This is a genomic window from Streptosporangium sp. NPDC000239, from assembly GCF_040300765.1.
In the GTDB taxonomy this organism is placed as follows: domain Bacteria; phylum Actinomycetota; class Actinomycetes; order Streptosporangiales; family Streptosporangiaceae; genus Streptosporangium.
Genome location: NZ_JBEPEI010000032.1, coordinates 1 through 57,671 on the forward strand (window position 1 = coordinate 1; position 57,671 = coordinate 57,671).

Here is a 57,671-nt window from a genome sequence, read left to right on the forward strand (position 1 = left end):
CAGCACCTCCGTGCCCTGGCGGACGAGCTCAAGGGCGAGCGAGGTGCCGAACCTGCCCAGCCCGATCACCACCACCGGGTCGTCTCTCCTGTCAGCCAACGATGACCTGCTCCTCGGGGAGCTCGTAGCGGCGGGTGCGTTCCTTCAGGGCGAGCGCGGAACCGAGGGTGAGAGGCCCGAGCCGGCCCGTGAACATTAGCAGCACGAGCAACAGCTGACCGGCGGGTGTGACGTCGGCCGTGATTCCGGTGGACAGACCGGCGGTGCCGAAGGCCGAGATGACCTCGAACAGCACCCGGTCCAGGCTGTGCGGGGTCAGCACGAGCAGCGTGTAGGTCGAGACGGCGATCAGGCAGAGACCGAGCACGACGAGCGAGACCGCCTGCCGTTGCGCTGACTCGGGCAGACGGCGATGACCGATGTTCACCCGGCTCTCACCTCGCATCTCGGCCCAGACGACGAACGCCAGCAGGCCGAAGGTCGTGACCTTGATACCGCCCGCGGTCCCGGCGCTGCCGCCGCCGATGAGCATCAGCGAGTCGGTGACCAGCCAGCTGGAGGGATACATCTGCGCGATGTCCAGGCTGTTGAAGCCCGCTGTGCGCGGCATCACCGCGGCGAAGAACCCGGCCAGCACCTTGGCGGGACCGCTGAGCGGCCCCAGTGTCGCCGGGTTGGACCACTCGGTGACGGTGAGGGCCACGGTGCCCGCCGCCAGCAGAACCGCGGTGACCGTCAGGGTGATGCGGGTCAGCAGCGACCAGCGGTCGGGACGGCGCCATGAGCGCAGCAGTTCGAACACCACCGGAAACCCGAGCCCGCCCACGATCACCGCCGCCGCGATCGTCAGGCACACCCACGGGTCGGCCACGAACCGGGTGAGGTTGTCCGGCCACAGGGCGAACCCGGCGTTGTTGAACGCCGAGACCGCGTGGAAGATCCCGAGGTAGAGCGCGCGGCCGAACGACTCGCCGTATCCGGTCGCGAACCGCGCCGTGAGGACGATCGCGGCGAGCGACTCACAGGCGAGGCTGAACAGCACGACGTCGCGCACCACCCGCCGTACGTCCGCCATGTTGAGCGCCTTGGTCTCGGCCTGGGCGAACAGGCGGGCCCGCAGCCCGATCCGCCCGGTGACGAGAACGGTGAACAGGGTGGCCAGGGTCATGATGCCCAGGCCGCCCACCTGGATCAGCACGGCGATGACGACCTCGCCGAACACCGACCAGTGCGAGACCGTGTCGACGACCGTCAGGCCGGTGACGCACACGGCGGAGGTCGCGGTGAACAGCGCGGTGAGCCAGCCGGCGGACTCCCCGGAGGAGGTGGCGAACGGAAGCGCGAGCAGGGCGGTACCCACCAGCACCGCGCTCCCGAAACCGGTCACGACCACCTGAGCCGGATGCCGGAGACGATCCAGCACCGCCGGCACCCGCCCGCGCCCTCTCACGAGGCGGACTCCCCCCGTACCCGGTCGCGCAGTCGCCGGGCGGCGCCGTACCAGGCGGGAACGTCGCGTTCCTCGTCGAACCAGCGCGCGACCACCACGTCGGTGGACGAATGCAGCAGGATCGACAGCACGATCGTCACCGCGACCAGCTGGAAGACCTCCTGTGCCGCGACGATCCCGGAGCCGAGCACGATCAGGCCGTAGACCACCGAGGCGAACCCCTTGGGTCCGAACCACGCCGCCGCGGCCTGTTCCCGCAGCGTCAGCCGTGCCCCCAGGAAGGAGATCCAGATGGCCACCGGCCTGGCCAGTACCAGCGCCAGGATCGCGAACAGCCAGCCGCGCCAGCCGACTGAGCCCAGTAGCGGCCAGCTGATCAGCGCGCCGAACACCAGCAGCGCCGCCAGCTTGAACACCTCCGCGATCAACTCACCGAAGTGCTCGAACGACTCACGCTGCCGCTCGCCGAAGGTGGCCACGGTGATGCCCGCGCAGAACGCGGCCAGGAACAGGTTGCCGTGCGTCGCCTTGCCCAGCGCCAGCACCAGCAGGCCGATGGCCAGGGCGTTGAGGGGCTCGTACGCGGTGGAGGCGGAGAACCACCGGGTCTGTTCCAGCCTGATGGCCAGCCACGGGACGACGACCCCGATCAGCACCCCGACGCCGAGTTCCAGCCCCAGCTCTCCCAGGTGCAGGTCCTTCGACCCGGCGGCGACCGCCAGGAACAACATCACGAACGGCAACGCCAGCCCGTCGTTGACGCCGGACTCGACGTTGAGCAGTTGCCGCAGCCGGGGCGGCACCTTGTCGTTGCCGACCAGCGCGGCGGCGAAGACCGGGTCGGTGGGGGCCAGGATCGCGCCGATCAGCAGTGACTCGGTCCAGCCCAGGCCGATCAGGTAGTGCGCGCCCACTGCGGTGACCACCAGCGTCAGCGGCAGTCCCCAGCCCAGCGCCCGGCCCGGCAGCTTCCAGGCGCCGCTCAGGTCCTTCCAGCCGACCCGCATGCCGTCGGTGAACAGCACCGTGAACAGCGCCAGCTCGGCCAGCGTGCCGACGAGCTCGTCGCCGGGTCTCAGGGAGATCACCCCGAGCACGCCGTCGCCCAGCACGAACCCGCCGACCAGGAACAACGCCGCCGTCGACAGGATCGTCCGGCGGGCCAGGCTGGACAGCAGCACCGCCAGCAGCAGCAGACCCGCGAACGAGATCAGGAGTGTGTCCATCAGCGTTCCGCCGATCGGAGTCCGGCAAAACACCTGGTGTTCATCGGCTGCCGCATGGCCCGTGCCTCCGCCTGTGCCCAAAGGGATACGTCCTCGCCGACCAGACTTCCCGGCACACCGTGCCCAACCGTAACAGCAGCCATGAACCTCCAAGCCACGGGTACGGCGTCGCGACGGGTGGGCTCCCGGAGGCCGATCAGGTGAAGCGGCCTCACCAGGCCCAGGACGGGTCGCCGGTGGCGTCTCCGGACACCTCCCACAGCCGCTCGCGGGCGTCGGCGTCGTAGGCGAAGGCGGGGGCGTCGACCGGCCGCAGGTTCTCGTCCAGGTAGACGCCGCGCAGCGCCGCTCTGCCCCGCGCCGCGGGGTCGGCGTGCTCCTGCCAGGTGGTGGTGCGGGTGGCCAGGGTCGCGTAGGTCTCACCCAGCCGTTCCGCCGGGACCGCGAACCGGTTCTTGGGCGCGTACAGCGCGCGCAGGGCCCAGGGCAGGGCCGCGATGCGGTCGGCGTCGAGCCGTACGGCGGGCACGCGGACGCAGGCGACGTCCAGGACGCCGCGGGTGCGCAGGGCCAGCGTGTAACCGGTCATGATCTGGGCGAGCTTGGCGTGGTAGTACGCCTTGGTCGGGGTGTACCAGGCGGGATCGTCGAGGTGGTCGAAGCGGATGGCGATACGCGGCATGGTGACCAGTCCCTTGCTCGCGACGTTGATCACCCGGGGGCGGGGGGCGGCGGCCAGCGGCGGGCTCAGGAGCGCGGTGAGCAGGAAGGGCCCCAGATGATTGGTCGCCCAGAACAGCTCGTGGCCGGATGCGGTGAAGGCCGGTCGGCGCATCGTCTGGTCGAACACCGCGGCGTTGTTGATCAGGACGTCGAGACGGTCGTTCTCGCGGGAGATCCGGTCGGCCGCCGCGCCGATGGAGACCGGATCGGAGAGGTCGGCCACGACGAGGGTGGCGGGGTGGGCCGCGGAGGCGTTGATCGTCTCCAGGGCGGTCCGGCCGCGGTGCGGGTCGCGGCACAGGGCCAGGACACGGTGTCCCTGCGTGGCCAGTCGGCGTGCGGCTCGCAGGCCGATTCCGGCGTTGGCTCCCGTGACGGCGATCGTGAGTGGTTCAGGGTGAGGCATACAAAGTCCTCTTTGTTCGGAACGTTCCGAACAGCATAGAATGATCGCATGGGGACCGTCGAGGAGTTCGTGGAGAGTGCCGGGCTGTACTTCGAACGGCTGGGACTCAGCCGCACGTCCGGCCGCGTGATCGGGTGCCTGCTGGCCGACACCGGTGAGGGCCTCGACGCCCCGGGGCTGTGCGGGCGACTCGGCGTCGCCAAGAGCAGCATGAGCGTGGCCCTGCGTCAGCTGGAGCACGGCGGGCTCATCGAGCGCTACCGCCCTCCGCGAGCACGGCGGGACCACCACCGGCTGACCGAGGACGTCTTCGGGCGCGCGTTCCGGGCGAAGATGACCGAGTTCACCGCCTTCGCCGAACTGGCCGAGCAAGGGCTCGGCGCGGTGGGCGGCCATCCCGCGGCCCGTGCCCGGCTGGAACTCATGCGCGACATGTACGCGTTCATGGCACGGGAGTTCCCCAGGCTTCTCGACCGCTGGGAGGCGGAGAGAGCCGGTGTCGCCCGCCCGCCCGACGGTTCCGCCGCGGCCGACCCGCTGCGGTGATCCGCCGTCCCCAGCCGGGTGATCGGAGGCGCCCGAACGGTGGAAACCCCTGCTCTCGGGCAGGGGCTCGCTTGAGGGCGGGCGGCCAAGGGCCGAAAGCACAGGTGGCCGGGGCGCGCCCGTCAGGGATCAGGGGATGTACTTGAGGAAGTAATAGCCCGCCTGGCGGTATCGGTCGCCGGAGTCCCACCGGCAGCCTCCGAGCCCGGTGAAGTCGCCGTTCTCGGCGGCGTCCCTTACCCGGCCCAGCAAGCTTCCGAGGTCTCGTAGCGGCTGGACCAGTACCAGTTCGGCGGCAGCGGAGCGAAGGCGGAGAAGGCGCGGCTCTCGGCTGAGGCTCCGGCCTGGTAGCCGACGGACGCGGACCCGGCGCCGACCAGAACGGCTGTGCCCAGTGCCGTCGCGAGTAGCGCGGCAGGTAATCGGCGGATCTTCATGGCGGCTCCTCGGCCGGGTGGAAAGACACCTTCAGAGGACCACCGATCGATGAGGGCGGGGAGTTCACGGCTTTCCATATTCCGGACGCATGGTCCGGACAGCGGGACCGGTTTGTGCTGCGCCGAGGATCACGGGAGGTACACGTCGAAGTACCAGCCCGCCGGCCAGCCCTGGCCACCGTCGTAGTGGTAGCAGCCGCTCGCCGAGGTGTGGTCGCCACGGTCGGCGCCCTCCCGCCGGGTCGTCCAGCAGGCGTCCTGGGAGGGGAAGGGGCCCTGGCGGTACCAGTCCGGTGGCAGGGACGCAGAGGAACGGGCCTCGGCGGTGGACGTTGCGGCGGTGTCGGCGGCAGTCGCCGACGCGGCACCGGGCAGAGCGCCGACTCCGAAGGCGAGCGCAAGCGCTGCCACGGCATGCAGCGTGTGGATTTTCACCAAAGGGCTCCTCTGCGAGGCGGGGTGATCATCTCAAGATGACCATCAAATGCCGGAGCCGAGGAGCTAACGCTTTCTCATATTTCGGTCACCTGGTGCCGCTCTGCGACCCCCGCCGTCTCAAGCGGGGTCGTGAGCTCTTCATCACACGTTCGATACAGAACACAGGACTCAGAACAGGGCCTGGTTCCTCACCGATCCGATGCCCGACTGCTCTGCCGGGGAGAGGATTTCGGCCCTACAGCCCCACTGCCTGCGGTAAGACAATCGCCAGGTGACATTGACCATAGGGGCCGAGGGCCTGAGCAGTGAGCAGGCCGAACGGCTCTTGGCCGCCAACGGCCCCAACCGGGTGGCGGCCGGACAGGGGCACCGAGGGCTGCGCCTGCTGGCGGCCCAGTTCACCAGCCCGATCGTGCTGATCCTGATCGCGGCGACGGTGCTGTCGATGGTGCTGGGCGACCTCGCCGACGGGCTCATCATCATGGTGATCGTCGCGGCCAGCGGCGCGCTGGGCTTTTGGCAGGAACGCTCGGCCGGCAACGCGGTCCAGGCGCTGCTGCATCAGATCCGTCTCCACACCGAGGTGATCAGGGACGGCAGGGAGCAGTCCGTCCCCACCGAGGAGATCGTGGCCGGGGACCTGGTAGTGCTGCGTGCCGGGGACATCGTGCCGGCCGACTGCACCGTACGTGATTCACACAGCCTGCTGGTGAACGAGGCGGCGCTGACCGGCGAGTCCTTCCCTGCGGACAAGACGGACGGGGCGACGCTGTACGCCGGAACCCATGTGGCCAGCGGCAGCGGCCTGGCACACGTCGAGCGCACCGGCCGGGACACCGAACTGGCCGCGGTCAGCGCGCGGCTGACGGACCGTCAGGTGGCCACCGGGTTCGAGCGCGGCATGACCGCGTTCGGCATGTTGCTGGTGCGGGCGATGACCGTGCTGGTCACCGCCATCTTCATCGTCAACCTGGTGCTTCACCGGCCGTTCGTGGAGTCGCTGCTGTTCTCGCTGGCCCTGGCGGTGGGGCTCACCCCGCAGTTGCTGCCCGCGATCGTCGCCGTCAGCCTCTCGGCGGGCGCCCGGCGCATGGCCGCCGAGAAGGTCATCGTCAAACGGCTGGACGCGATCGAGGACTTCGGCGCCATGAGTGTCTTGTGCACCGACAAGACCGGAACCCTCACCGTGGGTGTGGTCGGCCTGGACGCCGCTCTCGACCTCCAGGGGGCGCCCAGCGCGCGGGTATTGGCACTGGCCCGGCTCAACGCCGGACTGCAGCACGGATTCGTCAACCCGCTGGACCAGGCGATCATGGCAGGCGCGCCGCCGCTGGATGCGGGCGGGCGCCTGGACGAGGTGCCGTACGACTTCCAGCGCAAGCGCCTGTCGGTGCTGGCCGAGCACACCGGAGTGCCGACCCTGGTGACCAAGGGCGCGCTGGAATCGGTGCTCCAGGTGTGCGCCACCGCCCGCGTCGGTGATCGTGTCGTCGCGCTGGAGACGGTGCGCGGGCAGGTGGAACAGCGTTTCGCCGAACTCAGCGCCGCAGGCTTCCGGGTTCTGGGGGTGTGCACCGCCGAGTTGCCCGGGCGATCGGCGGTCACCGCCGACGACGAGCGCGACATGACTCTGGCCGGGCTGCTGGCCTTCCACGACCCGGTCAAGCCCGGCGCCGCCGAGGCCGTCGGTGACCTGGCCGCGCTCGGCGTCTCCGTCCGGTTGATCACCGGCGACAACCGCCTGGCCGCCGGACAGATCGCCCGCCAGGTGGGGCTGGACGGCCCCGTGCTCACCGCAGCCGACATCGACCCTCTCACCGACCGGCAACTGGCCGAACGCGTGACGAACGTCCAGGTCTTCGCCGAGGTGGACCCCCGGCGCAAACAGCGCCTGGTGACCGCGCTGCGCGCCTCGGGCGCCACCGTCGCCTTCCTGGGTGACGGCATCAACGACGCCCCGGCGCTGCACACCGCCGACATCGGGATCTCGGTGGACACGGCGGTCGACGTGGCCAAGCAGTCAGCCGCCATCGTGCTGCTGGACAAGGACCTCAAGGTCATCGCCGACGGAATACGGCTGGGCAGACGCACCCTGGTCAACACCCTCAAATACATCCGGGTGACCATCAGCGCCAACTTCGGCAACATGCTCAGCATGGCCGCGGCGGCTGTCTTCCTGCCCTTCCTCCCGCTGCTGCCCCGTCAGATCCTGCTGCTGAACTTCCTGTCCGACATCCCGGGCACCACCATCGCCACCGACACGGTCGATCCGGAACAGCTCCGGCGGCCTCACTCCTGGGACGTCGCCCGGATCCGCACCTTCATGATCATATTCGGCCTGCTGAGCTCCGTTTTCGACATCGCCACGTTCCTGATCCTGCGAGCGGGTCTGAACGCCGGCACCGACCTGTTCCGCACCGGCTGGTTCGTGGAGTCCACCGCCACCGAACTGGCCGTCATGCTCGTGCTGCGCACCGCCCGCCCGTTCTTCCGCAGCCGCCCCTCCCCCGCGCTGTTGTCGACCAGTCTCCTGGTGGCGGCCTTCACCGTGGCCCTGCCCTACACTCCGGCCGCCGCGGTGCTGGGCCTGGTGCCGCTCCCCTGGAGCGTGCTGGCCGTACTGGCCGCGCTCACCGCCGTGTACGTCACCGCCAACGAGATGACCAAGCGCCTGTTCCACCGCGTCATGACGGTGTGACCGGACGCCCGCAGCACGAGCGGCCGTCGGGTTGGGATCTCCCCGCCCCGGCAGTTCCTGCTGCTGGTGTATCCGGCCTGCCGGGTCAGGCACGCTGGCGGCCTTTCCGGTGCCGAGCGGCTGCGGCTCCGCCAACGGGCATCGGAACGGACCACCGCTCGTCGAGGCCGCCGTCGAGGATGTGCTCGCGCGCATCTCAGGAACACCGGTCGCGGTCTCGGTCAGACCGGACAGCCGGTGCCCACGACGTTCCCGACGACCAGCGCGGTGGTCTGCGGGACCCCCGTCCAGGCTCCTTGTTCGCGGGCACGGGCCCGATGTCCACTGCGGCCAGGACCTTCGCCTCTGCCTCCGAACCGCCTCGGGCGACAGTCTGGAGGCAGTCATCCAGGAGGACCGAAACCATGAAAATGCGCGCCGCCGTCGTCACCGCCTTCGGTAAGTCTCTGGAGATCCAGGAGATCTCCGTCCCCGAACCCGGCCCCCACCAGGTTCTGGTCCGCATCGAGGCCAGCGGCCTGTGCCACACCGACATCCACGCCGCCCACGGTGACTGGCCGGTCAAGCCGGCGCTGCCCTTCACTCCCGGGCACGAGGGCGTCGGCGTCATCGAGGAGATCGGCTCCGCGGTGACCGGCCGCGCCGTCGGCGAGCGCGTCGCCATCCCGTGGCTGGGTTACGCCTGCGGCACCTGCGAGTACTGCGTCAGCGGCCGTGAGACCCTGTGCGAGTCCCAGAAGAACACCGGCTACGCCTTCGACGGCGGCCACGCCGAGTACGCCGTCGCCCACGCCGACTACGTCGTCCCGGTCCCCGACGGCCTCTCCCCCGCCGAGGCCGCCCCGCTGACCTGCGCGGGCGTCACGACCTACAAGGCCGTCAAGGTATCCGGCCTACGCCCGGCCGAGCGCGCCGCGATCTTCGGCATCGGAGGCCTGGGCCATCTCGCCCAGCAGTACGCGCAGATCTTCGGCGCCGAGACCATCGCCGTCGACATCACCGCCGACAAGCTTCGGCTCGCCGAGGAACTGGGAGCCGCCCACACCGTCAACGCCGCCACCGGTGACCCGGTCGCCGAGATCAAGGCCCTCGGCGGGGCCGACGTGGCGATCGTGCTCGCCGCCAGCCCACGCGTACTGGAGCAGGCCCATGCCTGCCTGCGACGTGGCGGCCGCCTGGTGCTGGTCTCCCTGCCCAAGGACAACGCGATGAAGCTGCCGATCTTCGAGACCGTCCTGGGGGGCATCAGTGTGATCGGCTCCATCGTCGGTACCCGCGGTGACCTGGCCGAGGTCTTCCGGCTGCACGCCGCCGGGCGAACCAGGGTGATCTACGAGACCCGCAAGCTGGAGGAGATCAACTCCTCCTTCACCGAGGTCCTCGACAGCACCGTCCCGGCCCGGCTGGTCTTCGAGCTGTGACCTCCCCTCTCCTGCGGCGCGGCCGGCGCCCGCAACATCGTCTGCCTGCTCTGGATCATCCGGTTGGGCGAGCGTCGCGGACCGTTGACAGCCGGTCTCCATGGTGGTCCCTTCCGGCGACGGACTCTGATCTCGTCGTCCGGATCAGCGACCGGGCGCCGCAGAGACCAAGGACCCGCCGGGGTGACGCGACATCCCGGCGACGCAGGACTTCCGGCCCTGCCCGCATGACCGGAAGCGCAGTGAGATGGACAAGGAACCCCCACTCCCCAAGGAGGACACGATGCGCGTGAAGGTCAGCGAGATCATGACCCGCGAGGTGACGTCCGTCGACGGCGCCACCCCGTTCAAGGACGTCGCCGAGGTGCTCATCGCCCACGGTGTCAGCGCGGTCCCGGTCGTCGACGCCGGAAACCACGTCATCGGTGTCGTCTCCGAGGCGGACCTACTGCATAAGGAGGAGTTCAAGGAGCAGTACTACCGCGAGGGCTACCAGCCACCGCTGCGCGCCCGGCTGCGCCACCGGCTCGCCCAGGAGCAGGACCGGGGCAGGGCCAAGGCGCACGGTGACACCGCCGCCGAACTGATGACCTCCCCCGCCGTCACCGTCCGCCCCCAGTCCGCGATCGTGTACGCGATACGCCTGATGGACGAGCACGGCGTCAAACGTCTGCCGGTCGTCGACGAGAACGGGGTCCTGCAGGGCATCGTCAGCCGCCAGGACCTGCTCAAGGTCTTCCTCCGCTCGGACGCGGCGATCACCGAGGAGATCCGGAGAGACATTCTGGACCGCTCTGTGTGGACCGACACCTCCCAGGTGAAGGTCTTGGTGCACCGGGGCGTGGTGACTCTGACCGGCCGGATGGAACAGCGCAGCGAGGCACAGCTCACCGCGCACATGGCGCTGCGGGTCAACGGTGTGGTCGATGTCGTCGACGAGATCCGATGGGACGAGGACGGCTCCCCCGCGTGAACGGACCGGTAGCGGTCCCGGTCGGCGGGACCATCGGCGGCGGCCGCGGGACCTTGGTCTCCGTCGCCAAGGCGCCGTAGCGGACATGCTGGTGCCAGGCAGGCAACCCCGGAAGACAAGGAGATCATGAGATGACCGTCACGAAGGAAGAAGTACGGGTCCGCGGAGCGGAGCTCGCCGAGAAGATCAAGGAGTTCATCCACGAGGGCAACGTCTGCCGGATCATCGTGAAGAACGCTCACGGGCACACCGTGCTGGAGATACCGGTCACCGTCGGGGTGGTGGCGTTCATCGCCGCTCCCGCGGTGACCGCGGTGGGCGCGCTGGCCGCACTGGCCGCGGAGTGGTCCATCGACGTCGAACGCGACGAGCCAGGCGACGAAATCGCCTAGCGCGCCGCTGCTCGGCCACGCGCACCCCCTGCTGAGGGAGCGCATCAGCTCGGCGCCGCGCCGTACGGTGGTGGTGCTCGGCTCGGGTTCGGCGTCGTCGATGACCTGCGGGGCCACGCGCTTCGGATGGCGTATCCGCCGTTAGCCCAGCGGCACACTCCACAGCAGCCGGGTTCCGCCCTCGGGGAGAGATTCGGCGGTGAAGGAGCCTCCGAGTTGCGCGGCCCGCTCCTCAAGGTTGCGCAGGCCGCTGCGGCGGCCGCCGGAGGGCAGCCCGGCCCCGTTGTCGGTCACCGCCAGGGTGATGTGACCGTCGGCGACCTGCGCCGACACCTCGGCCCTGGTCGCTTCGGCGTGCCTGACCAGGTTGGAAAGCGCCTCCCGCAGGACCGCCAGCAGATGCTCGGCCACCGGTTCGGGCACCTCACTGTCCAGGTGGCCCTCCATCCGCAGGGCGGGCATGAAGCCGAGGCGATCACGCGCCCCTTCCACCAGGGTGACGACGCGCGCACGCAAACTGGGAACGTCGGCCTGGCGTGGCGTCTGCAACGCGAAGATAGTGGAGCGGATCTGCCGGATGGTCTCGTCCAGCTCGTCGATCGCGCCCTGCAGGCGGCCGGACGCCTCGGGCCGCTCCACCAGCCGCACCGTACTCATCAAGGTCATCGCGACCGCGAACAACCGCTGAATGATCACATCGTGCAGATCCTTGGCGATTCGGTCCCGATCCTCCAGCAGGCCCAGGCGTTCGGCGTCCTGCCGAGCCTCGGCCAACTCCAGGGCGATCGCCGCCTGCCCCGCGAAGGCGTGCAGCAGGCGCAGCTCCGCCTGGCCGAACGGCATCCGGCCCACACGCCTGACCAATGACAGCACGCCTCGTACCGCCGCGCCCGCACCGAGTGGCACGGCACCGGCAGATCCGATCGGCACAACCCCCTCGAAGATCGTCGCGACGTCCGTACCCGCCGGATCGCTGATGGCGAAGGGGTCGCCGTTCACGAAGGCTCGACCTGCCAGCGAACCGGCGACGGGAACCCGGGAACGGGCGAGTCGTCCGGCGTCCCCTCCGTCCACGACCACCAGATCGAGGTTCTCCTTCGCCTCGTCGGGCAGGAGAATCGCCACGATGTCGGCGTCGATCATCTGTCTGGCCCGTTGCGCCACCAGGGTGAGGACCTCCTGTGGGTCGGCGCCGGACAGCAGGCTCGTGGTGACCTCGGAGGAAGCCGCCAGCCAGGTCTCCCTGCGGCGGGTCTGCTCGTACAGGCGTGCGTTCTCGATCGCCACGCCTGCGGCCGTGGCGAGCGCGATGACGATCGCCTCGTCCTCCTCGTCGAACTCGGCACCGCCGCGTTTCTCGGTGAGGTAGAGGTTGCCGAACACCTCATCGCGGACCCGGATCGGAACCCCGAGGAAGGACCCCATCGGAGGATGGCCGGGCGGGAACCCGTAGGACTCCGGATGGTCGGAGATGCGGGCCATCCGCAACGACTGCGGTTCCTTGATGAGCAGGCCGAGCAGGCCCAGGCCGTGCGGCCAATGCTCGATCTGGGCGATCTCCTCCTCGCTCAGCCCGACCGGGACGAACTGCACCAGGGTGTTCTCCATTCCGACTACACCCAGGGCTCCGTAGCTGGCGTCCACCAGGGTGGTCGCGGTCTCCACGATCCGACGCAGCACGGTCTCCAGGTCCAAGTCGCTGCCGACCGAGACGACGGCGTCCAGCAGCGCGTGCACGCGGTCACGCGTGGCCAGCACCGCCTCCAGCCGCGTCTGAAGCTCCGACAACAGTTCGTCCAGCCGCATGTGCGGGAACACCGAACGAGACTCACCGATCGACATGTTCCGAAGTCTGGCATCAAAACATGACAGCGCCCACCCTCAAGAGGGCGGGCGCCGGGATGCGGGTTGGGGTTGCGAGCAGGCATCTACCTGAGCACCGGGTAGGCGCGGACCAGCGGGGTGCGGCTCCACCAGGCGCCGACGCCCCAGGTGTCGCCCGCGCCCGCCAAAGCCAGCCCGATCAGGATGATCGAGTAGATCAGGTGGTCGTCCATGAACGGGTTGGTGGTCAGGGGCAGTTCGGCGGCCCACATCATCAGCAGCATCAGGGTGCCGGCGGCGGCGGCGATGCGGATGCCGGCACCCAGGAGCAGGGCGGTGCCGACGCCGAGCAGGCCGAGCATGAACAGCCAGTCGACCCAGGCCTGTCCGGCCAGGGCGGAGAACAGGCCGCCAAGGGCGTTCTCGCCGGTGCCCTTGAGGAAGCCGGTGGTGGGGCTGCCACCGGCGACCCAGGCCTTGGCGGCCGGGGTGGCGAAGCCCCAGCCGAAGGTCTTGTCCAGGAACGCCCACAGGAAGACCCACCCCAGCGCGATACGGGCGGCGGCCCAGGCGTAGCGGGCCCGGTGCGTGCCGTCCGAGGACGAGGCGGCGCTGTGCGGAGCGAGAGGGGAAACGCGGCGTCCTGCGGTGATGGCCATGACCGTTCCTTTCAGGGGGGTTTGTCGCTTCCCATCACATCGGCTGCGACGTCCGGTGTGCAGTGCCGTACGGCTTGAGCCGCAGGGACCTTCGACCTCACCTAACCCCACCGGCGAACCGGCCGGTGGCCGTGTCCGGGCCGTTCCGGGCCGCGTCCGGAACCGGTGGTGGCCTCTGCCGAAAGTCCTTCCGGCGAGGACTTCGGCCCCTACTTCCCCGCGCCGCCCGGGGATGGGATTCAGGTGAAGGCACCCACGGAAGGTGAAGAAGATGAACACGCTGGTGCGCGGGGGTTCCACGGGACTCTTCCCTGAGATCTTCGGCCGGCCGGGCTCACCGTTGGCGGAGCCGTGGCCCACGGCAGGACAGCCGATCCGGCTTGAGGACTACGTCGAGGACGACCGCTACGTACTGCGCGCCGAGCTGCCGGGCATCGATCCGGGCAAGGACCTGAAGATCACTCTCACCGGCGGTGTGCTCACCGTCCGCGCCGAACGCCGCCGCAAGGGCCGGGACGGCCACCGCACCGAGTTCCGCTACGGCACGTTCTCCCGTTCCATCGCGCTGCCCCCCGCAGCCGACGCCAAGGACGTCAAGGCGACGTACGCCAAGGGGATCCTCACCGTCAGCGTGAGGCTCACCCGTGTCGAGCGACCCGGTATGCGAACCCCCGTCGAGAACCCCACCCCCAGGAGGAAGCGATGCGCGTGAACGTCGGCGACGTGATGACCCGCACGGTGGTGTCGGTCAGCGGTGACACCTCGTGCAAGGACGTCGCCGAGGCGCTCGTCGCCCACGGCGTCAGCGCGGTTCCCGTACTGGACGCCGACGGCCACGTCATCGGCGTCGTCTCCGAGGCCGACCTGCTGCTGAAGCAGGAGCTCAAGGACCGCTACCACCACGAGGAACGCAGGCCGGCGTCGCGAACCCGGCCATCTCATCCGATCGGCCTCGGGGAGAACGGTGAAAGGACACACGAGAACACCGCCGCCGATGTGATGACCTCTCCCGCCGTCACGGTCGAACCACAGCAGGCCACCGCCTACGCCATGAGGCTGATGGACGCCAACGGGATCAAACGTCTGCCGGTCGTCGATCGGCGGGGCAGGCTCGTCGGCATCGTCAGCCGTCGTGACCTGCTAAAGATCCTCATCCGGCCGGACGCCGACATCGCCCGGGAGATCCAGGAAGACGTCCTGGGCCGCTACCCACGCCAGGACGCCTCCACGATCTCGCTGTCGGTGGATCGAGGGATCGTGAGGCTGACCGGACGGGTGAAACGACGCAGCGACGCGCGGATCACGGCACACATGGCGACCATGACGAACGGTGTACTCGACGTGATCGACGAGCTGAAGTGGGACGAGGACGACGCCCCGGCTCCGCAGGATCGATGACCCCACCTCCCGTGGCGGCAAGGACGCTGGTCGAGGTCGGCCTTGCCGCCTACGGTCACACACTGGACCCACGCGTACGGGAGACCTTCACCAGATGCTGGAGCCTGCCCTGCGATTGCCCGCCGTCTGGCCGAGCTCGGTCGCCCCACCGGGTGCGCTTCGTCCTCGTACCCGGCCTCACCGAGGATCCGGCCGCCGTCGAGGAACCGGTGCGCTTCGTCGCCAAGCTGGGCAACGTCGAGCGCCTTTCGGTGAGGGACGTGGTGCCGGATTCACCCGTCAAAGGTCGCCGCGTCTCTTCCCGTCGAGCGTCCGGGCGAGATCACAGAGCAGCGGGGTGAGCAGCGCCGCCGTCAGGGCCATCGCCCATCCGGCGGAGGGCGGCGGCACCAGCGCCAGTGCCGCACCGAGCGGCGGGACGAGGGTGACCAGCGTCTGGAGCAGGCCGGTGGAGACAACCGCGATCAGCAGCGCGCGCCCGTGCCACCAGCCGCGTTCGAAGGTCCACCGGTGGGCCCGTACGACGTAGGCGAGGGTGAGCCGGGCGAAGACCAGGGTCAGGACCGCCTGGGTGCGGACCTGTTCGTCGCTCCAGCCCATCCGGCGCGCGGCCTCGACCCCGGCGATCACGAGCAGGCCCACGACCAGCGATCGCACCGCGACGCGGCCGAGCACGGCCCTCGACAGCAGACCACCACGAGGAGGCCGCAAGGCCAGTGGATCGCCCGACGGCTTGTCGACGCCGAGAGCGATGGCGGGGATGCCGTCGAGCACCAGGTTGATCCAGAGCAGGTGCACGGGAAGCAGCGGGATGATCAGATCCGGCCAGAGAACCAGACCGGTGAGGACCAAGAGGATCTCAGCCAGGTTACCGGTCAGCAGGTAGCCGATCATGGAGGAGACGTTGTGGCGCAGACGCCGTCCCTCGCGCACTCCGGTGACGACGGTGCCGAGTTCACCGTTGGTGACGACCACGGCGGCGGCCTCCCGGGCGACGTCGGTGCCCTCGTCGCCGGCCATCGCCACCCCCACGTCCGCGTGGCGCAGGGCGGGGGCGTCGTTGACTCCGTCACCCGTCATGGTGACGACCTCACCGCCCTCACGCAGCACACGGACCAGTTCCAGCTTGGTGGCCGGATCCACCCGGGCCAGCACGCCCGCCCGGCGCAGCCGTGCGGCCCTGCCGGTGCCGTCGCCGTCGAGGCAGGCGCCGGTGACCACAGGATCGGGGACGATGCCGACCTCCTCGGCCACGGTGCGGGCGGTGTCGCCATGGTCTCCGGTCACCATCACCACCCGGATTCCGGCCGCCCGGCAGTCGGCCACCGCCTGACGGGCCGAGGGCCTGACCTCATCACGCAGCCCCACCAGGCCCAGCGGACGTAACCCATCCACGTCAAGATCCATGGTGTCCGCCTCGGCGAAGGCCAGCACACGCAGTCCCCGGCGGGCGAGGGTCTCCACCTCACCGGCCAGGTGCCTGACCCGTTCATCGTCGGTGCAGCGAGCCAGCACGACCTCCGGTGCGCCCTTCACGGTCAGCAACGGGCCGGTGGTCACCACGGCCATGGACCGGGTATCCGCGTCGAACGGCCGGGTGGCCAGACGGACGTCCCCGTTGGCGAGCCGTGCCCCGTTTTCCCTGGCGGCCGCCTGAAGCGCGATGTCGACGGCGTCGCCGAGCCCGTCGCGGGCGTCGTTGCAACGCAACGCGGCCCGCCACAGGTCCGCGCCGGGGACCGTCACCTGGTCGACGACCGCGAGCCTGCCCGTGGTGAGCGTTCCGGTCTTGTCGGAGGCGATGACGGTGGTGGCTCCCAGGGCTTCGATCGCCGAGAGCCTGCGGACGATCACCCCCAGTTTCGCCATCCGCTGGGAGCCGAGGGCCAGGGCGGTGGTGACCGCGGCGGCCAGGCTCTCGGGAACCGCGGCGATGGCCAGCGCGACCCCGGCCAGCACGATGTCCGGCAGCGCCGCCTCTCCCCTGCCGACCCTGGTCAGGCCCATCACCACCATGGCCGCGCCCGCGGCCAGGGCCAGCAGGCCCATCCTCCGGGAGGCCTGCGCCAGATCGATCTCCAGCGGCCCCTTGGGGCTCCGTCCCCGCAACGCGTCGGCGATGCGGCCGGTCTCGGTCGCGGCGCCGGTCCGTTCCACCACCGCCGTCCCCGAACCGCGTACGACGAGGGTGCCGGAGAACAACTCACCGTCGCGGTCACCGAGCGGGACACCGGAACCGGTCGCGCCGCCGGCCCGTTTGGCCGCCGACTGCGACTCCCCCGTCAGTACGGCCTCGTCGACGGCCAGGGAGGTGGCCTCGATCAGGCAGGCGTCGGCGGCCACCCGGTCACCGGCCGCGACCTCGATCACATCGCCGGGCACGATCTCGGTGGCGGGGACGCGCCGGGTGACGCCGCCGCGCCGTACCTTGGCCAGCGGCGTGGTAAGCGAGCGCAGGGCGCGGACCGCCCGGTCGGCCTTGGTCTCCTGGCTGACCCCGATGACCACGTTGACCAGCAGGATCGCCAGGATCGCCACCCCTTCGGGGATCTCGGCCAGGACGAGCAGCGTCACCAACCCGGCGATCAGCAGCAGGATCGACGGCGGGTCGGCCAGCTGTCGTCCCGCGCGGGCGAGGAGCGTGGGGGGATCGGGTTGGGGCAGTTCGTTGGGTCCGTGCTTGTTCAGCGACTGGGCGACCTCGGCCTCGTCGAGTCCAGGCGTGACGCCTGCGTCGGTGTGCATGCGTCCAGCAGATCATCATGGCTTCGTCCGGAGCGTGAGGCGAAGGACACCGACGATCGGGACCTTCGGCCCCTGAGCACCGTGCGTTGCCGGACGGGCCCGGTTTCCCTGCTGGTGCTCTCCCAGGCGTCGCCGGAACCCTGTGCGGACCGCCCCACGAACGCGGTCCACGCTCCCGGTTCAGGACCGGTCCTTCTCGGCCCGCTCAGGCGGCCCGTCAACCCGGTCGGCTGTTCCACGACGCTCCGGCGTGATCGGAGCGAGATCGGTGATCCGGTACCGGAAGAACTCCCCTTCGGCCCAGCGGCCGGTGCCGAAGAACCATCCCACTCTTCCCGCACTGGGGACGGTGACACCGCCGAAGGTGGCCCAGGCCGTGATCTCGCCTCCGAAGGGGTGCCATCCCCAGGATCCGGTGTTGTCCGGGTCTCCCCACCGGTCGAAGACGAACGACCGGATCCGGCCGTCGGCGGTGAGTTCGTAGCAGGTCCGGACCGTCTCACCGTCGACGGAGTGGCTGACGCCGATGTGCGTGTCGTCGTCGGCCCACCATGTCGCCCCGAAACGGGGCAGCAGCGCCGTCGGCGCCCAGCACGCCTCCGCTCCCGCCCGCTGCGCGGCCGAACGGGACACATCGCCTCCCTCGGCGTGGACCAGGGGAACCAGACCGGCCACCTTCCAGTCCATGCCGCCGTGTCCTGCGGCGTAGTGGTCCGAGCCGGTGATGAGGGCGGCGACGCGCGCCGTCCACACGAAACCCCGGTGCGGGGCGAGTACCTGACGGGCCCGGAACGGCAGCCACCTTCCGATCTTGATGCTGCCCCGCATGCGCAGGCGGACGGCCATCGCCAGAGGCGTGCCCGGCGCGATGGCACCCACGAGGTGCCTGCGTACCGGCGCGGGTAGTTCCGCGACCTCGGCCGCGGTGAAAGCCGCAGGGGCGGGCAGCCGTGTCAGGAGTGCCGCTTCGAGGTGTGACCGCTGCGTTCTGTTCATGCCGTCTCCCCGTCACGCCTCACAAGCAGGAAGGCCAACAGTGCTCCCGTAAGGACGACCACGTCCACGACGACGCCCGCGCCGGTCTGGGAGAGATCGGCCAGCAGGATCGGCAGCGACAGGGCCGTGGCCGCGAGCACGGTAGGCGCCCAGGCAGGACGCCCCACCGCCAGCAGTACGGCGGCGCAGCAGAACAGCGCGGCCGCGCCGAGCCACACCACCCCCACCAGCCGGCCTCCGGCCGTTCCGGGATCCGGCACCATCCGCCCGTAGGTAAGCTCGCCCACCTCGGTGATCCTCCACAGCAGCAGGAACCCGGCGATGTGGATGACACCGTGGACGAACAGGACGGCTCCTCCTCCGATACGCAGCCACGTGCGCACGCCGCGCCGCGTCGTCGGCAGCCCACGCGACCGCGGCCCGCGAGGAGATGAGTCGTCCGCACCTGCCACTAAATGTGCTGGCATGTCCTCCTCCTTGGTTCTCGCTTCCATCTGATCGTGCGGTGGCGTTTCGCGCAGCGGCCGAAGGGCCTGACCGTCTGGGACTTCCGGCTCCCGCCGTTCCCCCTTCCGCCGGTGGGATAGAGGAGACGGCAAGCGGACCGCAGGAGCGGAAACCACTCCCCTCTCACCGGGAGGATCTCGATGGTCGAACACGTGACGACCCCGGGCGACCTGGGTCGCCGGATGAGCAGAAGGCGTGAGGACCTGGGCCTGACCCGTGAGCGGTTGGCCGGCCAGGCGGAATCGACCCGCTCTACCTGGCATACCTGTCACCTGGGCGGTCAAGCTCCGGCCAGTCGAGGCGTGGCCGAGGGCGGGGCAAGCAGCCTAAACTCCCGTTGTCGGCGCGGTGCTCCGCCCGCCATCGCTCCATTGACGGTGAGGTGTCCGAGGCAGAGCTCGCCAAGGAGTACCGGTGAGCCGCTCGACGCTCCATCGCATTGTTCGCGCTGCGCCTGAGCGGGGAAGCAGGCGCGTTGCCTGCCCAGGACGCTGCGTCGCTTTGTTCCCGTCCTCTGTTCGCTGATCTGGAGAAGTACTTGTGACCATGGAAAACCCCGGAGGGGTCACCGCGAAGCTGGCGGTCCTGATCGATGCGGACAACGCCACGCCCACGGTGATCGAGGAGCTGCTGGCTGAGGTCGCCAGGTATGGGACCGCCCACGTCAAGCGTGCCTACGGCGATTGGACGGATCCGCGTCTCAAGGGCTGGAAGGATCGGCTGCTCGCCCAGTCGATTCAGCCCATGCAGCAGTTCGCCTACACCACCGGCAAGAACGCCACCGACGCCGCGATGGTCATCGATGCGATGGACCTGCTGTACACGGGCCGCTTCGACGGGTTCTGCATCGTTTCCTCCGACAGTGACTTCACCCGTCTGGCCGCCCGTATCCGCGAGTCCGGGCTGACCGTGTACGGGTTCGGGGAACGCAAGACGTCCAAGCCGTTCGTCGCGGCCTGCGACAAGTTCATCTACATCGAGAACCTGCGCCCCGGTGCCCGGGCCAGGCCCGTCTCGTCGGCCCCGCCGAGGGGCCTGTCCGATGACGCCGACCTGATCAACCTGCTGCGCCGTGCCGTGGAGGCCGCCTCCGACGACGAGGGCTGGGCGAACCTTGCGAGTGTCGGCCACATCGTCACCAAGCAACGCCCTGACTTCGACCCCCGCAACTACGGCTATCCCAAGTTCAGCGACCTGTTCGCCGCCACGGACGCGTTCCAGGTGGAGCGTCGCATGCCCGGCGGTGGAAAGACCGCGGTTGTCTACGCTCGCGACAAGGCCCGGACCGATGCCCTGTAGACGGCGCAACGGACGCCGCTGAATGGTCGCGGTCACACCATCACACCCACTCGGAAACGCCTCTACTCGGCGTCAGGCCTCACCGCTTACGCCCTCAGCAGCGGCGCCTTCCCACAAGAGATCAACTCAGCGGGTCGATTATCTGCAATCGATGGGCGTCCTGCCTTTCGTGCGTCGCGGTCTACGCGGTTTCCAATGGCTTGCCATGGTGAAGCGTCTCGGCGTACGAGAACACGTAGCCGTTGCCCACCTCGACCGGCGCCAGGGCGGCGAGGTCGGAGGAGGCGACGTCGGGGAAGCTCAGTGTGGCCCGGCCCGTCCACAGCTCGGAGAACTCCACACCGCTCACCTCCGACACGACGAGCTGTGACAGCGGCTCCTCCGACGGGAGCCACGCGGGGAAGAACCTGGTGTGCACCAGTGGGACGGTGTGCAGGAGCGGCGGCTCCGCGGCCGTCGACTCCACCGTCACGCTCGCCTCGGCGACCCGCCTGCCGCCGGAGGACAGCGTGGCGTCGAACCGCCCGCCGGGCGCGAGCCTTGGTCCTGCGCGCCCCACTCGTACCGGCCGGATCTGGTGGACCTCGCCGAACTGCTTCGGCATGCCCTGGATCCACCCGCGTACGAGCGGCACCGCCTTGTCGACCCACGCGTACGGGCAGCGTGCCAGCCTGCGGCCCCGGTAGGCGCAGGCTATGAGGATCAGGAACTCGGTGAAGCCGCATCGGCCAGGGTCGGCCAGTTCCGCGCCGTCGTCCGAGCACCACTGCCACTCGGCGAACACCGCGGCCGCCGCGCCTGGATCCGGGCCCAGCGTCAATTCCGGCGGGAGGAAGCCCGCCGCCGCGTCCGGGTCCACACGGTAGTCGACCATGATCACGTCTCCGGAGAAGTGCCATGGGGGCTTTGTGATCATGGAGGAACGGCCGGAGGGCGACAGCGGGAGCGTGTATCCGTGCGGCTCTCCTGTCCGCAGGGCGGGCGGGGCGGGGGGTGAGGTGGTCACCGTCCTGGTCCTCTCTTGCCGGGGATGACGTTCCAGACACCGGCCAGGCGCTCGACGGCGCGGGCCAGCCGGCCGGGGTCGTTGAAGCTGTAGGCGAGTCGTACGGCGGACACGGGGTTGCCGCCGTCGTGGCCGAGATCGCCGGGGCTCCGGTCGCCGTTGTGGCCGTCCGGGCGCCGTGCTGGGCGTCGCCCGGGGCCGAAGCGGGAGCCTGCGGCCACGTACACGTCCGCCTGTTCCGCGGCGGTCATCAAGGCGTGTTCGGGGTGGTGCGAGCGCAGCCACACGAAGAAGCCTCCTACCGGGCGGTCCAGCAGGAAGGCGTCGTTCAGATGGGCGGTGAGCGCGTCCACCAGGGTGTCGCGGCGCTCGCGGAGCCGGTCACGCAGCCAGGTGAGATGGCGGTCGTAGTGCCCTTCTTCCATGAGGGTCGCGACGGCGAGCGAGGCGGTGTGGTTCGGGCAGCCGCCGCTCCTGAACACGCCGTGCCCGGCGAGCCGGTCCACGAGCTCGGGAGCGGCGACCAGCCAGCCGAGGCGGAGGCCGGGGGCGAGGCTCTTGGAGAAGGTGAGCAGCCGGATCACCCCCCGGTGCCGGGCGAGGCTCGCCATCGGGGGCGGCGTGTCCTGGACATCGGAATCGGGCCCCGGCTCCATGTCCAGGGCCTGGTTCAGGAGGAGGTCGGCGTAGGCGTCGTCCTCGACGATCAGGGTTTGGTGGTTCCGGGCCACATCCAGGAGCGCGTGGCGGCGTTCCAGGGGGACGACCAGGCCGGTCGGGTTGTGGAAGGTGGGGTTGAGGTAGACGAAGGCGACGCGCCCGCGGGTCTCCGCGAGGGCGGCGGCCAGGGCGTACGGGCTCATCCCGTACTCGTCCCCGGCGACCTCGTATGCGCGCAGCCCGCAGTCGGCGAGGATGAGCCGCCCCAGGTCGTAGCAGGACTCGTCCACCAGGACGACGTCGCCGGGGGCGGCCAGGGTGGTGGCGATCAGGTGGAGCGCGTGCGAGGTTCCGGCCGTGACCAGGACGTTCGCGGGATCGCACGGCACGCCGTCCCGCTCACGTACGCGGGCGGCGAGCCGGGTGCGCAGCGGGAGAGCTCCGCGGTCGTCGCCGTAGGCCAGCGCCGCGGAGCCGTAGGCCGCCAGGGAGCCGGCGTACGACGCGGCGAGCAGGTCGGCCGGAAGCAGGCCGGGGTCGAGATAACCGGGGCCGAGGTCGATCACATGGGGCGGGGCGACCGACTGGACGACCCCTTCCCACCACTGCCGTGTGTGGGAGAGCGGGCCGGCGACCTGTACGTACGGCGTCATGTGGCGGCGAGTACGTGGCGCAGCGCGCGTGTGGCCTCGCTGAGCGGGCCTGCGGAGCGGGCGAGGGCGATCCTCAGCATGCTGTCGCCCTCGGCGGGGTTGGCCCAGTGGAACTTCTGGCAGGGCAGGACGTACACGTTCTGGTCGCTCAGCGCGGACCACACGTCCAGAGCGGAGCGGTCGCCGACGTGCACGCGTTCGACGCTGGCCCGGCTGTCGAGGTCAGGGAAGCCGACGCCGGGCAGGTGGGAGAGCTCCTGCCGTACGTGGGCACGGTTGCCCGCGATGAAGCGGTGCAGGTCGGCGAGGCCGCCGTCGGCGGCGTCCTCGGCGAAGCGCTGCACCAGGGCCAGGACCAGCGGCGACGCGCCGAGCAGGATGTCGGAGTAGATCTTCGGGATGGGCAGGCCCAGCTCGGCGGAGAACACCAGCCAGCCGATCTTCAGTTCGAGCGTGGGCCACAGTTTGCCGGTGTCCTCGATGACGACCCAGCGGCACCCGCTGTCCTCCAGCACCCGGTAGTGGTCGTAGTGGCCGCGCGGGTCGAAGCCGCGGAAGGACGTGTCGAGCGCCAGCACCACGTTATGCCGGGCACACTGCGCGGCGAGCGCGCGTAGCCGTTCCTCTGTCAGCACGCGTCCTGTCGGGTTGTTGGGGGTGGTGACGAAGACGCAACGTACGGAGTTCAGCAGGTCGTGATCCAGGTCGCCCTCGTGCAGGCGGTCCTCCTCCAGCGGGACGAGCCGCAGTCCCACGCCGCGAAGGATGTCGGGGATGTTGTCGAAGGTCGGGTGGATCAGCGCGACGGGGCCGCCCTCCCTGACCATTGCCCTGGCGAAGATCTCCATGGCCACGGAGGAGGAATAACAGGCCAGCACGCGGCCGTCGCCGCCCGGGTGACTGTGCTGGCCGAGCAGGCCCAGGTATGCGCGGCAGGCGTCCAGCTCCACCTCCTCCGGAGGACTGGCCGCGGTCTTGGCGAAGAGGTTCGGCAGGTCGTCGATGATACGGGCCTGGCCGGGGGTGAGCGCCTGCCTCGCATGGCCGTCGGCCATGTTCAGCCGACTGTTCAACGCCATGAATTCGAATTCGGTGAGATTTCTGGTGGCGGTGTCGGGGAGGGACGCCGTCGCCTGGATTTCCTGCATGACTTTCACCTCACAGTGGGTGTGCCGACAACTTTCACGAGACGCGGAATATGCGGACGACTTTGTTTGCTCCGATGCCGCGCCCGACGGTCTGCGTTTTTCGTTCAGGAGTCAATTACGTTGCCGTTTCTCTTGGGCGGTGAGAGTCTGCCGCCAGCGGATACTCCTTCGGACGGCACGGAAGGACGATGGCGATGGACACCGCGACAGCCGCTGTGGCGGCGAAAAAAGAGGCCGCTTCGCCGAGATCGGCGAAGGTCTGGACCGGGATCGTTTCCGGCGCCGTCGCCGTGCTTTTGCTGGCGTACGCCGGAGGGCCCGGCTATTACGTCGACGAACTCTATTTCCGGGTGGCGGGAGAGCATCTCGCCTGGGGTTACGCCGACCAGCCGCTGCTCGTCCCGCTGCTCTCCTGGGCGCAGATCGCGCTGTTCGGTGACTCGCTGACCGCGATCCGCGTCGTGCCCGCCGTACTGGGCGGTGTGGCGGTGTTCGTCGCGGGGCTGACCGCCGGGGAGCTCGGGGCGGGACGCCGGGGGCAGGTGCTGGCCGCCTGCGCGGCGGCCGCGTCGCTGGCCACACTCGCGGCCGGGCACGTCCTGCATCCCACCGCCGTCGACCACCTGGTGTGGGTCACGGCCTGCTGGCTGGTGATCAGGATCGTCCGTACCGGCGACCAGCGGCTCTGGCTCGCGGCGGGTGCCGTGGCCGGGGTCGGGCTGCTGGCCAAGTACCTGGTGGTACTGCTCGCCGTCGGGCTGGCGGCCGGGCTGCTGATCGCCGGGCCGAGGCGGATCCTGCTGAGCCGCTGGGCGGCGGGCGGTGCCGCGCTCGCGCTGCTCATCGGGGCTCCAGGGCTGGTGTGGCAGGCGGTGAACGGCTGGCCGCAGCTCACCATGGCCGGCGTGCTCACCTCCGGCGACAGCGGCGTGGTCGACTTCCTGGTGGGGCAGGTGCTGATGATCGGGCCGTTCCTGGCGCCGGTCTGGGTCGCCGGGCTGGTGGCGCTGCTGCGGCGGGCGGAGTGGCGGTCGTACCGGCTGGTCGCGGTGGCCTACCTGGTCATGGTGCCGGTGCTGATGCTGCTCGGGGCCGAACCCCGCTACACAGAGGGCCTGCTGTCGGTGCTGCTGACCGCCGGGTGCGTGCGCGCGGCGACGCCCGCCCGCCGCCTGTGGCTGGGCGTCGCCGCGGTGGTCAACGGGGTGCTCGCCGCGCTGATGGTGCTGCCGGTCCTTCCCGTCTCCACGTACGCGGCCAACCCCGTGCTCGCCGCGCTCGGTGAGGAGCAGTTCGGCCAGACCGGCTGGCCGAGCCTGGCCGCGCAGGTCGCCGCCGTCCACCGGGCGCTGCCCGAATCCGAGCGGCGGCGTGCCGTCGTGTACGCGCAGAACTACGGCGAGGCCGGGGCGCTCGACCGGTACGGTCCGGCGTACGGGCTGCCGCCGGTCTACAGCGGCCACAACGCGTACGCCGGCTTCGGCCGTCCGGCGGACGCCAAGGACGTCGTCATCGCGGTGGGCGTGGACCGGGCGGCGTTCTCGGCGCTGTTCGAGCGGTGCGAGGCGCGCGGGCGGCTGACGTTCGACGTCCCGCACTTCGAGGAGGGCAGGGAACTGCTGGTGTGCGTCGGGCCCCGCAGGCCGTGGTCCTCGATGTGGGACGAGCTGCGGTGGACGGGGACGTTCTGACCGGGTCATGACGGCTCGGCCCTTCGCCGGGACGAACAGGACGAGCGGGACGAGCAGGCACGCGGGCCGTGCGGCGCCGCGAGGATGGCCACGCCACCGGGGAAGCCGGGCATCAGCGCGCGGGACCGGTGGGTGCCGGCCGCGAGCGGCGCCGTCGAGAACGCTTGCGCCAAGGGGAGATCGGTCATCGCGGGCCTCCGTCATGCGGGACGAGCTCCGGGTTCGTACGGGATATCCCGGCGGACCGCCGGCCGAGCGCGCAGGACGGGCCGGTCAGGGCCGTGATCATCAAGAAGGACTCGACGGCGGGTGGACGAGGTGGCCGACGGCCGGGACATGCCTCGTTTCGACGAGGGTGACGCCGTCGCGGTCGCCGGAGGCCACCGCGAGATATGACGCGGTCATCCGGCCCGACGTGCCGCCCCCGGCGATGACGACTTTTCTGACCATTCTGCTGCCCTTGTCCGTGCGTAAGATAAGTGAGCGCCGAGAAAACAGGAAACAGCGATTGGCGAGGCGCCCTTTTCAAGGGTGCATGATGCGCCGCGGGGATTCCAGCTCATTGACGCGGTAGCTAAATAGGGCGGTCAGACGGGTCTTCACGCCTGCGGGCACAGACGGTGAGCTGCCGTACGCCGGCCATGTCGCGCGGCTCATGGCGGCTGTATCGGCTCAGTTGGATGGTGATTCGATTCTGAACCCAACCGCAATTGACTCTTCAACGGACGCTGAGTTAGCTTGGGCATGACAGGGGGCTTCGCTACCCGGCGACCTCGGCAACGGCCGGGAGCTGTCCAAACAAACGCGCGTCCCGCGGTCGTTGTGCGTGCTATTTCCGCAGCTCGCGCGCGTCCTGCAGCATCGCGTACGGCAGCGCCCCACCATCATGGCCAAAATCTGCTGAGAAATGGGAGCCGCCGTGCTGCGGATTCATTTCACGGTCGAGGACTTGGCGCGGCTGCGCATGGCGGCGACGCTCGGCCCGGTGACCGAGAGCGTCTTCGCTCTCGACCTGTTCGGGCGCGGCGGTGCCGTGCCCGGCGAATGGCGCAAGGGAGTGCGCGAACGCATGAACGGCGAGGCCGCTCACGTGGAACGGCTGGCCCGAGAACGCCGCCCGGTCGAGGAACTACTCGACGTGGTGACACACACCCGGTCCGACAGCCAGGCGATCTCGGCGGTGCTCGCGTTCTGCCAGGCCGCGGTCCTGCCCTACTGGGGCCGGGTACGCGGTTACCTGGAACTGGAACGCGAGACGTTCGGGCGCATCACCATCACCAACGGTGTGGAGTGCCTGCTCGACACCCTGCACCCCAAGCTCATGTGGAACCCCCCGGTGCTGGAGGTGCCGCACGACACCGACAGGGACGTGCATCTCGACGGGCGTGGCCTGCTGCTGAGCCCGTCGTTCTTCCTCCAGGTCAAGCACTGCCTGTTCCTGGACAGGGAACAGGAGACCGGCCTGCCGGCCCTGGTCGTGTCGGTCCCGTGGACTCCCGGTGTGCTGACCGAACTCGTCGCCGAGCCCATGACCGCCGACGAAGCGCTCGGCGCGCTGGTCGGGCACACCAGGGCGGCGGCCATGCAGGCACTCACCAACAGTTGCACCACCGGCGTGCTCTCCGAACGGCTCGGCATCTCGCTGGCCGGCGCGAGCAAACACGCCGCGGTGCTGCGCAAGGCGGGACTCATCACCACCGCGCGCAACCGCAACACGGCCCTGCACACCCTCACGTCCCTGGGTGTGGCGCTGCTGCGCGGCGACTGGCCTCGCCTCCCGGCGCAACTGCAAAACCCCGCGAGCTTCCAACGCAGCTGAAACCCCCCCGCGAGGAGGAACAGTGAGCAACAATCCCTTCGAGAACCCGGACGGCACCTACCACGTGCTCGTCAACGACGAGGGCCAGCACTCGCTCTGGCCGTCCTTCGCCGACGTGCCCAGCGGCTGGAACGTCGTACTGAGCGACACCGACCGGCAAAGCGCGCTCGACTACGTCAATTCCAACTGGATCGACATGCGGCCGAACAGCCTCGTCGCCGCGATGAACGACCCGGCGCAGAAATAGATCATGCTACCGCTGATCGTCCAGGGCGCGGGCGAGCCGGTCTCCGCGTGGATCACGCGGAACGTGCGGGAGATCCGCGACAACCTGCTGGTGAACGGAGCGCTGCTGTTCCGCGGGTTCGACGTCGGTGGCGTCGAGGGCTTCGACGAGGCCGTACGCGCGATGTCGGGCACGCCTCTGGCCTACACGGAGAGATCGTCACCCCGCAGCGTGATCAAGGGCAACGTCTACACCTCGACCGACTATCCGCCCGACGAGGAGATCTTCCTCCACAACGAGAACTCCTACCAGGCCGTGTGGCCCATGGTGTTGTTCTTCCACTGCCTCCAGCCACCCGCCTCGCTGGGCGCGACACCGCTGGCCTCCACCCGTGAGGTGTACGCATCGCTCGACCCCTCGGTGCGCGAGGAGTTCGAGCGGCGTGGCTGGATGGTGGTGCGCAACTATGACGACGACTTCGGAATGCCGTGGCGGGAGGCGTTCAACACCTGCGACCGCGACGAGGTGACCGCGTACTGCAGGCGCAACGGTGTGCGGGCGGAGTGGCTCGACGGCGGCGCGTTGCGCACCAGCGCCGTACGCGACGCCGTGCACCGGCATCCGGTGACGGGCGAGCCTGTCTGGTTCAACCACGCGACGTTCTTCCACGTCACGACGTTGCCGGAGAGCGTACGCGAGGGGCTGCTTGAGGTGTGCGGCGAGGAGAGGTTGCCGAGCAACACCTACTACGGTGACGGCGGCCCCATCCCCGACGAGATCATGGATCATCTGCGCAAGTGCTACCGGGCCGCGTCCCGCCGTTTCGACTACGAACCGGACGACCTGCTGGTCATCGACAACATGCTGACCTCGCACGGGCGCGAGCCCTACACGGGGAGGCGGAGGATCGCGGTGGCCATGGCCGAGCCATCGTCTAGCCTGGCCGGTTCTCCGGCTCCTGGTACCTGAGCTGCCTGATTCTGGCGGAGATCACCAGCAGGACCAGCAGGTCGGCGAGCAGGCCCGGCACCGCGGAGAACTGGTTCACGATGAATGCGAACACCTGGCCGAACAGGATGTCGGCCAGGATCGCCAGGTTGAGGATCTGGAAGGCGGTCAGGCGGTCGTGCCGCGAGAATCCCAGCATGGCGGCCCCGACCAGGCACAGCACCACTGTGACCGCGGCGGAGGTGGCCAGCCCGATCACCGCTCCCCGCTCGGGCTCGCCCATGAGGGTGGGGCGGTCGTAGGAGTTCTCCAGTACCAGGCCCACGAGTGGGAGCGGTGCGCGTACGACGAGGTAGGCCACCGCGACCACGACCATCGCGGGGTGGCGGATCAGCCGTTCCAACCAGGCCACCGCGCCGCTCGCCCACAACCGCACGCGGCCCACCGCCTCCTTGGGCGGCACCATGCCGAGCAGGCGGACGGTGGCGGCGTCCAGCGGGTCGCCGGAGTCCTGCACCAGGCGGATCGCGTTGCGCCGCTGCTCCGCCGTCAGCCCGGAGATCGTGCCGGCGAGGGCGGTGTTCATGGCGTTCGCCGTGCGCTCGGTGCCGGTGTAGGCGGTGCGGGCCTTGAGCCACTGGGCCAGCATCACCAGCGCCGCGAACGTCACATAGATGATCCCCGCGGCGGGCCGGTAGAAGTAGTCGTTGCTCGTGGTCACGAACTTGCCCACCTCATCGGCGAACGTGCCGAACCCCGCCCCGCCGAGCAGCGCCGCCCCCATGCGCGCCCCCTGGCCGAGGAAGGTGAGGGTGACGACCAGCCCGGTCGCCATCAGCAGGCCGCCCCACAGCACGTGCGCGACATGCAGGTCGCCGCCGCCGAGCCGCGGGTAGCCGGTGCTCGCCAGATAGGTGCGGATGAGCAGCACCGCGCTGATGCCCGCGATGGCGAAGACCTGAAGATGGGTCGCCGCACTGGTGACACGGGCCAATCCTGATCGGCGCACCGATGGACCTCCTTCATGGCGGTGAGATCATCAGTACCTTTTCCTGGGCCTTTTCCATGACGCGGACGCCGCGGGCGGCGCCGACGACGAATTTTTCACCTGAGCCGCCGGACCGGAAATCAGCCGTATCGCGCAAAGGTCCCGCAGCCGACCGGCACGCGCTCGCGCAATGGGCTCGCGCATGCAATTCCTTTGAGTCACGCTATCACACGTCACGGTGACTGCGCTGTTTCACCCCTGGCTCAAACACATTGAACAGCGCGACCACATCCTTGATTCTTGACCACGAGATGTGCTGAGCAACCACGACCGTTGTCAGCGAAGGGAGTGACTTGTGTCAACATTCGAGCTACGCCCGGACGAGGCGGCTGCGATCCTCGATCTGGCGAGCGAACTGGCCCTGCGGCACCCGAGCGTGGAATCAGCGGAATTCCAGGACGTGAGCCGTACCCATGTCGATGAGTTACCGCGCCGGCTGCGGGCGGCACTGTACGATTTCCGGCTCTCCGAACCTTCGGGAATCCTCGTGCTGTCCGGTCTTCCCATCGACGACGACGCAATCGGCCCGACCCCACCCGACTGGCGCAACCAGCCGGAACCGTCATCCACGCTGGTACTGGACATAGCGTTCTTCCTGGTGGCGAGCCTGCTCGGGGATCCGATCGCGTGGGCCACGCAACAGGGCGGGCGCATTATGCACGACGTTTTCCCGATCAAGGGATTCGAGTACGAGCAGATCGGGTGGAGCAGCGAGGAAACGCTCGTCTGGCACACTGAGGACGCTTTCCACCCACTTCGCACCGACTATCTCGGGCTCATGTGCCTGCGCAATCACGATCGTGTGGAAACGACATATGCCGACGTCGGTGACCTGCGCTTCGACGAAGCCACGGAAACCTTGCTCCGTGAGCCTCGCTTTCGCATTCTTCCCGACGATTCGCACCGCCCGGCCAATCGCGTCACAGCACACGACGACGACCCCAGGACCGCTGCCCTGCGGGAACGCGGTTACCGACGCGTCGAGAGCGCGCTGAACGATCCCGAGCCCGGCCCCGTGCTTTTCGGCGCGCCCGACGACCCCTATCTTCGCGCCGATCCCTCGTATATGGCAGGAACACAGGACGAGGCTGATGAGAAAGCACTCGCCGCGCTCGTCTCCGCCGTCGAATCAGCCATGACAGGAGTCGTTCTCCAGCCTGGCGACATCTGCATCATCGACAATTTCAAGGCCGTGCACGGGCGCAAGCCGTTCCGCGCCAGGTTCGACGGAACCGACCGATGGCTGCGCCGCCTGAACGTCGCCAGGGACCTGCGTAAGTCTCGTGAGTTCCGGCTGGACGCGCGTTCCCGCGTCATCTACTGACCACCCGGATCGAGCTAGGAGTCCCGGACATGGACAACCCGACGGCGCCCGCCCGCGAGAACTCCCCCGCCGTCCGCCCCGACCCGGCGAACCCGGCCGACCTGCTCGATCTGTTCGCCGGATGGGTGCGGCGCGACCCCGGGCGGACGGCCGTATCCGTCGCGCCGCTCCCCGGTAGCGGACCGGACGGCAACGGGCGGTACGGCGACGGGCCGCCCGGCCACGGATCACTCAGTTACGGTGAGCTCGACGCGCTGGCCGATCGACTCGCCCGCCGCCTGCGCGCGCTCGGCGCGGGCGCCGACACGCTGGTCGCCGTGTACGCGGAACGCGGCCCCGACCTCGTCGTCTCCCTGCTCGGGGTGTTGAAGGCGGGGGCCGCGTACCTGCCGCTCGACCCTGACCTCCCGGCCAGCCGTCTCTCCCTCGTCGTCGGCGACTCCGGTGCCCCCGTCATCGTCACCCAGCGCCACCTGCGTGAACGGCTGCCCGTCACCGCCGCCCAGGTGTTGTGCGCCGACGACGCCCCGGGGCGGGAGCCGGACGAACACCGCGCGCTCGTACGGCCCGCCCGGCGGGAGAATCTGGCGTACGCGATCTACACCTCCGGGTCCACCGGCCGGCCGAAGGGCGTGCTGGTCGAGCGGCGGCAGCTCGCGGCGTACCTGGCCTGCTGCCTGCGCGACTACCCGAGCCTGGCGGGAACCGCCACGCTGCACTCGTCGGTGTCGTTCGACCTGTCGGTGACGACGCTGTGGGGGCCGCTCGCGGCGGGCGGACGCGTCCATGTCGCCCCGCTCGACACCGCGTCGGCCCGGCCGACGTTCCTGAAGATCACGCCAAGCCATCTGCCCCTGCTCGACGAGATGCCCGCCGACCGGTCGCCCACGGAAGACCTGGTGATCGGCGGCGAGGCCCTGTACGGCGAGGCACTCGAACGCCTGCGGGCTGCGCGTCCCGCAACAGCGGTGATCAACGAGTACGGCCCCACGGAGACCACGGTCGGCTGCGTGGCCTTCCGCCTCGCCCCCGGCGACCGCTCCCCCGGCGGCCCGGTGCCGATCGGCCGCCCGATGCGCGGCGTCCGCGTCCACCTCCTCGGCCCCGACCTGAGCCCCGTGGGCGAGGGCGAACAGGGCGAGCTGTACGTCGCCGGCTCCGGCGTGGCCCGCGGCTACCACGGCCGCCCCGACGCCACGGCCGAGCGCTTCGTCGCCGACCCCTACGGGCCGCCGGGCGAGCGCATGTACCGTACCGGCGACCTGGCCCGCCTCCTGCCGACCGGCGACCTCGAATACCTCGGCCGTGCCGACGACCAGATCAAGATCCGCGGGCATCGGATCGAGCCGGGCGAGGTCGAGGCCGCGCTGTGCGGCCATCCGGGAGTGGCCGCCGCCGCGGTGACGGCGGCGGACGAGCGCCTGCTGGCGTACGTGGTCCCGGTCCACGAGCCGGGCCCGTCGCCCGAGCACCTGCGCGGGTTCCTCGCGCGCACGCTTCCCGAGTACATGATCCCTTCCGTGTTCGTCTCCCTGGAGCGGCTCCCGCTGGCCGCCAGCGGCAAGGTGGACCGGGCCGCGCTGCCCGCGCCCAGCCGGGAGGACGGCGCGGACACCGGCTACACGGCGCCGCGCACCCACGAGGAGCGGGTGATCGCCGAGCTGTGGGCCGAGATGCTGGGGCTGGACCGGGTGGGCGTGAACGACGACTTCTTCACGCTCGGCGGCAACTCGCTGCTGGCCTTCCGCCTCGTCCGGCGTATCCGCGAGGCGCTGGGCACGGACCAGCCCGCCCTCTCCGTCTTCCGCAAACGAACCGTCGAGGCCCTGGCCGCCTCCCTCTCCACGAGCGCCACCGAACCGTCCCGCTCAGGCGGACCTCTGGACACGGAGCGTCCCACGGCGCGACCTGACGAGGCCAAGCCGGACGAAGCGCCCTCCCCGGACCGGCCCTCCCCTGGCGGGTCCGACGTCATCGTGCCGCTTCCGTCCGGAGACCCGGCGCCGCTCTCCTTCGCGCAGCGGCGGTTCTGGTTCTTCCACGAGCACGATCCCGAGAGCGTCGAGTACAACGTCCGGTTCGGTTACCGGCTGCGCGGCCCGTTCGACGTCGGGGCGCTGCGTACGGCGTTGGGCGAGCTCATCGCCAGGCACGAGCCCCTGCGCACGGTCATCCGGTCCGTGCGGGGCGAACCGGTCCAGGTCGTACGGCCCGCGGACGACGTCGAGGTGCCGCTCTCGGTCACCGACGTGTCCGGGCTCGGGGAGGAAGAACTCAAGCGGCTGCTCCTGCGGGAGACGACCCGGCCGTTCGACCTGGCCGCCGGGCCGGTGCTGCGCATGACGCTGCTGCGCAGGGCGGCCGACGACCACCTGCTGATGCTGAGCCTGCACCACAGCGTGATCGACGCCCTGTCGATGCGGATTCTGGCCGACGAACTCGGCCTGCTGTACGACGCCGCCAGGCACGGACGGCGCGCCGAGCTGCCGCCGTTGCCGATCCGGTACGCGGACTACGCCGCCTGGCAGCGCGACCGCTGGACCGACGAGCAGTTGGAGAGCCGGCTCGCCTACTGGCGCGAACGGCTCGACGGGATCACCCCGCTCGACCTGCCGGCGGACCGCCCCAGACCGGCCGTCCGCTCGTGGGCGGGGTCGGCGTACCGCTTCACCGTGCCCGCCGATCTGGTGGCCGCGCTGGAACGGGTGGCGGCACGCAACGACGCGACGTTGTTCATGGCGCTGGTGGCGGCCTGTCAGCTCCTGCTCTCCCGCTACGCGGGGCAGAAGGACGTGGCGGTCGGCACCCCGGTGTCGGGCCGCGACCTGCCCGAGTTCGATCCGCTGATCGGTTGCTTCATCAACACGCTGGTGCTGCGCTCGACCGTGAACGAGCACGCCACGTTCGCCGCGCTGCTCGGCGAGGTACGCGAGAACGTGCTGAACGCGTTCGACAACCGGGACGTGCCGTTCGAGCGGCTGGTGAGCGAGTTGGGCGAGGACCGGGACCCGAGCAGGACGCCGCTGGTCCAGGCGATGGTGGCGCTGCAGAACGCCCCGCCCAAGGTGCCGAACTTCGGCGGCGTGCGTACCGAACGGCACGAGCTGCCGCACGTATCGTCGATCTTCGATCTCACGCTGGAGTTCGCCGAGCGGGAGGGCGAGGGCGACGGCGGGCTGGACGCGATGATCGAGTACAGCACGGACCTGTTCGAGCCCGCGACGGCCGAGCGCCTGGCCCGGCACCTGGTCTCGCTGCTGGAGTCCGTGACGGACGCTCCCGGGCTGCCGATGACCCGTCTGCCGCTGAGCGGTGGCGCGACCGGCGGGCCGGTGACCGGTGCGCCGGGCGACCGGCGTCCCGTGCACGTTCGGTTCGAGGAGTGGGCACGGCGCACGCCGGACGCGGTGGCGGTGGAGTGGCGGGGCGGTCGGCTCACCTACGCCGAGCTGAACGAGCGCGCCGGCAGGCTCGCGGGCCACCTGGGCTCGCTGGGCGTCACACGCGGGGTGCCCGTGGTGGTGTGCATGGAACCGGGTGCGGCGATGGTGACGTCGGCGCTGGCCGTGCTCAAGGCGGGAGCGGCGTACGTACCGCTCGACCCTGGCACGCCACGCGACCGGCTGGCCTACGTGATGGCCGACACGAGGGCGCCGTTCGTGCTGTCCGACGTGGCCCGTGCGGGCGTCCGGGTGGTCCACCCCGGCGACGGCGGGGAGTCCACCGGCGGCGTCATCCCGAGCGTGACACCTGACGACCTGGCGTACGTGATCTACACGTCCGGCTCGTCGGGACGTCCCAAGGGGGTCATGATCGATCACCGAGGGCTGTCGGACCTGTGCACGTGGCATGTGGCGGCCTTCGGGGTGGGGCCGCAGGACCGGGCCTCACAGGTGGCCTCGCCGGGGTTCGACGCGGCGGTGTGGGAGGTCTGGCCGTACCTGTGCGCGGGCGCGCGGGTGGCCTTCCCGGACCGGGACACGCTCGACGATCCCGACGCACTGGTGGAGTGGTTCGCCGCCGCGGGCACGACGATCTGCTTCCTGCCGACGCCTCGGCTGGAGACCGTGATCGACGTGCCGCAGATCGAGCGTACGAGCCTGCGTACGGTGCTGACCGGCGGGGACGTTCTGCGCCGCCGCCCACGGCCCGGCCTGCCGTTCCGCCTGGTCAACAACTACGGCCCGACGGAGACGACGGTGGTGGCCACGGCAGGCGAGGTCGGCCCCGATGGCGACGGGCTTCCCCCGATCGGCGTGCCGGTGACGGGCAGCGCCGGGTACGTGCTCGACGCCTACGCCAACCCCGTGCCCGTAGGCGTGCCGGGCGAGCTGTACGTGGCCGGTCCCGGCCTGGCCAGGGGGTACCTGAACCGGGCCGACCTGACCGCGGAACGGTTCGTGGCCGACCCGTTCGGGCCCGAGGGCGGGCGCATGTACCGTACCGGCGACCTGGTCCGGCGGCTGCCCGGCGGCGAGCTCGAATACCTGGGCCGCACCGACGACCAGGTCAAGATCCGTGGCATCCGCATGGAGCCGGGCGAGATCGAGGCCGTGCTGCAACGGTCCCCGTCGGTGGGCGGCGCGGTCGTGCTGCCGAACCGCGGGCGCGACCGGCTGACGGCCTACGTCATCCCGTCGGGCCGGGGCGAGCCCGACCCGGAAGGGCTGCGACGCTTCGCCGCCACTCTCCTGCCCGGCAGCATGGTGCCCGCCACGATCATGGTGTTGCCCGCGTTCCCGCTGACCGTGCGCGGCAAGGTGGACCGGGCCGCGTTGCCCGACCCCGGCGCGCCGGAGCGGGCAGGCACGTACGTGCCGACGGAGGGCCCGGCGCAACGGGAACTGGCCAGGATCTGGCGCGAGGTGCTGGGCGTCGAGCGAGTGGGCGCGCGGGACTCGTTCTTCGCGCTGGGCGGCGACTCCATCCTCGCCATCCAGACGGTGTCGAAGGCACGCGCCGCCGGACTGCGGTTCACCTCGCGTGACCTGTTCCGGTGGCAGACGGTCGAGGCGCTCGCCCCACACGTACAGCGGGCCGCCGAGCGTGTGGAGGAGGAGCCGGGCGACGTGACCGCGCCGCTCACCCCGATCCAGCACTTCCTGTACGACCGGTTCACCGCGCCCGGCGTGTTCCAGCAGTACGTGACCGCCGAACTGGACGAGAACGTGGACGCCGACGCGCTCGAATCCGCGGTGCGCGCCCTGGTCGAGCACCACGCGGCACTGCGTACCAGGCTTCGGGCAGGAACGCAGCGGACCGTGGAGGACACCGGACGCCTTCGGCGGGTAACGGTCGGCGGCGACGCCCTCGCCTGCGAGATCGAGGCCGCGCACCGGAGCGTCGACGTCGAGAACGGCCCCGCGATGGTGGCCGTGCTGTTCACCGGGGCCGGGCGGCCTCGGTTGCTGTTGAGCGCGCACCACCTCGTCGTGGACGGCGTGTCCTGGCGCGTGCTGCTCGATGACCTGAACACCGCCTACGGCCAGGCCGTCCGGGGCGAGCCGATCGATCTCGGCCCGCGCGGCACGTCGTTCGCGCGGTGGAGCAGGGCGCTGGCCGCCCACGCGGAGACCGGCGCGTTCGACGACGAGAGACCCCACTGGGCGGACGTCGCCGCGCGCACGACGGCGATCCCCCTGGACCGTGCGGGCGCCGACACCGTGGCCTCGGGACGGCAGGTGACGGCCGCGCTCGACGGGGACGTCACCCGGGCGCTGCTGCGCGACGTCCCCGACGTCTACCACACGGAGATCATCGAGGTGCTGCTCGCCGCGCTGGCCCGCACGGTCACCGACTGGACAGGACACGGGGATCTCGTGCTCGGCATGGAGGGCCACGGCCGGGAGGAGATCATCCCCGACGTCGACCTGTCGCGTACGACCGGCTGGTTCACCACGTACTTCCCGCTGGCGCTGACGATCCGGGACGCCGGCTGGAGTGAGCTGATCAAGTCCGTGAAGGAGCAGGTACGGGCCGTGCCGAAGCGCGGGCTCGGCTACGGCGTGCTGCGTTACCTGCGCGGCACCGTGCCAGACTGCCGTCCCGGGATCTGCTTCAACTACCTGGGCCGCTTCGACCCGCCGACGGGCGGCGGGCTCTACCGTGAGGTCGAGCCGATCGGCCTGTTCCAGGACCCGGGCGACAGCCGGCCACACGCGATCGACGTGATCGGCGCGATCCGCGACGGACGACTCGAACTGACGTGGGAGTACTCGTCAAACCTGCACGACGATGCCACCGTCGAGCGACTGGCGGCCGATTTCGCCGCGAACGTCACCCGCCTCGTACGCCACTGCGCCGAACCCGACGCGGGCGGCCGTACCCCGTCGGACTACCCGCTGGCGCGCCTGGACCAGGCGGCCGTCGACCGGCTGGCGGGTACGGGCCGCACCATCGCCGCCGTCTACCCGCTTACGCCCACCCAGAACGGCATGCTGTACGACTGCCTGGCCTCCGGCGACGACCTCTACCTGGCGCAGTTCGAGATGGACGTCGACGACGTGGACGACCCCGAGGCACTGGCCATGGCCTGGCAGGCGGTGGTGGACCACACGCCGATCCTGCGCACGGGCCTGGCGTGGGAAGGTCTCGACACGCCCGTACAGATCGTGCGCCACCAGGCCGGGCTGCCGGTCACGCACCATGACTGGCGGGCTCTGCCTGCGGAGGAGCGGCGGGCCCGGCTGGCCGCGCTGCTGGCCGCCGACAGGGCCGAGCCGCTCGACTTCGCCGAGCCGCCGCTGTGCAGGCTGGCGCTCATCCGCGTGTCGGACACCCGCGTCCACGTCGTGTGGACCCTGCACCACGTGCTGCTGGACGGCTGGAGCGTGCACCGACTGCTGCCCGACGTGCTGTCGGCCCATACCGCGCTGCGCGAAGGCGTCACCTGGCGGCCCGAGCCGCGACGCCCGTTCGGCGACTACGTCGAGTGGCTGCTGTCCAGGGATCCGGCGGCGGACGAGGAGCATTGGCGCGCGGCCCTGGCCGGGTTCACCGCGCCGACGCCGCTCCCCTACGACCGGGCCCCCGCGCCGCGGTATCGGCCGAAGGCGGCCGAGCGCCTGCGTACCGGCCTGCCGTCCGAGGTCACCCGGCGGCTGGCCGCGCTTGCGGGTGAGGGCGGGCTGACGCTCAACACGCTCGTGCAGGGCGCGTGGTCCATCCTGCTGTCGCAGCACAGCGGCGAGCGGGAGGTGTGCTTCGGCGCCACGACGTCGGGCCGGCCGGAAGAGCTGGCCGGAGCCGAGTCCATGATCGGCATCTTCATCCAGACCCTGCCGGTGCGCGTGCTCGTGGACGGTGCTCGGCCGTTGCTGTCCTGGCTGAGCGAGTTGCAGCAGGCTCAGGCGCGGGCGCGCGGGCACGAGGCGGTCTCGCCGGCGCGGATCAGGTCGTGGACCGGGCTGCCGCCGGGCACCTCGCTGTTCGACAGCACGATCGTGTTCGAGAACTACCCGATCGAGGCGCGGGAGGCACGGCTGAGCGGCGTGGACGCCGCCGAGGCGAACGGCTACCCGCTCAGCCTCGTCGTCTACCCGGGCGGCGAACTGGAGTTCGTGCTGCTCTACGACCAGGCGCTGTTCGACGAGGCGACCGTGCGGCGGCTGGGCGAAGGTCTGAAGGCCCTGCTGACCCAGATGGCGGCCCAGGCGGGGGCCCGGGTGGGGGCTCATGTGGGGACGCTGACCGCGCTCGATCCCGGCGAACGACGGCGGACGCTGGCCGAGTGGAACGACACGGCCCGCGACTACCCTGAGCGCGCGGTGCACGAGCTGTTCTCCGAGCGGGCGCGTGCCATGCCGGACGCGGTGGCGCTGCGGGGGGACGGCGACCCCATCACCTACGCCGGGCTCGACCGCCGATCGGACGAGCTGGCCCGTGTCCTGTCCGGGGTGGGGGTGCGGCCGGGGTCGCGGGTGGCGATACTGCAGGCGCGTACGGCTGACGCGATCGTCTCGACGCTGGCGGTGCTCAAGGCGGGCGCCGCGTACGTGCCGCTGCACCCCGGCTTCCCACCGGACCGCCTGCGCTGGATCCTGAACGACACCCGCTCGGCGGCCGTGCTCACCGATTCCGCGATGGCGGACAGGGCGGGCGAGCTCGGCGTGCCCGTCGTCCGGATCGGCGACGAGCCCGCCGCCGACGGCCCGATCCCGGCGAGCACGCCGCCCGACCAGCTCGCGTACGTGATGTACACCTCAGGCTCGACCGGCGAGCCCAAGGGCGTCGCGATCACCCACAGGGGCGTCGTCAGCCTGGCCTGGGACAGTCGGTGGCGGTCCGGGCACGAGCGTGTGCTGTTCCATTCTCCGCACGCCTTCGACGCGGCCACGTACGAGATGTGGGCGCCGCTGCTGACCGGCGGCCAGGTCGTGGTGGCCACGGGCGAGCTGGACGCGCAAGGGCTGCGGTCGCTGGTGGCCGAGCACGGCGTGACGGCGACGTTCGTCACGGCCGCGCTGTTCAAGCTGTTCGCCGAGGAGTCGCCGGAGTGCTTCGCCGGGATGCGTGAGGTGCTGGCGGGCGGCGACGCGGTCGCGCCCTCGGCGGTGTCGCGGGTCACGGCCCACTGCCCGGGCACGCGGGTGCACAACGGGTACGGGCCGACGGAGACGACGACGTTCGCCCTCACCGGAGAGCTGACGCCCGAGCTGGCGCGGGCGGGGCTGGCTCCCGTCGGACGGCCGGTGGACAACACCCGTGCCTACGTGCTCGACCACAACCTGTCGCCCGTGCCCGTCGGCGCGCCGGGCGAGCTCTACCTCGCGGGCAGCGGCCTGGCCAGAGGGTACTTCGGCAGGGCCGGGCTGACGGCCGAGCGCTTCGTGGCCGACCCGTACGGGCCGCCCGGTGAGCGCATGTACCGCACGGGCGACCGGGTCAGGTGGACGGCGGACGGCGACCTGCACTTCCTCGGCCGGGTGGACGACCAGGTGAAGATCCGGGGGTTCCGCATCGAGCCGGGCGAGATCGAGTCCGCGCTGCTCGACCGTCCTGGTGTGGCCGAGGCCGTGGTCGTGGCCAGGGAGGGCTCGGGCGGACGCAAGACGCTGGTCGCGTACGTGGTGCCCGCGGCCGGGCAGAAGCCGCGGGGTGAGGTACTGGCGAAGGAACTGGGTGCGCGGCTGCCTGCGTACATGGTGCCGTCGGCGTTCGTGTTCCTGGAGCGGCTGCCGCTCAACCGCAACGGCAAGGTCGACCGCGGCGCGCTGCCCGAGTCGCCGCGCGAGCCCGAGCGCGCGGGCGAGCACGTCGCGCCGCGCAACCCCACGGAGGAGGCGCTGTGCCGTATCTGGGAGCAGGTGCTCGGCCTGGACGAGATCGGCGCGCACGACGACTTCTTCATGCTCGGCGGTGACTCCATCTCAAGTCTGCGGGTGACGTCGCGGATGCGCCCGGCCTTCGGGGTGAGTTTGTCCCCGGCCGACGTGTTCGTGGCGCCGACCGTGGCCGAGCTGTCCGAGCTGGTCCAGGACAGGATCCTGGACCAGCTCGAAGCGGCGGCGCGCGAGTCGTGAACGACTCACCCCCGCGCCGCCGCACCTGCCTGTGGACGTTCCCGCGGCGCCTCTTGGCGTCGTAGGGGCGCGGCGGCTCCGATCACCCGACGATGTCCTCACGTCGCCGCCTCAGGAATTCGACCGTCTTCGCCGGGGAGGTCATGCCTTTCCCAGCGGTCTTCGGAAAACCGCCCCCGTTGCCGCGCTTTACGACAGCCCTGCACAGGGCGCTCATTTCGCTGGCGGAGCAACCGCCTTTTTGCGCCCGGCGATGGCGCGTTTTCCTGCTTTTCGTCGGAGGTGGCCGTTGAGCTGGCTCTTTAGCCGTCGATTCAAGGCCCTGGAACCGCCGGGCCGGCGTTGAAAAGATCGGTTGTACCGGAAGTCCGCCTCCAGGGGTTCACAGCCTGCTCACCGCTGTTTCGGCGATGAGTGATCAGACGGGTTATCCAGGCGCGGCGAACACCGCAGGACATTGGAGAAACTCCCCGTGCATATCTCTTCCCCGCGCGACGAGCGCATCCAGGCGTTGCCCGAGCACCTGCGCGAGCAGCTTCTGCGGCGCCTGTCAGGGCAGTCGTCGCCCGCCGAGGAGCCGATACCCGCGATCGACGGCTCAGGACCGCTGCCGCTCTCGCCCGCGCAGGAACGCCTCTGGTTCATGTACGAGCTGGATCCGGAAGCCCTCGACTATCTCGTGCCGCTGATCGTGCGGCTCACCGGGCCGCTGGACGTGCCCGCGCTGCGTGCCGCGCTGAACGCGCTGGTGGAACGGCATGAGACGCTGCGGTCGACGTTCGGGTCGCGTGACGGCCGTGGCGTGCGCGAGGTCGCGCCGCACATGGAGCTCCCGTTACAGGTCACCGACCTGACGGGGCGGCCGGGCGAGCTGGACCGCGTACTCGAACAGGAGGCGCGGCAGCCCTTCGACCTGCGGGAAGGTCCGGTGTTCCGGGCCCGGCTGATCAGGCTGGGCGAGCGTGAGCACGTGCTGACGGCCTACGCGCACCACATCGTCACCGACGGCTGGTCCTCGCGGCTGGTCCTGGACGACCTGGCCGCCCTGTACTCCGCCACGCTCGGCGGCGAACCGGCGGGCCTGGCGCCGCTGCCCCTGCGTTACGCGGACTACGCCGCCTGGCAACGGAATCTGACGGCGGGGCCGCAGGCCGGGAAGCAGCTCGCGTACTGGCGCGACCGGCTGGACGGGTTCACGCCGATGGACCTGCCGACGGACCGCCCCCGCCCGCCGGTCAGGAGCTCGGCCGGGGCGCGGCACACGTTCGAGATCCCGGCCGAGGTGGTGGGGCGGCTGCGCGAGGCCGGCGAGCGCAACCGGGCGACGTTGTTCATGACGCTGGTCGCGGCCGTGCACCTGCTGCTGGCCCGGTACACGGGACGGCCTGACGTCGCGGTCGCGACCGTCGTGTCGGGCAGGGACCGGGTGGAGCTGGAGAACCTGGTCGGGTTCTTCGTCAACACGCTGGTCCTGCGTGGTGACGTGGACGAGGGCGTGTCGTTCGACGAGCTGCTGCGGCGTACGCGAGCGGGTGTGCTGGACGCGTTCGCCCACGACGGGGTGCCGTTCCAGCGGCTGGTGGAGGCGCTGCGGCCGGAACGTGACCCGAGCAGGCCGCCGCTCACCGAGGTCGCGGTCAATCTGCGTAACCTGCCGGCGGCGTCGGCGGCGTTCGCCGGCCTGCTGGCCGAGGAGTTGGAGCCGCCCGTGCTGGCGGCGAGCATGGACCTGTCGTTCGACTTCGCCGAGCGTGACGGGGCGCTGGCGGGGAGCGTGGCCTACAACGCGACGCTGTTCGACGCGGGGACGGCCGAGCGAATCGCGGCGCATCTGACGTGCCTGCTCAAGGAGGTCGCGGACGGCCCCGACCGGCCGCTGGCCGAGATCTCGCCGCTCGGCCAGGCCGAGCGGACGCTGCTGACGTCGCTGTGGTGCGGCGACGGGACCGGGCCGCCCGCGCGCACGGTGAGCGAGCTGTTCGCCGAGCAGGCCGAGGCCCGGCCGGACGCCGAGGCGGTGGTGTGCGGCCCGCGCTCGGTACGTTACGGGGAGCTGGCCGAGCGGGCCGAGCGCATCGCCGGGCTGCTGGCCGCCGAGGGCGCGGGGCCCGAGCGGTATGTTGCGGTGGCCCTGCCGCGCTCGATCGACATGGTCGCGGCCGTGCTGGGCGTGCTCCGCTCCGGCGCCGCCTACCTGCCGATCGACCTGGACTATCCGGCCGACCGGATCCGTACCATGATCGACGACACCGCGCCGGTGCTCACGCTCACCACCCGCGAGGGCGTGGACAGGCTGCCCCCGGGTGTGCCCGCCGTGGCGCTGGACGACCCGGCCGTCGAGAACGCCCTGACCGGCCCGCACGCCACCCCGCTCCCCTCCGTCAACCCCGATCACCCCGCCTACGTGATCTACACCTCGGGTTCCACGGGACGGCCCAAGGCCGTCGTGGTGACGCACGCGGGTGTGCACGACATGGTGCTCATCCAGCGGGAACGCCTGGACGCCGGGCCGGACGCGCGGGTGTTGCAGTTCGCGTCGCTGAGCTTCGACGGCGCGTTCTGGGAGCTGGTGTGGGCGCTGCTGTCGGGCGGCACACTGGTGATCGCCACCGACGAGGAGCGTCCGCCCGGCGCGCCGTTGGCCGGGCTGATGGCACGCGAGCGCGTCACCCACGCCGTGCTGCCGCCCACCGCGGTTTCGACGCTGCCGCCCGGCGGAGTGCCGTACGGCGCGGTGCTGATCGTGGCGGGCGAGACCTGCCCGCCGGAACTCGTGCGGACGTGGTCGCGGGGCCGGCGCCTGTTCAACGGGTACGGGCCAACCGAGACCATGGTGGGCGCGACTTTGGGCGGGCCGCTGACGGCGGCCGACGCCGATCCCGGACCGGTGCCGATCGGACGGCCCTTCCCGAGCATCAGGGCGTACGTGCTGGACGCGCGGCTGCGGCCGGCGCCGATCGGCGTGCCGGGCGAGCTGTATCTCGGTGGTACGCGGCTGGCGAGGGGGTATTCGAACCGGCCCGGGCTGACCGCCGAGCGGTTCGTGGCCGACCCGTACGGGCCGCCGGGCACGCGCATGTACCGGACGGGCGACAGGGCACGCTGGCTGGCCGACGGCAGGCTGGAGCACGCGGGCCGCGCCGACGACCAGGTCAAGCTGCGTGGGTTCCGTATCGAGCTGGGCGAGGTCGAGGCGGCGCTGGCCGCGCATCCCGCCGTGGTCACCGCCGCGGTGGCGGTCAAGGAGGATGCGGGCGGGGCAAAACGGCTGGTGGCCTACCCGGTGCCGGCCGACGGCGGGGTCACGCCGGGCGAGCTGCGCGACTTCCTGCGCCGGCGGCTGCCCGAGCACATGGTGCCCGCGGCGTTCGTACCGTTGCCCGAGCTGCCGCTGACCCGCAGCGGAAAGGTCGACCGCCGTACGCTGCCGCCGCCGCCCGGCGAGCGCGACAGCGGCGAGGAGTACGTCGAGCCGCGCACCCCCACCGAACGTGTCCTGGCGGGGGTGTGGTCGCGGGTGCTCGGCGTGGACCGGGTCGGCGTCCGGGACAACTTCTTCGACCTGGGCGGCGACTCCATCCTCGCGCTCCAGGTCGTGGCCGGGGCCAGGGCGCAGGGACTGGAGGTCGCGCCGCGGCAGATGTTCCTGCGCCAGAACGTCGCCGACCTGGCCGTGACGGCGGCCCTCGTCCCCGCGGGGCATGAGGACCACGCGGGCGGGGACGAGCGGGTGAGCGGCGACGTGCCGCTGACGCCGATCCAGCACTGGTTCCTGGAGAACATGGCCGACAGCCTGTCCCGCTTCAACCAGGCGGTCTGCCTGGAGCTGGCCCCCGACGTGGACGAGGTCGCGCTCGAAGCCGCCCTGCGCGCCCTGGTCGAGTGGCACGACGCGTTGCGCCTGCGGCTGGAGCGGGACGGCGACGGTGGGTGGCGCCAGCACAACGCCGAGACCGAGCACGGCACGATCCTGCGCAGGGCGGAACGGCCCGGCGAGGAAGCCGAGATCACGTTCGCGCCGGACAGCGGGCCGCTGGTCAAGGCCCTGCTGGTCACGTCCGGCGAGTCCAGGCGGCTGTACCTGGCCGTCCATCACCTGGCCGTGGACGGCGTTTCGTGGCGGATCCTGCTGCCCGACCTGGAGACCGCCCTGCGGCAGGCCGCGGCGGGTGAGCCGATCAGGCTCGGGCCGCGTACCACCTCGTTTCGCTCCTGGTCGCTGCGGTTGCGCGAGCATGCCCTCTCGGGCGGTTTCGACGACGAGCTGGACCATTGGCGACGCACCCGTGAGCTGGCGAGGAGCGTGGCGGTGCTGCCGCTGGACGGCGGCGGCGAGAACCTGGCCGGTGACCTGCGTACGGTGACCAGCACTGTCGGCCCCGAGGTCACCCGGCGGCTGATGCGCGAGGTGCCGGAGGCGTACCGGGCGCGGATGGACGACGTGCTGCTCGGCGCGCTCGGCCGGGTGCTGACCGGGTGGGCGGGCGGTGACCGGGTGCTGGTCGAGGTGGAGGGCCACGGCCGCGAGGAGCTGTTCCCGGAGGTGGACCTGTCGAGGACGGTCGGGTGGTTCACCACGGTCTCGCCCCTGGTGCTGCACATGCCGGGCGGTGACTGGGGTGACCTGCTCAAGTCTGTGAAGGAGCAGGTCAGAGCCGTTCCATCGCGCGGTCTCGGGTACGGCGCGCTGCGTTACCTGTCCCCTTCAGGGGAGGAGCTGCGTGACGACCCGAGGCCGCAGGTCGCCTTCAACTATCTGGGGCGCATGGACGCCCACGGCTCGCCCGGCGGCCCGTTCCCGCGCTTGCTGCCCGTCCCCGAGGGCACCGAGCGCGTCCCGGGGCAGGTTCGGGCTCACCTGCTGGAGGTCAACGCCGTCGTACGCGACGACCGGCTGGAGATCGGCTGGTCGTACTCGGCCCGGCTGCACCGCGAGGAGACCGTGAACCGGCTGGCCGGGCAGCTCGTGGCGGCGCTCGGGGAGATCGCCGAGCACTGCGCGCGTCCCGGGGCGGGCGGGTGCACGCCGTCCGACTTCCCGCTGGCGCGGCTGGACCAGGCGGCGCTGGACGGGATCGCGGGCGACGGCCGGGCCGTCGAGGACGTCTACCCGCTCACGCCCGTGCAGAGCGGCCTGCTGTTCCACTCGCTGTCCGACCCCGCGGGCGACACCTACGCCTCGCACTTCAACCTGCTGCTCGACGGCGTGGACGATCCGGAGCGGCTGGTGCGCGCCTGGCAGGAGGTGGCCGCGGACATCCCGGCGCTGCGTACCGCGGTCGTGTGGGAGGGGGTGCCCGAGCCGCTGCAGGTCGTGCGGCGCGACGCCACGATCCCCGTCGAGCGTCACGACTGGCGCGCGCTGACCGAGGAGGCCAGGAGCGCCGAGGCCGCGCGCATGTGGGAGGGCCGTGCCCGGTGGCGGCTCGACCTGGGCCGGGCGCCACTGATGCGGCTGGCCGTGGCGCGGCTGTCCGACACGCGGGTGCGGGTGTTCTGGACGGCGCATCACCTGCTGCTCGACGGCTGGAGCGCGGCACAGGTGCTGACCCAGGTGTTCGAGCGGTACGCGGGTCGCACGCATCCGGCGCGCAGGCCGTACCGGGACTATGTGGAGTGGCTGGGGCGGCAGGATCGGGCGGCGGCGGAGGCGCACTGGCGGCGGGAGCTGGACGGGTTCACCGCGGCGACGCCGCTCCCGTTCGACCGGCCGCCGGTCAGGGCGCACGGGTCGCGCTCGGCCGCCGCCGTACGGCTGAGCCTGTCGCCCGAACGTTCGCACGCGTTGTACGAGCGGGCCCGCCGCGCCCGGCTGACGGTGAACACGCTGCTCCAGGGCGCCTGGGCGATCCTGCTCTCACGGTACTCGGGCGAGCGCGACGTGTGCTTCGGCGCCACGGTCTCCGGCCGCCCCTCCGGACTGCCGGGGTCGGAGTCGATCGTCGGCCTGTTCATCAACATGCTGCCCGTGCGCGTGGACGTGGACGGCGACGCCGACCTGATCGGCTGGCTGCGCGGGCTGCAGGAGTCTCAGGTCGAAGGCCGCCAGTACGACTACCTGTCCCCCGCGGACGTGCAGAGATGTGCCGGTCTGGCGGGCGGTGTGCCGCTGTTCGACAGCGTCATGGTGTTCGAGAACTACCCGGAGGCCGCAGGCGACCATGGCGTCCGCGTGCTGGAGCACACCGGTGACGAGCACGGCAACTACCCGCTCATGATCACCGCGTACGCTGCGGGTGAGCTGACCCTGGCGCTCGACTACGACCCGGGCCTGTTCGACGCGGATACGGCGGAGCGGCTGCTCGGCCACCTGGAGACGATGCTCGGCGCGTTCGCCGGCGACGAGACCTGCCGGGTGTCGGAGCTGCCTGTCATGCCGGAGTCCGAGCGGCATCGGCTGCTCGTGGAGTGGAACGACACCGTCGTCCCCTTCCCCGCCGCCGGTCCCGTGCACGAGCTGTTCGCGGAGCAGGCCGCCCGCACCCCCGACGCCACCGCCGTGAGCTGCGGCGAAACCGCGCTGAGCTTCGCCGCCCTGGACGAGCGGGCCAACCGGCTGGCTCACCACCTGATCGGGCTGGGCGCGCGGCCCGGCACGCTGGTCGGCGTGTGCGTCGAACGCGGCTTGGACGCCGTCGTCGCGCTGCTCGGCGTGCTCAAGTCGGGCGCGGCGTTCGTGCCACTCGACCCCGACCATCCGCCTCGGGTCCTCGAATCCATGCTGGAGGACGCCGCCGCCCCGATCGTGGTCACCCAGACGAGGCTGCTGGACCGGCTGGAACGCGGCCGGGCGGCGTTCGTCTGCCTCGACGACGCCGACCTGGCCGGGCACCCCGCCACCGCGCCCCACACGGACGTGACCGCCGGCGACCTGGCGTACGTGATCTACACGTCGGGCTCGACCGGGAGACCGAAGGGCGTGATGGTCGAGCATCGCCACGTCTGCCACATGCTGCGTGCCTGGGACGCCCGTTACGGCCTGGCGGGGACCTCGCCCCGATGCCTGTCGGTCTCCAGCCAGTCGGTGGACCTGTTCTTCGGCGACTTCCTGCTGTCGGCGGTGCTCGGCGGCGAGATGATCATCTGTCCGAGCGGACGGCTCGGCGACCCGCTCGCCATCGCCCGCCTGATCGAGAGCACGCGCGCGGAACTCCTGGTGACCGTGCCCGCGCTGGCCCGCGCCATCGCCGAGGAGCTGGACGGTCCCGGCTCGCTGCGGGTGCTGATGGTCGGCTCCGAGGGCTGGCCGGTCGGCGAGGCCTGGCGCATACTCGACCGGCTCGGCTCCGGCACCGTCATCGTGAACGCCTACGGCGCCACCGAGACGACCGTTGACTCGACCGTGTTCCAGCTCGGCGCCGACCCGATGGGGCACAGGACGTACGTGCCGATCGGGCGGCCCTTCGCCAACACCCGCGTGTACGTGCTGGACGCCGAAAGGCGGCCGGTGCCCATCGGCGTGGTCGGCGAGATCCACATCGCCGGTGACGGGGTGGCGCGCGGCTACTGGAACCGGCCCGACCTGACCGAGGAACGCTTCTCACCCGACCCGTTCACCCCGGGACGCATGTACCGGACCGGCGATCTCGGCCGCCGCAGGGCCGACGGCGTACTGGAGATCGTCGGACGGGTCGACGACCAGGTCAAGGTACGTGGGTTCCGTGTCGAGCCAGGCGAGGTCGAATCGGCGCTGGTCGCGCATCCCCAGGTCGCCGCCGCCGCGGTGGTCGGACGGCAGGACGAGGCGGGGCGGATGCGGCTCGTCGCGTACGTCGTTCCCACCGGCGAGCAGGCACCCGACCCGGCCCTACTGCGGGCGTTCCTGGCCGGGCGGGTGTCGGCTCAGGCGGTGCCGTCGGCGTACGTCAGGATCGACGCGCTGCCGATGACCCCGAGCGGCACGCTGAACCGGCGCGCCCTGCCCGCCCCCGCCGGCCTGCTCGACGCCGCCGTGCCCCATGTCCCGCCGCGCGACGCCACGGAGAGGCTGCTCGCCGGGATCTGGGCCGAGGTGCTGCGCCGCGATCCGGCGGGGATCGGCGTCGAGGACGACTTCTTCGACCTGGGCGGCGACTCGATCCTCAGCATCCAGGTGATCTCGCGGGTACGTGCGGCGCTCGGCGCCGCGCCCTCGCCCCGCCAGCTCTTCGACACGCCCACCATCGCCTCCTTCGCCGGGACGCTCGGGGCCGCCGCGCCGCAGGAGGCCATCGGGCGGGCGGACGGCGACGACGGCCTGCCGCTGTCGTTCGCGCAGCAGCGGCTGTGGTTCCTGAGCGAGTTCGAGCCGGACAGCACCGAGTACAACACCGTGTTCGGCCTGCGTCTGTCCGGTGAGGTGGACGTGGCCGCGCTGCGTACCGCACTCGACCGGCTGGTGGCCAGACACGAGTCGCTGCGTACGGTCTTCGGCGACGTCGAAGGCCGCGGCGTGCAGTCCATCCTGCAGCCCGGACCGTTGCCGCTGCGCGTGATCGACGTGTCCGGCCACGACGACCCCGAGTCCGCGACGCACGACCTTCTCGGGCGGGAGGCGTCCCTGCCCTTCGACCTGCGCCGTGGCCCGCTGTTGCGGGCCACCCTGATCAGGATGGGACCGGACGAGCACGCGTTCGCGCTGGTCATGCACCACATCGTGACCGACGGCTGGTCGATGGGCGTGCTCGCCGCCGAGCTCGGCGCCTGTTACGCGGCCGCGCTGCGCGGCGACGCCCCCGAGCTGGCGCCGCTGCCGATCAGGTACGCCGACTACGCGGCCTGGCAGCGCCGCCACCCGTCCGACCCGTCCTACTGGCGGGAGCGGCTGGCCGGGCTCACCCCCCTGGCCCTGCCCACCGACCACCCACGCCCCCCGGTACGGCGGGCCGACGGCGCGATCCGCCTGCTCGACCTCCCGGCGCACACGCTGGACGGGCTGAAGGCGGTGGCCAGACAGCATGACGCGACCCTGTTCATGGTGTTGGTCGCGGCCACCACGATCCTGCTGTCCAGGATCTGCGGCCAACGGGACGTCGCCGTCGGCACCGCCGCCTCGGGACGCGGGCGCGCCGAGCTGGAAGGGCTGGTCGGGTTCTTCGTCAACACGGTCGTGCTGCGGTCCACGGTGACCGAGTCGTCGTCGTTCGCGGCGTTCCTGGCGCAGGTCAGGGATACGGTGCTGGAGGCGTTCGAACACGACGACGTACCGTTCGAGCAACTCGTCGAGGTGTTGCGGCCCGAACGGGACCCGAGCAGGAACCCGCTCGTCGACGTCATGGTCGTCCTGGACAACACGCCCTCGGCCGACCCCGATCTGCCGGGGCTGCGCACCGCGCCGCTGCCCGCGGTCTCCGACCAGGTCAGCCACGACCTGACCGTGGACTTCCTGGAGCACGGCGGCCGGCTGACCGCCGCCGTCGGCTACGGCACCGCGCTGTTCGACCACTCGACCGCCGACCGTCTGGCCGGGCACCTGACGACCCTGCTCAACGCCATCGCCGCAGGTCATCAGGGTTCCGTGGCGGAGCTGCCGATCATGACGGACACGGAGCTCAAGCAGGCCGTGACCGGCTGGCAGGACACCCGCCGGGACACCCCACCCGCCCTGTTCGCCGAACTGTTCGAGGAGTGCGCGGCGGCGAACGCCGACCGTATCGCGCTCGTCTTCGGTGACCGCGCGCTCACCTTCGCCGAGCTCGACGCCCGCGCCAACCGCCTGGCGCACCTGCTGCGCGCCCGGGGGGCGGGGCCCGAGACGCTGGTGGGGCTCGCGGGCTCGCGCAGCGAACGGACCGTGGTCGCGCTGCTGGCCGTACTCAAGGCCGGGGCCGCCTACCTGCCGCTGGATCCCGGACTGCCTCGGGAGCGGATGGCGTACATGCTGGACGACGCCCGGCCGCTGATCGTCCTCACCGACCGCGACTCCGCGTTCGAACCGCCCGAGCCTGTGGACGTCGTCCTGCTGGACGATCCAGCGCTGCTGGACGGCCTGCCTGACACGCGGCCCGGTGTGCGGCCGCATCCGGCGCACCCGGCATACGTGATCTACACGTCGGGCTCGACGGGACGGCCCAAGGGCGTGGTCGTCGAGCACCGGGGACTCGCCAACCTGTTCCTCGACCACCGGGCCGACCTCATGCGCGCCGAGACCACCCAGCCGATCAAGGCGGGGGTGACCGCGGCGTTCACGTTCGACACCTCTTTGGAGGGCGTGCTGTGGATGGCCGACGGCCACGAGCTGCACGTGATCGACGACCTCACCAGGCGCGACCCGGAAGCGCTGATCGACTACGTCGCCCGGCACCGGATCGACCTGCTGGACCTCACGCCCTCCTACGCCGAACAGCTCACCGCACGCGGCCTGCTCACCTCCGCCCGTCACCGGCCCGCCGTACTCATGCTGGGCGGTGAGGCGGTCGGCGAGCAGCTCTGGCGCGAGCTGCGCGACGCGCCCGGCACCACCGGCTACAACTACTACGGGCCGACCGAGTGCACGGTCGACACCCTGTACTGCAGACTGTCGGACAGCGAGCGGCCCGTCGTGGGCAGGCCCACCTGGAACACCAGGGCGTACGTGCTGGACGACCGGCTCCGCCCGGTGCCCGTCGGGGTCGCGGGAGAGCTGTACCTGGCCGGTGACCAGCTCGCGCGCGGCTACCTCAACCGGCCGGGCCTGACCGCGGAACGGTTCGTGGCCGGGCCTTTCGAGGAGCCGGGCGGCCGCATGTACCGGACGGGCGACCTGGCCAGGTGGCGGCCCGACGGGCTGATCGAGTACCTGGGCCGCACCGACGACCAGGTCAAGGTGCGCGGCTTCCGTATCGAGCCGGGCGAGATCGAGGCCGTGCTCTGCGAGCACCCGGACGTGGCGCAGGCCGCCGCGGCCGTGTTCGACGACCCGGGGTCGCCGCGCATCGCCGCGTACGTGGTCCCCGTTCCCGGGGCCGCGCCCGAGCCCGGCGCGCTGCGCGACTTCGCCAAACGCTCACTGCCCGGGTACATGGTGCCGCACCTCTTCGTGACGCTGGCGGATCTGCCGCTGAACACCAGCGGGAAGGTGGACCGCCGCGCCCTGCCCGCTCCCGGCGCGACGGCGGCGGCGGGCACGGACCGGCTCCCCCCGCGCGACGACGTCGAACGGGCTCTGGCCGAGGCGTGGGCCGAAGTGCTCGGCGTGGACGCGGACTCGTTCGGGGTCGAGGACAACTTCTTCGACCTCGGCGGCGACTCCATCCTCAGCATGCAGATGGTGGCCAGGGCCAGGCAGGCGGGGGTGTGGATCACGTCCAAGGACCTTTTCCTGCACCAGACGATCGCCGAACTGGCGCCCGTCGCCCAGCCGGTCGCCGAGACCGCCTCCTCCGGTGCGGTCGTGGACGGGCCGGTGCCGCTGACGCCCGTGCAGCGCGAGTTCCTGCTGTCGCGGCGGGTCGCGCCGCACCACTACAACCAGTCGATGCTGGTGGAGCTGTCCGGCCCGGTCGGCGAGCCCGCGCTGCGGGCCGCGCTCGCCGCCCTGGCCGAACGGCACGACGCCCTCAGGCTCCGCTTCGAACGTGACCGCTCCCGGCCCCGCACCGGGGACTGGTCGCAGCTCGCCGCGCCCGCGCCGGCCGTCCCACTGACCTGCCACGACCTGTCCCATCTGACGGGCGAGGCCGAGCTGCGAGCCGCGGCGAACGAGCTGGCCACCGACGCTGATCTGGGGTTCGACCTGGAACATGGCCCCCTGTGGTCCGCCCTGCTCCTCGACCTCGGCGCGGAACGGCGGCCCTGGCTGTACCTGACCGCGCACCACCTCATCGTGGACGCCGTGTCCTGGCGAATCCTGACCGAGGATCTGGAGACCGCCTACCGGCAGGCGGCAGGCGGCGCACCCGTCGATCTCGGGCCCGCGACCTCACCGTTCCGCCAGTGGGCGGCCCGGCTGGCCGAGCACACGGCGGGGGGCGGGCTCGACGGTGAGGCGGCGTACTGGACCGGCCTGCCCGATCCCGCGCCGCTGCCCACGGACCACGACGGCGAGAGCCTCGTCGGCTCGGTCTCGACCGCGCCGTGCTCGTTGTCCGAGCACGAGACCCGGGCGCTCGTGCGCGGCGCGCCCGCCGTGTTCCGTGCCCGGCTGAGCGAGGTGCTGATCGGCGCGCTGGCCTGGACGCTGTGCCGGTGGACGGGCCAGGAGCAGGTCGTGATCGGCCTGGAGGGACACGGCCGTGAGGACGTCTTCGACGACCTCGACCTGACCAGGACCGTCGGCTGGTTCACCAGCGAATACCCGGCCGCCCTGACCGTGCCCGGCGGCAACGACTGGGCGGCGCTGGTCAGGACTGTGCGCGCGCAGCTTCGCGCGATCCCCGGCAACGGCCTCGGGTACGGCCTGCTGCGCCACCTCAGCCCGCCAGGCTCCCCCGGCACCGCACTCGCCGGCCGGCCGCGCCCGCAGGTCGCCTTCAACTACCACGGCCAGTCCGGCACCGCGCCGGGAGAAGGCCTCTACCACGCCTTCCACGACCCGATCGGGCAGGAGCAGAGCCCGCTGGAACACGTCGGTCACCCGTTGGAGATCGTCGGCGCGATCCGCGACCGCCACCTGACCTTCGACTGGTACTACTCGCAGAACCTGTACGACCCGTCCACGGTGTCGAAGCTCGCGGAGGACTTCGCCGGCGCGCTGCGTTCCCTGGCCCGCCACGCCGAGCGGCGTTCGGCGCCCCGCGAGGAGGTCTGACATGGACGTTCTCGCCCTCCCCGCCACCGCGCTGGCCGGCCTGCTGGCCGAACTGGCACGCGAGCACCACGTCCCGGGCGCGCAGCTCGCCGTCCGCCACGGCGGCCGTACGGTGAGCGCCGGGTACGGCGTCGAGACCCACGGCGGCGAGGCGGCCGTGACGGAGGCGACGGCGTTCCCGCTGGGCTCGCTGACCAAGCCGTTCACGGCCACGCTGGCCGCCATGCTGGCCGACGACGGTGACCTGACCTTCGACGGCCCGCTGCCCGGCGGGGTCGAAGGGGTGACTCTGCGTGGCCTGCTCAGTCATACCTCGGGCCTGGCCGCCGACGGCGACGTACGGCACCCCGCCGTTCTGCGGGTGGGCCGGGCGTTCTCCTACTCCAACCTCGGCTACGAGCTGGTGGGCCGCCTGGTCGGCCAGGTCACCGGGATGACCTGGTGGGAGGCGGTCGAGGAACTACTGCTGACCCCGCTGGGCATCGAAGCGTCGTACGCGACGGGACGGCGTACCGGTCGCCGTACCGCGACCGGCCACAGCGTGCATCCGGCGACAGGTCGCGTCGTGCCGGTGGCGCAGGAGCAGGAGACCCCCGGTCAGGCCCCTTCCGGCGCGCTCGCGCTGAGCGCGACCGACCTCGTCACCCTGGCTCGGCTCCACCTGGCCGACCCTGACCTGCCCGTCCTGCTCGACCGGCGTACCCTTCACGAGCTGCGCGAGGACCAGCTGGCCGGGATCGAGATCGGGCCGTACGGGCTGGCGGACGGCTGGTGCCTGGGCTGGTCGGCGCACCACCGCGACGGCCTCGACTGGTACGGCCACGACGGCACCGGCGAGGGCACCTCCTGCCATCTGAGGTTCGAGCCCTCGCAACGAACCGTCGTCGCGCTCACCACGAACGCGGACACCGGGCTCGCCCTGTGGCGCGAACTCACCGAACGGCTGGCCCTCCACGGGATCGCCCCCGGCGACCACCGCCCGCTCGCGGGCTCGGGACCACCCGTGGCGCCGCCGCCCGGGTGCACGGGCACATACGTGAACGGCGGATCGGCCTTCGAGGTCACCAGCGGCGGCGGCGGGCTGCGTCTGCGGTCGGCAGGGCCGATCACCTGCTACCGGGGCGGGGTGTTCGAGATCGGCGAGGGCCACGCGGGGCGGTTCATCACCCTGGGCGGCGACATCGACCTGATCCAGGTGTCAGGCCGTTTGGCTCGCCGGGCGGGGAGCCCCGGAGCATGAAGGAAGCCGCCGTGGAGACCGTCGCTCCCCCGCTCGCGCGTAACAGGCGTTACGCGATCCTGTGGAGCGGACAGTTCCTGTCGGAGTTCGGCAACGAGATCAACTTCGTCGCGTTCCCGCTGCTGATCCTGGCCATGTCGGGCTCCGCGTTGCAGGCCGGGCTGGCCTCGTCGCTGGTCGCGGCCGGTCACATGCTGGCCAACCTGCCCGCCGGTGTGATCGCCGACCGGTGGGACAGGCGCAGGACGCTGCTGCTGTGCCAGGGCGGCCGGGCGCTGGCCGTGGCGTCGGTGGCGGTCGCCGTCTGGCTGGACGCGTTCTCGTTCCCGCACGTCCTGCTCGTGGCGCTGATCGACGGGCTGCTCGGGGCGGCTTTCGAACCTGCGGAGCAGGCCGCGCTTCCGCAGGTCGTACCGGAGTCCCAGTTGTCGCGGGCGGTCGCGGCCAACACGGCGAGACCGTTCATCGCGACGCTGCTGGGCCCGGCGCTCGCCGGGTTCCTGTTCGCGGTTGAGCAGGCGATGCCGTTCGCGCTGGACGGCCTGATGCTGGCGCTCTCGTTCGCGGCGCTGATGTTCCTCCGGCTGCCCGCGCGCCCCGCGCCCGCGGAGCCCGCCCGGGGTGCGGGAGGGGATCTCGTGGCCGGGCTCCGGTGGGTGCTGGGGCAGCGGTTGATCAGGACGACGCTGGTGTGGATGGCGGTGTCCAACCTCGTGTTCGCCGCGCTGATGATCATCGTGCTGGCGATGTCGCACGAGGACAAGGTGGGCGCGGGCGTGATCGGCCTGACCATGGCCTGCATGGGCGCGGGCGGGCTGCTCGGCGCGGCGCTGGCCGACCGGCTGCACGCCCTGCTGCCCGCTCCGGTCGTCATCATCGGCTTCTCGTGGATGACGGCCCTGCTGACCGGGCTGATGGCGCTCGTGCCCGGCGGCCTGCCGCTGGGGCTGCTGCTGGGCTGTACCGCGTTCTTCGCGCCGCTGGCGAACACGACGATCCTGACGTACCAGATCACGGTCACTCCGGACAGACTGCGCGGCCGGCTGACCGGCATCGTCGGGTTGTGCTCCGGCGGCGCGGCGGCGCTCGGGCCGCTGCTCGGCGGCGCCCTCATGACCGCCGGTGGAGCGGGGCCCGGCGGCATACTGAGCTGTGCCGCCGCCCTCAGCGTCATCGCGCTGGCGACCACGCTCACCCCGGCACTCCGTCGCTTCCCCACCACCGGCTAAAGCGAACTCAGGCCCTCGCGGGAAACGTCACCGAACGTCAGCCGGGAGAGCGTCTGAGGTTGAAAGGCTGAAGCCGCGGCGGTTCGAGGGGCAGGCCAGTCCGGGCGACGAAGCCGTCGAGCAGCGCAGGACGGTACCGCATCCGTTCGAGCCTGGCCTTGACCAGTGTGGTGAGCCGCTCGGCGTTATCGGGAGCGAGGTTGGCCGGGCCCCGTTTGAGAACCGGCCGCACTCCTTCGGCCGGGTTCGGTTTCGGGGCATCCAGCGGTGCCGCGAACCGGACAGGTCCGAAGCCTTGACCTCGAAGAGACCGCCACGCTCTGGTTCCGTAACGACCAAGGTGTCAGGTTACAAGCTTTGACATCTGTTACCAGCCTGCTTAGTGTTTCTCGCATGGAGCAGAGGACACTCGGCGCCGACGTCCATGTGGGGGCGGTCGGGCTCGGTTGCGCAGGCATGTCCGGCGCGTACGGGCACAGCGCCGACGAACAGAGCATCGCGACGTTTCGCAACGCGCTCGACGCCGGGATCACGTTCATCGACACGGCCGACCACTACGGGATGGGGCACAACGAGACGCTCATCGGGCAGGCGCTGCGATCCGCCGATCGCGACCGCGCCGTGGTGAGCGTGAAGTTCGGCGCGCTGTTCGGCGTGGACGGCAGCGTGCGCGGCATCAACGGCCGACCGGACGCGATCCCGAACTTCCTGGGCTACTCGCTGCAGCGGCTGGGCATCGACTATGTGGACATCTATCGCCCGGCCAGGCTGGATCCCGTTGTCCCGATCGAGGAGACCGTCGGCGCCGTCGCCGAGATGGTGCAGAAGGGCTACGTGCGCGGCATCGGACTGTCCGAGGTCGGCGCCGAGACGATCCGCCGCGCCCACGCCGTGCACCCGATCACCGACGTCCAGATCGAGTACTCACTGTTCAGCCGCGGTGTCGAAGACGAGATCCTGCCCACCTGCCGCGAACTGGGCATCGGCGTCACCGCCTACGGGGTACTCGCCCAAGGAATGCTGACCGGGACGTGGCGGCCGTCGGCCGGCGACGCACGGCATCGCGGGCACCTGCCCCGCTTCGCCGCCGGAAACATCGAGACCAACCTCGCGCTGGTCGAACGGCTGCGGGAGATCGCCACCTCCCGCGGTGTCACGGTCGCACAGCTCGCGATCGCGTGGGTGCTCGCACAGGGTCGCGTGCACCGGGACATCGTCGCGCTGGTCGGGGCCAGCCGGCCGCACAGCGTCACCGAGGCGGTGGACGCCACCGGTCTGCGGTTGACCGAGGACGACCTGGCCGCGATTGAGCAGGCCGTCCCCCGAGGGGCGGTCGCGGGAGAACGCTACGCCCCCGCCCTGCTCGCGCTACTGGACAGCGAGCGAACGGGCGGTGGACGCTGATGCCCGCCCGAACCCCGCTGGACGCGAACGCCATCCTGGCAGCCACCGAGGAGATCCTGCGGCGCCACGGACCGGACAAGGCAACGGTCGTCGACGTCGCCCGGGCACTCGGGGTCAGCCACGCCGCCGTCTACAAGCACTTCCCCTCCAAGCAGACGCTGCGCGAGGCCGTGACCCGGCGCTGGCTCGACCGCAACCGCGACGCCCTCGCCGTCATCGCCGCCGACAGCGCGGTTGCGCCGGCGCGGCGGCTGCGCACCTGGCTGCACGCCGTCCTGGCCGTGAAGCAGGCCAAGATTCGCCAGGACCCGGAGCTGTTCGCCGCCTATGGAATCCTCGCCGCCGCGCACAGCAGCGTCGCCACCGACCACGTCGCCGATCTCCTGGGCCAGCTGACGGCCATCATCGCTGACGGCGCCGCCGACGGCAGCCTCCGCACCGACGACGCGGCGGCCACCGCCCGCGTGGTCTTCAACGCCACTGCCAAGTTCCACCATCTCGCCCACTCGGCCGAATGGCAGAACCCCGGCGTCGGCGCCGAGCTCGACGAGGTGTGCAGCCTGCTGCTCGAGGGTCTTCACGCCCCCGCATCGCCGTAGCCGAACCGGGTCGATCATCCGCCGCGACTCGTCAACGGCGTGGTCGGCCCTGCCCACCGCCACCCCGGCGGCAACGAACAAGGAGTACGAACGACCATGGTTCAAGCAATCGGAGTGACCCGGCCAGGCGGACCCGACGCTCTTGGCGAGTTCGACCTGGTGGCCGAACCGATCGGTCCCGGTCAGGTCAGGATCCGGGTGAGCAGCGCCACGGTGAACCCGGTCGACACGGTGATCCGTTCTCGTCCGCGGCAGGATGAGGCGGACGCGGTGCGGGTGCCGGGCATGGAGGTCGCCGGCGTGATCACCGA

The 57,671-nt window shown here is 71.0% G+C and carries 36 protein-coding genes and 1 pseudogene (1 of these 37 running past the window's edge); 20 read left to right on the forward strand and 17 right to left on the reverse strand.

Annotation, left to right across the window (positions count from 1 at the left end; translation table 11 throughout):
• The 4 genes and pseudogenes from ABT340_RS40605 to ABT340_RS40620 form a co-directional block, all read right to left on the reverse strand.
• A pseudogene (locus ABT340_RS40605) lies at positions 1 to 99 on the reverse strand (TrkA family potassium uptake protein); the annotation flags it as partial.
• The gene (locus ABT340_RS40610; protein WP_352016312.1) at positions 92 to 1,432 is read right to left on the reverse strand and encodes a TrkH family potassium uptake protein; all 1,341 of its coding nucleotides are present in this window, start codon (positions 1,430 to 1,432) and stop codon (positions 92 to 94) included. The gene ABT340_RS40610 and the pseudogene ABT340_RS40605, both read right to left, overlap by 8 nt.
• Before the next feature lie 14 nt (positions 1,433 to 1,446).
• Complete coding sequence (locus ABT340_RS40615) at positions 1,447 to 2,676, reverse strand: cation:proton antiporter (RefSeq protein ID WP_352016276.1); 1,230 nt, start codon at positions 2,674 to 2,676, stop codon at positions 1,447 to 1,449.
• 211 nt (positions 2,677 to 2,887) lie between these two features.
• Positions 2,888 to 3,805: an SDR family NAD(P)-dependent oxidoreductase gene (locus tag ABT340_RS40620; protein WP_352016277.1), complete on the reverse strand. Its 918-nt coding sequence runs from the start codon at positions 3,803 to 3,805 to the stop codon at positions 2,888 to 2,890.
• Between the two features lie 48 nt (positions 3,806 to 3,853).
• Here ABT340_RS40620 and ABT340_RS40625 point away from each other — a divergent pair, with 48 nt between their 5' ends.
• Entirely contained in the window at positions 3,854 to 4,351 is a 498-nt protein-coding gene (locus tag ABT340_RS40625; RefSeq protein ID WP_352016278.1) for a GbsR/MarR family transcriptional regulator, read from the forward strand.
• 129 nt (positions 4,352 to 4,480) lie between these two features.
• Here the strand turns inward: ABT340_RS40625 and ABT340_RS40630 are convergent, their stop codons facing one another.
• The 3 genes from ABT340_RS40630 to ABT340_RS40640 all read right to left on the reverse strand — a co-directional run bounded on the left by ABT340_RS40630 (position 4,481) and on the right by ABT340_RS40640 (position 5,199).
• Entirely contained in the window at positions 4,481 to 4,603 is a 123-nt protein-coding gene (locus ABT340_RS40630) for a hypothetical protein (protein ID WP_352016279.1), read from the reverse strand.
• Positions 4,588 to 4,788: a hypothetical protein gene (locus ABT340_RS40635; protein ID WP_352016280.1), complete on the reverse strand. Its 201-nt coding sequence runs from the start codon at positions 4,786 to 4,788 to the stop codon at positions 4,588 to 4,590. The genes ABT340_RS40630 and ABT340_RS40635 overlap by 16 nt, the downstream gene beginning before the upstream one ends.
• 129 nt (positions 4,789 to 4,917) lie before the next feature.
• Entirely contained in the window at positions 4,918 to 5,199 is a 282-nt protein-coding gene (locus ABT340_RS40640; RefSeq protein WP_352016281.1) for a hypothetical protein, read from the reverse strand.
• Positions 5,200 to 5,497: 298 nt separating this feature from the next.
• Here ABT340_RS40640 and mgtA point away from each other — a divergent pair, with 298 nt between their 5' ends.
• From mgtA to ABT340_RS40660, 4 genes are all read left to right on the forward strand, one after another.
• Positions 5,498 to 7,924, forward strand: coding sequence for a magnesium-translocating P-type ATPase (gene mgtA / locus ABT340_RS40645; protein WP_352016282.1), 2,427 nt, complete (start codon positions 5,498 to 5,500; stop codon positions 7,922 to 7,924).
• Between the two features lie 404 nt (positions 7,925 to 8,328).
• A complete protein-coding gene (locus tag ABT340_RS40650; protein WP_352016283.1) occupies positions 8,329 to 9,345 on the forward strand; it encodes a zinc-dependent alcohol dehydrogenase in 1,017 nt (338 codons plus the stop codon).
• 283 nt (positions 9,346 to 9,628) lie between these two features.
• Positions 9,629 to 10,318, forward strand: coding sequence for a CBS domain-containing protein (locus ABT340_RS40655; protein ID WP_352016284.1), 690 nt, complete (start codon positions 9,629 to 9,631; stop codon positions 10,316 to 10,318).
• 131 nt (positions 10,319 to 10,449) lie between these two features.
• Positions 10,450 to 10,710, forward strand: coding sequence for a DUF4342 domain-containing protein (locus ABT340_RS40660; protein ID WP_352016285.1), 261 nt, complete (start codon positions 10,450 to 10,452; stop codon positions 10,708 to 10,710).
• A 141-nt stretch (positions 10,711 to 10,851) separates the two neighbouring features.
• Here the strand turns inward: ABT340_RS40660 and ABT340_RS40665 are convergent, their stop codons facing one another.
• Positions 10,852 to 12,552, reverse strand: a complete 1,701-nt coding sequence (locus ABT340_RS40665) for a sensor histidine kinase (RefSeq protein ID WP_352016286.1) — start codon at positions 12,550 to 12,552, stop codon at positions 10,852 to 10,854.
• Between the two features lie 86 nt (positions 12,553 to 12,638).
• Positions 12,639 to 13,193 carry a hypothetical protein gene (locus tag ABT340_RS40670; RefSeq protein ID WP_352016287.1) on the reverse strand — a complete coding sequence of 185 codons (555 nt, stop codon included), beginning with the start codon at positions 13,191 to 13,193 and terminating at the stop codon, positions 12,639 to 12,641.
• Between the two features lie 271 nt (positions 13,194 to 13,464).
• Between ABT340_RS40670 and ABT340_RS40675 the strand changes: the two genes are divergently transcribed.
• The gene (locus ABT340_RS40675; RefSeq protein WP_352016288.1) at positions 13,465 to 13,905 is read left to right on the forward strand and encodes an Hsp20/alpha crystallin family protein; all 441 of its coding nucleotides are present in this window, start codon (positions 13,465 to 13,467) and stop codon (positions 13,903 to 13,905) included.
• A complete protein-coding gene (locus tag ABT340_RS40680) occupies positions 13,896 to 14,591 on the forward strand; it encodes a CBS domain-containing protein (RefSeq protein WP_352016289.1) in 696 nt (231 codons plus the stop codon). Before ABT340_RS40675 ends, ABT340_RS40680 begins: the two co-directional genes overlap by 10 nt.
• A 279-nt stretch (positions 14,592 to 14,870) precedes the next feature.
• Here the strand turns inward: ABT340_RS40680 and ABT340_RS40685 are convergent, their stop codons facing one another.
• From ABT340_RS40685 to ABT340_RS40695, 3 genes are all read right to left on the reverse strand, one after another.
• Positions 14,871 to 17,336: a cation-translocating P-type ATPase gene (locus ABT340_RS40685; RefSeq protein WP_352016290.1), complete on the reverse strand. Its 2,466-nt coding sequence runs from the start codon at positions 17,334 to 17,336 to the stop codon at positions 14,871 to 14,873.
• Positions 17,337 to 17,516: 180 nt separating this feature from the next.
• On the reverse strand, positions 17,517 to 18,332 hold the full coding sequence (locus tag ABT340_RS40690; RefSeq protein WP_352016291.1) for a DUF6544 family protein: 816 nt from the start codon (positions 18,330 to 18,332) through the stop codon (positions 17,517 to 17,519).
• On the reverse strand, positions 18,329 to 18,715 hold the full coding sequence (locus tag ABT340_RS40695; RefSeq protein WP_352016292.1) for a hypothetical protein: 387 nt from the start codon (positions 18,713 to 18,715) through the stop codon (positions 18,329 to 18,331). The genes ABT340_RS40690 and ABT340_RS40695 overlap by 4 nt, the downstream gene beginning before the upstream one ends.
• Positions 18,716 to 19,385: 670 nt before the next feature.
• Here ABT340_RS40695 and ABT340_RS40700 point away from each other — a divergent pair.
• Complete coding sequence (locus ABT340_RS40700; RefSeq protein ID WP_352016293.1) at positions 19,386 to 20,138, forward strand: NYN domain-containing protein; 753 nt, start codon at positions 19,386 to 19,388, stop codon at positions 20,136 to 20,138.
• 181 nt (positions 20,139 to 20,319) lie between these two features.
• On the opposite strand, the gene mppR is transcribed toward ABT340_RS40700, so the two are convergent.
• The 3 genes from mppR to mppP are packed head-to-tail and all read right to left on the reverse strand — an operon-like array spanning position 20,320 to position 23,536.
• Positions 20,320 to 21,144, reverse strand: coding sequence for an enduracididine biosynthesis enzyme MppR (mppR, locus tag ABT340_RS40705; RefSeq protein ID WP_352016294.1), 825 nt, complete (start codon positions 21,142 to 21,144; stop codon positions 20,320 to 20,322).
• Positions 21,141 to 22,457, reverse strand: coding sequence for an aminotransferase class I/II-fold pyridoxal phosphate-dependent enzyme (locus tag ABT340_RS40710; protein ID WP_352016295.1), 1,317 nt, complete (start codon positions 22,455 to 22,457; stop codon positions 21,141 to 21,143). The genes mppR and ABT340_RS40710 overlap by 4 nt, the downstream gene beginning before the upstream one ends.
• Positions 22,454 to 23,536, reverse strand: coding sequence for an enduracididine biosynthesis enzyme MppP (gene mppP, locus ABT340_RS40715; RefSeq protein WP_352016296.1), 1,083 nt, complete (start codon positions 23,534 to 23,536; stop codon positions 22,454 to 22,456). Before mppP ends, ABT340_RS40710 begins: the two co-directional genes overlap by 4 nt.
• A gap of 263 nt (positions 23,537 to 23,799) precedes the next feature.
• Between mppP and ABT340_RS40720 the strand changes: the two genes are divergently transcribed.
• Entirely contained in the window at positions 23,800 to 25,296 is a 1,497-nt protein-coding gene (locus tag ABT340_RS40720) for a glycosyltransferase family 39 protein (RefSeq protein ID WP_352016297.1), read from the forward strand.
• A gap of 288 nt (positions 25,297 to 25,584) precedes the next feature.
• Here ABT340_RS40720 and ABT340_RS40725 read toward each other — a convergent pair whose 3' ends face one another.
• Complete coding sequence (locus tag ABT340_RS40725; RefSeq protein ID WP_352016298.1) at positions 25,585 to 25,746, reverse strand: tryptophan 7-halogenase; 162 nt, start codon at positions 25,744 to 25,746, stop codon at positions 25,585 to 25,587.
• Positions 25,747 to 26,215: 469 nt separating this feature from the next.
• On the opposite strand from ABT340_RS40725, the gene ABT340_RS40730 reads away from it, so the two are divergent.
• From ABT340_RS40730 to ABT340_RS40740, 3 genes are read left to right on the forward strand one after another with little or no spacing between them, the layout of a single operon-like run.
• Positions 26,216 to 27,115, forward strand: a complete 900-nt coding sequence (locus ABT340_RS40730) for an ArsR/SmtB family transcription factor (protein ID WP_352016299.1) — start codon at positions 26,216 to 26,218, stop codon at positions 27,113 to 27,115.
• A 22-nt stretch (positions 27,116 to 27,137) separates the two neighbouring features.
• On the forward strand, positions 27,138 to 27,362 hold the full coding sequence (locus ABT340_RS40735) for an MbtH family protein (RefSeq protein ID WP_352016300.1): 225 nt from the start codon (positions 27,138 to 27,140) through the stop codon (positions 27,360 to 27,362).
• Between the two features lie 3 nt (positions 27,363 to 27,365).
• A complete protein-coding gene (locus ABT340_RS40740; protein WP_352016301.1) occupies positions 27,366 to 28,310 on the forward strand; it encodes a TauD/TfdA family dioxygenase in 945 nt (314 codons plus the stop codon).
• Here the strand turns inward: ABT340_RS40740 and ABT340_RS40745 are convergent.
• A complete protein-coding gene (locus tag ABT340_RS40745) occupies positions 28,276 to 29,298 on the reverse strand; it encodes a hypothetical protein (protein ID WP_352016302.1) in 1,023 nt (340 codons plus the stop codon). The genes ABT340_RS40740 and ABT340_RS40745 overlap by 35 nt on opposite strands.
• A 334-nt stretch (positions 29,299 to 29,632) precedes the next feature.
• On the opposite strand from ABT340_RS40745, the gene gntD reads away from it, so the two are divergent.
• The 8 genes from gntD to ABT340_RS40785 all read left to right on the forward strand — a co-directional run.
• A complete protein-coding gene (gene gntD, locus ABT340_RS40750; protein ID WP_352016303.1) occupies positions 29,633 to 30,661 on the forward strand; it encodes a guanitoxin biosynthesis L-enduracididine beta-hydroxylase GntD in 1,029 nt (342 codons plus the stop codon).
• A 29-nt stretch (positions 30,662 to 30,690) separates the two neighbouring features.
• The gene (locus tag ABT340_RS40755; RefSeq protein WP_352016304.1) at positions 30,691 to 40,182 is read left to right on the forward strand and encodes a non-ribosomal peptide synthetase; all 9,492 of its coding nucleotides are present in this window, start codon (positions 30,691 to 30,693) and stop codon (positions 40,180 to 40,182) included.
• Between the two features lie 472 nt (positions 40,183 to 40,654).
• Positions 40,655 to 52,888, forward strand: a complete 12,234-nt coding sequence (locus tag ABT340_RS40760; protein WP_352016305.1) for a non-ribosomal peptide synthetase — start codon at positions 40,655 to 40,657, stop codon at positions 52,886 to 52,888.
• 1 nt (position 52,889) lies between these two features.
• Entirely contained in the window at positions 52,890 to 54,128 is a 1,239-nt protein-coding gene (locus ABT340_RS40765) for a serine hydrolase domain-containing protein (RefSeq protein WP_352016306.1), read from the forward strand.
• Entirely contained in the window at positions 54,125 to 55,357 is a 1,233-nt protein-coding gene (locus ABT340_RS40770; RefSeq protein ID WP_352016307.1) for an MFS transporter, read from the forward strand. The genes ABT340_RS40765 and ABT340_RS40770 overlap by 4 nt, the downstream gene beginning before the upstream one ends.
• A 393-nt stretch (positions 55,358 to 55,750) precedes the next feature.
• Positions 55,751 to 56,761 (forward strand): aldo/keto reductase, encoded by a 1,011-nt coding sequence (locus ABT340_RS40775; protein ID WP_352016308.1) that lies wholly within the window; start codon positions 55,751 to 55,753, stop codon positions 56,759 to 56,761.
• Positions 56,761 to 57,360 (forward strand): TetR/AcrR family transcriptional regulator, encoded by a 600-nt coding sequence (locus ABT340_RS40780; protein ID WP_352016309.1) that lies wholly within the window; start codon positions 56,761 to 56,763, stop codon positions 57,358 to 57,360. The genes ABT340_RS40775 and ABT340_RS40780 overlap by 1 nt, the downstream gene beginning before the upstream one ends.
• A 96-nt stretch (positions 57,361 to 57,456) precedes the next feature.
• Positions 57,457 to 57,671, forward strand: the start of a protein-coding gene (locus ABT340_RS40785) for an NADP-dependent oxidoreductase (RefSeq protein WP_352016310.1). Its footprint extends 721 nt past the window's final position; the window shows 215 of its 936 coding nt (coding positions 1-215); the start codon lies at positions 57,457 to 57,459; its stop codon lies beyond the right edge, outside the window.

Bases quoted from the DNA above. Each gene is read 5' to 3' on its own strand.
- ABT340_RS40615 (WP_352016276.1), bottom strand. From the start codon at position 2,676: ATGGACACACTCCTGATCTCGTTCGCGGGTCTGCTGCTGCTGGCGGTG.
- ABT340_RS40710 (WP_352016295.1), bottom strand. From the start codon at position 22,457: ATGACGCCGTACGTACAGGTCGCCGGCCCGCTCTCCCACACACGGCAG.
- ABT340_RS40680 (WP_352016289.1), top strand. From the start codon at position 13,896: ATGCGCGTGAACGTCGGCGACGTGATGACCCGCACGGTGGTGTCGGTC.
- ABT340_RS40635 (WP_352016280.1), bottom strand. From the start codon at position 4,788: ATGAAGATCCGCCGATTACCTGCCGCGCTACTCGCGACGGCACTGGGC.
- mppP (WP_352016296.1), bottom strand. From the start codon at position 23,536: ATGGCGTTGAACAGTCGGCTGAACATGGCCGACGGCCATGCGAGGCAG.
- ABT340_RS40775 (WP_352016308.1), top strand. From the start codon at position 55,751: ATGGAGCAGAGGACACTCGGCGCCGACGTCCATGTGGGGGCGGTCGGG.
- ABT340_RS40685 (WP_352016290.1), bottom strand. From the start codon at position 17,336: ATGCACACCGACGCAGGCGTCACGCCTGGACTCGACGAGGCCGAGGTC.
- ABT340_RS40650 (WP_352016283.1), top strand. From the start codon at position 8,329: ATGAAAATGCGCGCCGCCGTCGTCACCGCCTTCGGTAAGTCTCTGGAG.
- ABT340_RS40700 (WP_352016293.1), top strand. From the start codon at position 19,386: ATGGAAAACCCCGGAGGGGTCACCGCGAAGCTGGCGGTCCTGATCGAT.
- ABT340_RS40675 (WP_352016288.1), top strand. From the start codon at position 13,465: ATGAACACGCTGGTGCGCGGGGGTTCCACGGGACTCTTCCCTGAGATC.
- ABT340_RS40670 (WP_352016287.1), bottom strand. From the start codon at position 13,193: ATGGCCATCACCGCAGGACGCCGCGTTTCCCCTCTCGCTCCGCACAGC.
- ABT340_RS40660 (WP_352016285.1), top strand. From the start codon at position 10,450: ATGACCGTCACGAAGGAAGAAGTACGGGTCCGCGGAGCGGAGCTCGCC.
- ABT340_RS40620 (WP_352016277.1), bottom strand. From the start codon at position 3,805: ATGCCTCACCCTGAACCACTCACGATCGCCGTCACGGGAGCCAACGCC.
- ABT340_RS40725 (WP_352016298.1), bottom strand. From the start codon at position 25,746: ATGGTCAGAAAAGTCGTCATCGCCGGGGGCGGCACGTCGGGCCGGATG.
- ABT340_RS40625 (WP_352016278.1), top strand. From the start codon at position 3,854: ATGGGGACCGTCGAGGAGTTCGTGGAGAGTGCCGGGCTGTACTTCGAA.
- ABT340_RS40690 (WP_352016291.1), bottom strand. From the start codon at position 18,332: ATGAACAGAACGCAGCGGTCACACCTCGAAGCGGCACTCCTGACACGG.
- ABT340_RS40665 (WP_352016286.1), bottom strand. From the start codon at position 12,552: ATGTCGATCGGTGAGTCTCGTTCGGTGTTCCCGCACATGCGGCTGGAC.
- ABT340_RS40740 (WP_352016301.1), top strand. From the start codon at position 27,366: ATGCTACCGCTGATCGTCCAGGGCGCGGGCGAGCCGGTCTCCGCGTGG.
- ABT340_RS40770 (WP_352016307.1), top strand. From the start codon at position 54,125: ATGAAGGAAGCCGCCGTGGAGACCGTCGCTCCCCCGCTCGCGCGTAAC.
- ABT340_RS40655 (WP_352016284.1), top strand. From the start codon at position 9,629: ATGCGCGTGAAGGTCAGCGAGATCATGACCCGCGAGGTGACGTCCGTC.
- ABT340_RS40755 (WP_352016304.1), top strand. From the start codon at position 30,691: ATGGACAACCCGACGGCGCCCGCCCGCGAGAACTCCCCCGCCGTCCGC.
- ABT340_RS40720 (WP_352016297.1), top strand. From the start codon at position 23,800: ATGGACACCGCGACAGCCGCTGTGGCGGCGAAAAAAGAGGCCGCTTCG.
- ABT340_RS40780 (WP_352016309.1), top strand. From the start codon at position 56,761: ATGCCCGCCCGAACCCCGCTGGACGCGAACGCCATCCTGGCAGCCACC.
- ABT340_RS40765 (WP_352016306.1), top strand. From the start codon at position 52,890: ATGGACGTTCTCGCCCTCCCCGCCACCGCGCTGGCCGGCCTGCTGGCC.